The organism is Kitasatospora phosalacinea (genome assembly GCF_000717185.1).
In the GTDB taxonomy this organism is placed as follows: Bacteria; Actinomycetota; Actinomycetes; order Streptomycetales; family Streptomycetaceae; genus Kitasatospora; species Kitasatospora phosalacinea_A.
This window is the reverse complement of record NZ_JNYE01000001.1, coordinates 56,195-113,513: the sequence shown is the minus strand read 5'-3', so window position 1 is coordinate 113,513 and position 57,319 is coordinate 56,195. Positions and strand designations below refer to the sequence as shown.

46 protein-coding genes and 3 tRNA genes (2 of these 49 cut by a window edge) are annotated in these 57,319 nt (G+C 73.8%); 28 read left to right on the top strand and 21 right to left on the bottom strand.

Going from position 1 to position 57,319, the window contains the following annotated elements; all coding sequences use genetic code 11:
- A protein-coding gene (gene era, locus OO57_RS00505) for a GTPase Era (protein ID WP_081973380.1) crosses the window boundary here: on the top strand, positions 1-678 show its 3' portion. The gene continues 252 nt to the left of window position 1, outside the view; the window shows 678 of its 930 coding nt (coding positions 253-930); the start codon falls outside the window, past its left edge; its stop codon occupies positions 676-678.
- A gap of 31 nt (positions 679-709) precedes the next feature.
- The gene (locus tag OO57_RS00500) at positions 710-1,423 is read left to right on the top strand and encodes an alpha/beta fold hydrolase (RefSeq protein ID WP_033250185.1); all 714 of its coding nucleotides are present in this window, start codon (positions 710-712) and stop codon (positions 1,421-1,423) included.
- Positions 1,424-1,494: 71 nt separating this feature from the next.
- Here the strand turns inward: OO57_RS00500 and OO57_RS00495 are convergent, their stop codons facing one another.
- Positions 1,495-1,761 carry a protealysin inhibitor emfourin gene (locus OO57_RS00495; RefSeq protein WP_033250184.1) on the bottom strand — a complete coding sequence of 89 codons (267 nt, stop codon included), beginning with the start codon at positions 1,759-1,761 and terminating at the stop codon, positions 1,495-1,497.
- Positions 1,762-2,157: 396 nt separating this feature from the next.
- On the opposite strand from OO57_RS00495, the gene leuA reads away from it, so the two are divergent.
- The 4 genes from leuA (at position 2,158) to OO57_RS00475 (ending at position 6,786) form a co-directional block, all read left to right on the top strand.
- A complete protein-coding gene (gene leuA / locus OO57_RS00490) occupies positions 2,158-3,942 on the top strand; it encodes a 2-isopropylmalate synthase (protein ID WP_033250183.1) in 1,785 nt (594 codons plus the stop codon).
- A 467-nt stretch (positions 3,943-4,409) separates the two neighbouring features.
- On the top strand, positions 4,410-4,955 hold the full coding sequence (locus tag OO57_RS00485) for a TerB family tellurite resistance protein (RefSeq protein WP_324606758.1): 546 nt from the start codon (positions 4,410-4,412) through the stop codon (positions 4,953-4,955).
- Positions 4,956-5,209: 254 nt separating this feature from the next.
- Entirely contained in the window at positions 5,210-5,956 is a 747-nt protein-coding gene (recO, locus tag OO57_RS00480) for a DNA repair protein RecO (protein WP_033250275.1), read from the top strand.
- Positions 5,957-5,958: 2 nt separating this feature from the next.
- Positions 5,959-6,786, top strand: coding sequence for an isoprenyl transferase (locus tag OO57_RS00475; RefSeq protein ID WP_033250181.1), 828 nt, complete (start codon positions 5,959-5,961; stop codon positions 6,784-6,786).
- Positions 6,787-6,985: 199 nt separating this feature from the next.
- Here the strand turns inward: OO57_RS00475 and OO57_RS00470 are convergent, their stop codons facing one another.
- The 4 genes from OO57_RS00470 to OO57_RS00455 are packed head-to-tail and all read right to left on the bottom strand — an operon-like array spanning position 6,986 to position 10,394.
- Complete coding sequence (locus OO57_RS00470) at positions 6,986-7,408, bottom strand: Fur family transcriptional regulator (protein WP_033250180.1); 423 nt, start codon at positions 7,406-7,408, stop codon at positions 6,986-6,988.
- Positions 7,409-7,443: 35 nt separating this feature from the next.
- On the bottom strand, positions 7,444-8,457 hold the full coding sequence (locus OO57_RS00465) for a metal ABC transporter permease (protein ID WP_033250179.1): 1,014 nt from the start codon (positions 8,455-8,457) through the stop codon (positions 7,444-7,446).
- Positions 8,454-9,368 (bottom strand): metal ABC transporter ATP-binding protein, encoded by a 915-nt coding sequence (locus OO57_RS00460; protein ID WP_234337170.1) that lies wholly within the window; start codon positions 9,366-9,368, stop codon positions 8,454-8,456. The genes OO57_RS00465 and OO57_RS00460 overlap by 4 nt, the downstream gene beginning before the upstream one ends.
- A gap of 51 nt (positions 9,369-9,419) precedes the next feature.
- Complete coding sequence (locus OO57_RS00455) at positions 9,420-10,394, bottom strand: metal ABC transporter substrate-binding protein (protein ID WP_033250178.1); 975 nt, start codon at positions 10,392-10,394, stop codon at positions 9,420-9,422.
- 286 nt (positions 10,395-10,680) lie between these two features.
- Here OO57_RS00455 and OO57_RS00450 point away from each other — a divergent pair, with 286 nt between their 5' ends.
- Positions 10,681-12,063 (top strand): glycine--tRNA ligase, encoded by a 1,383-nt coding sequence (locus OO57_RS00450; protein WP_033250177.1) that lies wholly within the window; start codon positions 10,681-10,683, stop codon positions 12,061-12,063.
- A 258-nt stretch (positions 12,064-12,321) separates the two neighbouring features.
- Here the strand turns inward: OO57_RS00450 and OO57_RS00445 are convergent, their stop codons facing one another.
- The 3 genes from OO57_RS00445 to OO57_RS00430 form a co-directional block, all read right to left on the bottom strand.
- A complete protein-coding gene (locus OO57_RS00445; RefSeq protein ID WP_033250176.1) occupies positions 12,322-13,854 on the bottom strand; it encodes a hypothetical protein in 1,533 nt (510 codons plus the stop codon).
- Positions 13,855-14,170: 316 nt separating this feature from the next.
- Positions 14,171-14,749 carry an NADAR family protein gene (locus tag OO57_RS00440; protein ID WP_051776276.1) on the bottom strand — a complete coding sequence of 193 codons (579 nt, stop codon included), beginning with the start codon at positions 14,747-14,749 and terminating at the stop codon, positions 14,171-14,173.
- Positions 14,750-16,142: 1,393 nt separating this feature from the next.
- Positions 16,143-16,646: a hypothetical protein gene (locus OO57_RS00430; protein WP_033250175.1), complete on the bottom strand. Its 504-nt coding sequence runs from the start codon at positions 16,644-16,646 to the stop codon at positions 16,143-16,145.
- A gap of 135 nt (positions 16,647-16,781) precedes the next feature.
- Here OO57_RS00430 and OO57_RS00425 point away from each other — a divergent pair, with 135 nt between their 5' ends.
- The 8 genes from OO57_RS00425 to OO57_RS00390 all read left to right on the top strand — a co-directional run bounded on the left by OO57_RS00425 (position 16,782) and on the right by OO57_RS00390 (position 25,836).
- The gene (locus OO57_RS00425; protein ID WP_033250174.1) at positions 16,782-18,050 is read left to right on the top strand and encodes a sensor histidine kinase; all 1,269 of its coding nucleotides are present in this window, start codon (positions 16,782-16,784) and stop codon (positions 18,048-18,050) included.
- Positions 18,038-18,685, top strand: coding sequence for a response regulator (locus OO57_RS00420; RefSeq protein ID WP_033250173.1), 648 nt, complete (start codon positions 18,038-18,040; stop codon positions 18,683-18,685). The genes OO57_RS00425 and OO57_RS00420 overlap by 13 nt, the downstream gene beginning before the upstream one ends.
- A complete protein-coding gene (locus tag OO57_RS00415) occupies positions 18,682-19,575 on the top strand; it encodes a DUF4097 family beta strand repeat-containing protein (RefSeq protein ID WP_033250172.1) in 894 nt (297 codons plus the stop codon). The genes OO57_RS00420 and OO57_RS00415 overlap by 4 nt, the downstream gene beginning before the upstream one ends.
- Before the next feature lie 91 nt (positions 19,576-19,666).
- Positions 19,667-20,854 (top strand): tRNA dihydrouridine synthase DusB, encoded by a 1,188-nt coding sequence (gene dusB / locus OO57_RS00410; RefSeq protein ID WP_418909862.1) that lies wholly within the window; start codon positions 19,667-19,669, stop codon positions 20,852-20,854.
- A 566-nt stretch (positions 20,855-21,420) separates the two neighbouring features.
- Positions 21,421-24,129, top strand: a complete 2,709-nt coding sequence (ppdK, locus tag OO57_RS00405; RefSeq protein ID WP_033250171.1) for a pyruvate, phosphate dikinase — start codon at positions 21,421-21,423, stop codon at positions 24,127-24,129.
- 231 nt (positions 24,130-24,360) lie between these two features.
- Positions 24,361-24,885: a ribonuclease gene (locus tag OO57_RS00400; RefSeq protein WP_033250170.1), complete on the top strand. Its 525-nt coding sequence runs from the start codon at positions 24,361-24,363 to the stop codon at positions 24,883-24,885.
- A 118-nt stretch (positions 24,886-25,003) separates the two neighbouring features.
- A complete protein-coding gene (locus tag OO57_RS00395) occupies positions 25,004-25,501 on the top strand; it encodes a hypothetical protein (RefSeq protein ID WP_033250169.1) in 498 nt (165 codons plus the stop codon).
- On the top strand, positions 25,498-25,836 hold the full coding sequence (locus tag OO57_RS00390) for a transcriptional regulator (protein ID WP_033250168.1): 339 nt from the start codon (positions 25,498-25,500) through the stop codon (positions 25,834-25,836). Before OO57_RS00395 ends, OO57_RS00390 begins: the two co-directional genes overlap by 4 nt.
- 230 nt (positions 25,837-26,066) lie before the next feature.
- Here the strand turns inward: OO57_RS00390 and OO57_RS00385 are convergent, their stop codons facing one another.
- Positions 26,067-26,822: a GNAT family N-acetyltransferase gene (locus OO57_RS00385; protein ID WP_033250167.1), complete on the bottom strand. Its 756-nt coding sequence runs from the start codon at positions 26,820-26,822 to the stop codon at positions 26,067-26,069.
- 653 nt (positions 26,823-27,475) lie between these two features.
- Between OO57_RS00385 and OO57_RS00380 the strand changes: the two genes are divergently transcribed.
- Together OO57_RS00380 and OO57_RS00375 are read left to right on the top strand one after the other, a co-directional pair.
- Positions 27,476-28,417 carry a PAC2 family protein gene (locus OO57_RS00380; RefSeq protein WP_033250166.1) on the top strand — a complete coding sequence of 314 codons (942 nt, stop codon included), beginning with the start codon at positions 27,476-27,478 and terminating at the stop codon, positions 28,415-28,417.
- Between the two features lie 12 nt (positions 28,418-28,429).
- Positions 28,430-29,368: an SGNH/GDSL hydrolase family protein gene (locus tag OO57_RS00375; RefSeq protein WP_051776294.1), complete on the top strand. Its 939-nt coding sequence runs from the start codon at positions 28,430-28,432 to the stop codon at positions 29,366-29,368.
- A gap of 107 nt (positions 29,369-29,475) precedes the next feature.
- Here the strand turns inward: OO57_RS00375 and nirD are convergent, their stop codons facing one another.
- The gene (gene nirD, locus OO57_RS00370; RefSeq protein ID WP_033250164.1) at positions 29,476-29,823 is read right to left on the bottom strand and encodes a nitrite reductase small subunit NirD; all 348 of its coding nucleotides are present in this window, start codon (positions 29,821-29,823) and stop codon (positions 29,476-29,478) included.
- The gene (nirB, locus tag OO57_RS00365; protein WP_033250163.1) at positions 29,820-32,447 is read right to left on the bottom strand and encodes a nitrite reductase large subunit NirB; all 2,628 of its coding nucleotides are present in this window, start codon (positions 32,445-32,447) and stop codon (positions 29,820-29,822) included. Before nirB ends, nirD begins: the two co-directional genes overlap by 4 nt.
- 439 nt (positions 32,448-32,886) lie before the next feature.
- Here nirB and OO57_RS00360 point away from each other — a divergent pair, with 439 nt between their 5' ends.
- Together OO57_RS00360 and OO57_RS00355 are read left to right on the top strand one after the other, a co-directional pair.
- Entirely contained in the window at positions 32,887-35,832 is a 2,946-nt protein-coding gene (locus OO57_RS00360; RefSeq protein ID WP_106973862.1) for an SEL1-like repeat protein, read from the top strand.
- Between the two features lie 208 nt (positions 35,833-36,040).
- Complete coding sequence (locus tag OO57_RS00355) at positions 36,041-36,793, top strand: sirohydrochlorin chelatase (protein ID WP_051776274.1); 753 nt, start codon at positions 36,041-36,043, stop codon at positions 36,791-36,793.
- Positions 36,794-36,933: 140 nt separating this feature from the next.
- Here the strand turns inward: OO57_RS00355 and OO57_RS00350 are convergent, their stop codons facing one another.
- A complete protein-coding gene (locus tag OO57_RS00350; RefSeq protein WP_051776273.1) occupies positions 36,934-38,178 on the bottom strand; it encodes an MFS transporter in 1,245 nt (414 codons plus the stop codon).
- Between the two features lie 113 nt (positions 38,179-38,291).
- The gene (locus OO57_RS00345) at positions 38,292-38,909 is read right to left on the bottom strand and encodes a helix-turn-helix domain-containing protein (protein ID WP_033250161.1); all 618 of its coding nucleotides are present in this window, start codon (positions 38,907-38,909) and stop codon (positions 38,292-38,294) included.
- Between the two features lie 160 nt (positions 38,910-39,069).
- On the opposite strand from OO57_RS00345, the gene OO57_RS00340 reads away from it, so the two are divergent.
- The 3 genes from OO57_RS00340 (at position 39,070) to OO57_RS00330 (ending at position 43,648) form a co-directional block, all read left to right on the top strand.
- Complete coding sequence (locus tag OO57_RS00340; RefSeq protein ID WP_033250160.1) at positions 39,070-40,350, top strand: deoxyguanosinetriphosphate triphosphohydrolase; 1,281 nt, start codon at positions 39,070-39,072, stop codon at positions 40,348-40,350.
- A gap of 106 nt (positions 40,351-40,456) precedes the next feature.
- Entirely contained in the window at positions 40,457-42,364 is a 1,908-nt protein-coding gene (dnaG, locus tag OO57_RS00335; protein ID WP_033250159.1) for a DNA primase, read from the top strand.
- A 144-nt stretch (positions 42,365-42,508) separates the two neighbouring features.
- A complete protein-coding gene (locus OO57_RS00330; RefSeq protein WP_033250158.1) occupies positions 42,509-43,648 on the top strand; it encodes an RNA polymerase sigma factor in 1,140 nt (379 codons plus the stop codon).
- A gap of 64 nt (positions 43,649-43,712) precedes the next feature.
- On the opposite strand, the gene OO57_RS00325 is transcribed toward OO57_RS00330, so the two are convergent.
- The 3 genes from OO57_RS00325 to OO57_RS00315 form a co-directional block, all read right to left on the bottom strand.
- Positions 43,713-45,119, bottom strand: coding sequence for a glutamate decarboxylase (locus OO57_RS00325; RefSeq protein ID WP_033250157.1), 1,407 nt, complete (start codon positions 45,117-45,119; stop codon positions 43,713-43,715).
- Between the two features lie 103 nt (positions 45,120-45,222).
- A complete protein-coding gene (locus tag OO57_RS00320; protein ID WP_033250156.1) occupies positions 45,223-46,653 on the bottom strand; it encodes an FGGY family carbohydrate kinase in 1,431 nt (476 codons plus the stop codon).
- Between the two features lie 120 nt (positions 46,654-46,773).
- Positions 46,774-47,067, bottom strand: a complete 294-nt coding sequence (locus OO57_RS00315; protein WP_033250155.1) for a hypothetical protein — start codon at positions 47,065-47,067, stop codon at positions 46,774-46,776.
- A gap of 312 nt (positions 47,068-47,379) precedes the next feature.
- Between OO57_RS00315 and OO57_RS00310 the strand changes: the two genes are divergently transcribed.
- A tRNA-Asn gene (locus OO57_RS00310) sits at positions 47,380-47,452 on the top strand.
- Between the two features lie 5 nt (positions 47,453-47,457).
- Positions 47,458-47,530: transfer RNA gene (locus OO57_RS00305), tRNA-Asn, on the top strand.
- Between the two features lie 139 nt (positions 47,531-47,669).
- Here OO57_RS00305 and OO57_RS46625 read toward each other — a convergent pair.
- Positions 47,670-48,557, bottom strand: a complete 888-nt coding sequence (locus tag OO57_RS46625; RefSeq protein WP_267884940.1) for a trypsin-like serine peptidase — start codon at positions 48,555-48,557, stop codon at positions 47,670-47,672.
- Positions 48,554-49,105 (bottom strand): hypothetical protein, encoded by a 552-nt coding sequence (locus tag OO57_RS00295; protein WP_051776271.1) that lies wholly within the window; start codon positions 49,103-49,105, stop codon positions 48,554-48,556. Before OO57_RS00295 ends, OO57_RS46625 begins: the two co-directional genes overlap by 4 nt.
- Before the next feature lie 229 nt (positions 49,106-49,334).
- Between OO57_RS00295 and OO57_RS00290 the strand changes: the two genes are divergently transcribed.
- Positions 49,335-49,408, top strand: a tRNA-Ile gene (locus OO57_RS00290).
- A 200-nt stretch (positions 49,409-49,608) separates the two neighbouring features.
- On the opposite strand, the gene OO57_RS00285 is transcribed toward OO57_RS00290, so the two are convergent.
- A complete protein-coding gene (locus tag OO57_RS00285) occupies positions 49,609-51,918 on the bottom strand; it encodes a M9 family metallopeptidase (RefSeq protein WP_234337168.1) in 2,310 nt (769 codons plus the stop codon).
- Positions 51,919-52,418: 500 nt separating this feature from the next.
- Between OO57_RS00285 and OO57_RS00280 the strand changes: the two genes are divergently transcribed.
- From OO57_RS00280 to OO57_RS00270, 3 genes are all read left to right on the top strand, one after another.
- Positions 52,419-53,048: an ankyrin repeat domain-containing protein gene (locus OO57_RS00280; RefSeq protein WP_033250154.1), complete on the top strand. Its 630-nt coding sequence runs from the start codon at positions 52,419-52,421 to the stop codon at positions 53,046-53,048.
- Positions 53,045-54,229, top strand: a complete 1,185-nt coding sequence (locus tag OO57_RS00275) for a YncE family protein (RefSeq protein WP_033250153.1) — start codon at positions 53,045-53,047, stop codon at positions 54,227-54,229. Before OO57_RS00280 ends, OO57_RS00275 begins: the two co-directional genes overlap by 4 nt.
- A 114-nt stretch (positions 54,230-54,343) precedes the next feature.
- Positions 54,344-55,237, top strand: coding sequence for a 1-aminocyclopropane-1-carboxylate deaminase/D-cysteine desulfhydrase (locus OO57_RS00270; RefSeq protein WP_033250152.1), 894 nt, complete (start codon positions 54,344-54,346; stop codon positions 55,235-55,237).
- Between the two features lie 42 nt (positions 55,238-55,279).
- On the opposite strand, the gene OO57_RS00265 is transcribed toward OO57_RS00270, so the two are convergent.
- Positions 55,280-56,905: an LCP family protein gene (locus OO57_RS00265; protein WP_033250151.1), complete on the bottom strand. Its 1,626-nt coding sequence runs from the start codon at positions 56,903-56,905 to the stop codon at positions 55,280-55,282.
- 195 nt (positions 56,906-57,100) lie between these two features.
- Positions 57,101-57,319 carry the 3' portion of a MarR family winged helix-turn-helix transcriptional regulator gene (locus tag OO57_RS00260; RefSeq protein ID WP_063737462.1) on the bottom strand. The gene runs 345 nt beyond the window's last position, so only the last 219 of its 564 coding nucleotides appear in the window; its start codon lies beyond the right edge, outside the window; its stop codon occupies positions 57,101-57,103.

Below are 57,319 nucleotides of genomic sequence, written 5' to 3'. Positions count from 1 at the left end.
ACCACCTGGGCCGAGGTCGACGTGATCGGCTTCTGCGTGCCCGCCGACCAGAAGCTCGGCCCCGGCGACAAGTTCATCGCCAAGGAGCTCGCCGAGATCCGCAAGACGCCGAAGGTCGCGATCGTCACCAAGACCGACCTGGTCGACTCCAAGCGGCTCGCCGAGCAGCTGATCGCCGTCCACCAGATGGGCGCCGAGCTCGGCATCGAGTGGGCCGAGATCATCCCGGTCTCCGCCGTCGGCGACCAGCAGGTCGAGCTGGTCGGCGAGCTGCTGACCAAGCTGCTGCCCGAGGGCGTGCCGCTGTACCCGGACGGCGACCTCACCGACGAGCCCGAGCAGACCATGGTCGCCGAGCTGATCCGGGAGGCCGCGCTGGAGGGCGTGCGCGACGAACTGCCGCACTCGCTGGCCGTGGTGGTCGAGGAGATGATCCCGCGCGAGGGCCGCCCCGCCGACCGACCGCTGCTGGACATCCACGCCAACGTGTACATCGAGCGGCAGAGCCAGAAGGCCATCGTGATCGGCGCCAAGGGCGCCCGCCTCAAGCACGTCGGCACCACCGCCCGCAAGCAGATCGAGGCGCTGCTGGGCACCCCGGTCTACCTGGACCTGCACGTCAAGGTGGCCAAGGACTGGCAGCGCGACCCCAAGCAGCTGCGTAAGCTCGGCTTCTGACGGGTCGTCACAAGGGGAGGGACCGGCCGGGATGGAACTGCACACCCACGAGTGGGGCGGGGGCGGGCGCACCGCCCTGCTGGTCCACGGCATCCAGGCCGACCACCGCACCTGGCGGGTGATCGGGCCCGCGCTCGCCGAGCGCGGCTACCGGGTGCTCGCCGTCGACCTGCGCGGCCACGGCGCCTCCCCGCGCGGCCCCGGCGCGACGGCCGCCGAGCGGTACGGGCCCGAGCAGTTCGCCCAGGACCTGGTCGACACCCTGCCCGCCGGGGCGGACCTGGCGATCGGCCACTCGATGGGCGCGCTCGCGCTCTGGCGGGCCGTCGAGCGGCTGAAGCCCGCCCGGGCGGTCTACAGCGACCCGGCCTTCGTCTACGACCGCCCCGGGCTCGGGCCGGAGCCCTTCGTCAGCTTCAAGCGCTTCGGGACCAGGCAGTTCATCACCACCATGCACCCCGACTGGGCCGCCGAGGACGTGGACGCCGAGCTCGCCTCCCTCGCGCTCTGGGACACCGACACCGCGGTCGGCCTGTGGTCGCACCCCGGGCTGTCCGTGCTGCCGGGCGCCCCGGTCGTCCCCTCGCTGGTCCAACTCGCCGACCCGAGCGCCCTGGTGACCGGGGTGGAGGCCGCCGAGCTGCGCCGCCGCGGCTTCGAGGTGCGCACCGTGCCGGGGGCCGGGCACTGCATCCACCGGGACGACCCCGCGGGCTTCCTGGCCTCGCTGGACGGCTGGATCTGAGCCCGTGGGGCCCGCGGGCCCCACGGGGCCCCGTGCCCCGTGCCCTGTGCTCCGTGCCCCGGCCGGGGCTTTCAGGCCCCCTCGCGCAGCACCAGGCCGACCAGCTCGCGCTGGGAGTCGGTGAGCTTCGGGTCGGCGCAGTGGACGGTGCGGCCGTCGACGGTGATCTCGTAGTGGAAGCCGTCCGGCACGCCGTACGCGGGCGTGCGCAGCCCCCCGGCCACCGCCTCGCGGGCCAGGGCGTGCACGTGCGGGGCGTCCGGACGCTCCTCGGTGTCCATCTCGGCATACCGGAGCAGCCCGGCGAACCCGCCGGTGCGGGTGACCTGGATACGCATGGTTGTCAGTGTGCTACGCAACGGAGGGGTTTGCCGAGGCTTTTCACCAACTCCCCGCAGCCGGTCCGCCGTCGGCGGGAGGTCGGCGGGAGGCCGGCGGGAGGCCGGCGGGCACCGGTCCGCCGCCCGCCGGGCGTCTCAGTGGGTGGGATCGTGGCAGGGCTCACTGCGCCGGCCCCGTCCGTCTTGTTACAGTGGCGGCATCATGCGTATCCGGCTGCTTCTTCTTAGCTGCCGCGGCGAGGGCCTGTAGTCCAGTCAAGGCCGGCCCCCCTCGCCGCGGGGAGTCGTGTTGCGCCCAGTGTGATCTTTCGCGGCGCATTCAGTCGGCCGAGTCGGGTGTCCTCCATCCCCCGACCGCAGACCGCCTTCGACAACGGAAGCCGAGAGCTCACCATGACCGAACAGTCCTCCGTCGCCCGCGCGTTCATCGACCGCCCCACCCCGATCACCGCCGCCACCGTGCAGCAGAAGCCCTCGGGGATGCCGTTCCAGCGCTACGTGCCCTTCGGCGCCGTCGACCTGCCGGACCGGACCTGGCCGAGCAAGGTCATCACGCAGGCCCCGCGCTGGCTGTCCACCGACCTGCGCGACGGCAACCAGGCGCTGATCGACCCGATGTCGCCGGCCCGCAAGCGCAAGATGTTCGACCTGCTGGTGAAGATGGGCTACAAGGAGATCGAGGTCGGCTTCCCGTCGTCCGGCGCCACCGACTTCAACTTCGTCCGCTCGCTGATCGAGGAAGGCGCGATCCCCGAGGACGTCACCATCTCGGTGCTGACCCAGGCCCGCGAGGACCTGATCGAGCGCACCGTCGAGTCGCTGAAGGGCGCGCCGCGGGCCACCGTCCACCTGTACAACGCGACCTCGCCGCTGTTCCGCCGGGTGGTGTTCAAGGCGAGCAAGGACGACATCAAGGCCATCGCGGTGGACGGCACCCGGCTGGTGATGGAGTACGCCGAGAAGATCCTGGGCGACGAGACGGTCTTCGGCTACGAGTACTCGCCGGAGATCTTCATCGACACCGAGCTGGACTACGCGCTGGAGGTCTGCGAGGCGGTGATGGACGTGTGGCAGCCCGGCGAGGGCCGCGAGATCATCCTGAACCTGCCGACCACCGTCGAGCGCTCCACCCCGAACGTCTACGCCGACAAGATCGAGTGGATGTCGCGGAACCTGTCGCGCCGCGAGTTCGTCTGCCTGTCCACCCACCCGCACAACGACCGCGGCACCGGCGTCGCCTCCGCCGAACTGGCCGTGATGGCCGGCGCCGACCGGGTCGAGGGCTGCCTGTTCGGGCAGGGCGAGCGCACCGGCAACCTGGACCTGGTCAACGTCGGGATGAACCTGTTCTCCCAGGGCGTCGACCCGATGATCGACTTCTCCGACATCGACGAGATCCGCCGCACCGCCGAGTACTGCAACCAGATGCCGGTGCCCGAGCGCCACCCCTACGCGGGCGACCTGGTCTTCACTTCCTTCTCCGGTTCGCACCAGGACGCGATCAAGAAGGGCTTCGACGCCCTGGAGGCCGACGCGGCCGCCGCGGGCGTCCCGGTCTCCGAGCACACCTGGGGCGTTCCCTACCTGCCGATCGACCCGAAGGACGTCGGCCGCAGCTACGAGGCGGTCATCCGGGTCAACTCGCAGTCCGGCAAGGGCGGCATCGCCTACGTGCTGAAGAACGACCACAAGCTGGACCTGCCGCGCCGGATGCAGATCGAGTTCTCGAAGATCATCCAGGCCAAGACCGACGCCGAGGGCGGCGAGGTCACCCCCGCCGACATCTGGGCCGTCTTCCAGGACGAGTACCTGCCGACCCCGGCCAACCCGTGGGGCCGGATCTCGCTGAGCGGCTCCCGCAGCCTGACCACCGAGGACGGCCGCGACGCGCTGAGCACCGAGGCGGTCGTCGACGGGACCCTGGTCACCCTGACCGGCACCGGCAACGGCCCGGTCTCCGCGTTCGTCAACGCGCTGGCCTCGATCGGCGTGGACGTCCGCGTCCTGGACTACGCCGAGCACGCGCTGAGCGAGGGCGGCGACGCGCAGGCCGCCGCGTACGTCGAGTGCGCCGTCGGCGACAAGGTGCTGTGGGGCGTGGGTGTGGACGGCAACACCGTGCTGGCCTCGCTGAAGGCCCTGGTCAGCGCCGTCAACCGGGCCGAGCAGCGCGGCTGACGCCGCCCCGCGCTCCCGCGTCCTCGGAGGGGGCCCGCCACCGGCGGGTCCCCTCCGCGCTTCTGCGGGCCGCGCCCTTGAGGGTCTCCCGCCTTTCCCGCAAAGGAGATTGACGGGTCATCAGGAGATGTCCGGCCCGTGGTGCGGGGCTCGGGGCGGTGTCGCCGACCGGATGTGGCCCCGGTCACAAATTTTCCCCTCGGCACCCGTTCAGGGTGCTGACACGAGCCGGTAACCGTGGCAACATCGTCGGACCGGAACCGGGGTCGGTGGGACGACGTCGGCGTCCGGTCGCGTGACCTGCCCATTGATGTGCAGGCCGCCTGCCATGTCTGGGGAGTGGCGCCGTGACAGGGTTGTGGGGTGTTCGCCCTCGGTGGCGGACGGATGTCCTCGGTGAATTCTTCTGCCCGGGCTGTGGTGGAGACCGCAACTACCGTCGGCAGCACGGCCGACGGTGGCTGCGGTTGCTCGGGACGCCGGTCCTGCCGCTCGGCGGCGTGGTCCGCGGCGTCCAGTGCACCTCCTGCCGCGCCCGCTACGGGGTCGACGCCCTGGAGCAGTTGACCTCGGTCCGGCTCGGCGCGATGCTCCGCGACGCCCAGTACACCATCGCCCTGGCCGCGCTCGCCGCCGGTGGCACCGCCGGGCGCAGCGGACGCGAAGCGGCCTGCGCGGTGATCAAGGAGGCCGGGTTCGACGACTGCGGCGAGGCCCAGGTGCTGGCCGCGCTCGCCGCGCTCTCCGGCCACGGCGGCGGCGAACCGATCGACGTGGACGTCGAGGGCGGCGGACTCGCCGTCGAACTGCACGCCGCGCTCGAACCGCTCGCCCCGCACCTCGCCGTCCAGGGCCGCGAACGACTGCTCACCCTCGGCGCGATGGTCGCCCTGGCCGACGGCCGCTACCTCCCGCAGGAGCGGGCCGCGCTCGCCGTGGTCGGCCGCTGCCTGCGCCTCACCACCCCGCAGGTCGACCAGCTGCTGGAGGCGGCCACCCGCGCCTCGCACTGACCCGTCCCTCCTTCCTTCCGTCTCCCGCCTCCCGCCTCCCGCCTTCTCTCCTTTCCGTCCGCACCACCCACGAGCCGGGCCCGAAATCCCCCCTCCCGGGCCCGCCGTGTCCCGCACCGCACGGGTGAAAGCCCCCACAACCCCGGTGCGGGCTCACGGCTGCGCGCCGCCGCCTCTGCTGTCTCCGCCGCTTCTGCCGCTTCTGCCGCCGTCCGGCCGGGTTGTCGGCGGGGTGCGGGACAATGGGTTCCACCATGAGTCTCTTCCGCGACGACGGCATCGTGCTGCGCACCCAGAAGCTCGGCGAGGCCGACCGGATCATCACCTTCCTGACCCGCCAGCACGGCCAGGTGCGGGCGGTGGCCCGGGGAGTGCGCCGGACCAAGTCGAAGTTCGGCGCGCGCCTCGAACCGTTCTCGCACGTCGACATCCAGTTCTTCAGCCGCGGCAGCGAACTGGTCGGCCGCACCCTGCCGTTGTGCACCCAGGTGGAGACCATCGCCCCCTACGGCGCCCGGATCGTCGACGACTACGCCCGCTACACCGCGGGCACCGCGATGCTGGAGACCGCCGAGCGCTTCGCCGAGAACGAGGGCCAGCCGGCCGTCCAGCAGTACCTGCTGCTGGTCGGCGCCCTGCGCACGCTGGCCGCCGGCACCCACCAGTCGCACCTGGTGCTGGACGCCTTCCTGCTGCGCTCGCTCGCCGTCAACGGCTACGGCGCGAGCTTCACCGACTGCGCCCGCTGCGGGCTGCCCGGCCCCAACCGCTTCTTCTCGCTCCAGGCCGGTGGCGTGCTGTGCGGCGACTGCCGGGTGCCCGGAAGTGCCGTACCCTCCCCTGAGACACTGGTACTGCTCGGCGCGCTGCTCTCCGGAGACTGGCAGACCGCCGACGGCTGCGAGCCGCGGTACTGGCGCGAGGGCAGCGGGCTGGTGGCCGCCTACCTGCAGTGGCACCTGGAGCGGGGCATCCGCTCGATGAGATACGTGGAGAAATGAGCATGGTCGCGCGACGGCTGTTCGGCAGCAAGCGGACGTACGAGGCCCCGGCCCCGCACCCGAGCGGTGCCAAGCCGCCGAAGATCCCCGGTGAGCTGGTCCCCAACCACGTCGCGGTGGTCATGGACGGCAACGGCCGCTGGGCCAAGGAGCGCGGCCTGCCCCGCACCGAGGGCCACCGGGTCGGCGAGGGCGTCGTCCTGGACGTGCTGCGCGGCTGCCTGGAGGTCGGGGTCAAGAACCTCTCGCTGTACGCGTTCTCCACCGAGAACTGGAAGCGCTCCCCGGACGAGGTGAAGTTCCTGATGAACTTCAACCGGGACGTGATCCGCCGCCGCCGCGACGAGATGGACGCCATGGGCATCCGGATCCGCTGGGCCGGCCGGATGCCGCGGATGTGGAAGAGCGTGGTCCAGGAGCTCCAGGTCGCCCAGGAGCAGACCAAGAACAACGACGCGATGACGCTGTACTTCTGCCTCAACTACGGCGGCCGGGCCGAGATCGCCGACGCCGCGCTGGCGATCGCCCGCGACGTCGCCGCCGGGAAGCTCAACCCGGAGAAGGTCAACGAGAAGCTGTTCGCCAAGTACCTGTACTACCCGGACATGCCGGACGTCGACCTGTTCCTGCGCCCCAGCGGCGAGCAGCGCACCTCCAACTTCCTCGCCTGGCAGTCCGCCTACGCCGAGCTGGTCTTCCAGGACGTGCTCTGGCCGGACTTCGACCGCCGCGACCTGTGGCGCGCCTGCGAGCAGTACGCCCGCCGCGACCGCCGCTTCGGCGGGGCGCTCCCCAACGACGTCAACGCCGAACTCCCGCCGCAGCGCTGACCGGCCCGCCGCGCGGGCCCACCTGCCGCACGGGCCCGCGCGGCAGGTGGGCCCATGCGGTGCGGGCGCGTGCGGTGGGGCCCGTGTGATGTGCGCCCGTGCGGCGCGGGACGGCCGAGGGCCCGGATCGGACTGCTCCGATCCGGGCCCTCGCTGCTGCCGGGGCCGGGGCGGCGCACGCCGCCCGGTCGCCGTGCGGCTACTCCGCCTGCTGCTGCTTGGCGGCGCAGTCGCCGCAGGTGCCGAAGATCTCCAGCGTGTGCGCGATGTCGCTGAAGCCGTGTTCGGCGGCGACCGCGTTGGCCCAGCGTTCGACCGCGGGGCCCTCGACCTCGACGGTCGCCCCGCAGTGCCGGCACACCAGGTGGTGGTGGTGCCCGCTGCTGCACCGCCGGTAGACCGCCTCGCCCTCGGCGGTGCGCAGCACGTCCACCTCGCCGGCCTCGGCCAGCGACTGCAGCGTGCGGTAGACGGTGGTCAGACCCACCGAGTCGCCCCGGTGCTTGAGCATGTCGTGCAGTTCCTGCGCGCTGCGGAAGTCCTCAATCTCGTCCAGGACCGCCGAGACGGCGGTGCGCTGCCGAGTCGATCGCGCGCGCGGCGACGGGCCTGCGGTTGTCACCGTGGGTCCTCCTGCTGATCGGGTGGTTTCGCACATCATTGTGCCAGCCCCCGACTTGACAGTGACTCCCCCGACAACGGCTTGCCGACCGCGGCCCCCGCCGGTGCCCGGACCGGCTCCGTGGTCTCCACGACTGCGCCGGCGCCCTCCGCGGTTCCCGGATCGCGGGTGGAGTTCGCGCCGCCGGGCAGGGCCACGTCGCACACCGCCGGACCGTGTTCGGCCGAGGCCCGGTGGCGCCGCCTGGCCAGCGGGGCGGCGATCGCGCTGAACAGGGCGAAGGTGAGGATGGCGAGGAAGACGATGGTCGGTCCGGACGGCAGGTCGGCCTGGTAGGAGGTGCCGACGCCGAGCAGCGCCGTCACCACGCCCACGCCGATCGCGGTGGCCTGGGTGGCCGCGAAGGAGCGGGTCAACTGCTGGGCGGCCGCCACCGGGACCACCATCAGCGCGCTCACCAGCAGCAGGCCGACCACCCGCATGGCGACGGTCACGGTGACCGCGGCCATCACCGCGAGCAGCAGGTTCAGCACCCGCACCGGCAGGCCGGTGACCCGGGCGAACTCCTCGTCCTGGCAGACCGCGAACAGTTGGCGGCGCAGGCCCACGGTGACCGCGAGGACCACCGCGGCGAGCAGGCCGATCACCGCCAGGTCGCCGGGGGAGACGAACAGGATGGAGCCCCACAGGTAGCTCTCCAGGCTGCCCGCGCCGGACTGGCTGCTCATCGAGACCAGCAGTTTGCCGCCGGCCATGCCGCCGTAGAAGAGCATCGCCAGCGCGATGTCGCCGCGCTGGTTGCCGCGGGCCCGGACCAGCTCCATCACGACGGCGCCGAGCACGCAGACCAGCACCGCCGTCCACATCGGGTTGGCCTGGAACAGGAAGCCGAGGCCGACGCCCGTCAGCGCGACGTGCCCGATGCCGTCGCCCATCAGCGCCTGTCGGCGCTGCACCAGGTAGATGCCGATCGAGGGCGCGGTGACGCCGACCAGGACGGCGGCGAGGAACGCCCGCTGCATGAAGTCGGGTTGGAACATCTCGATCATGCCAGTAGCCCCTGGGTGGTGCGGTGGTGGTCGTCGGCGTGCGGGTGGACGTGGTCGTGGCCGGGCAGCGCGTGCTGGCCGACGTTCCGGGGCGGCGGCCCGTCGTGCGCCACGCAGCCGTCGCGGAGCACCACGGCGCGGTCGATCAGCGGCTCCAGCGGGCCGAGCTCGTGCAGCACCAGCAGCACCGCGCAGCCGCGCTCCACCTCGCTGCGGAGGATGTCGGCGAGCACCTGCTGGCTGTCCACGTCGACCCCGGCCATCGGCTCGTCCATGATCAGCAGGTCGGGGACGCCGACCAGGGCGCGGGCGATCAGCACCCGCTGGTGCTGCCCGCCGGACAGGTGGGCCACCCCGTCTCCGGCCCGGTCCAGCATGCCGACGGCGGTCAGCGCCCGGTCCACCGCGGCCCGGTCCTTGCGGCGGAACGGCAGCAGCCGGTGCTGCGGCAGCCGTCCGGTGGAGACCACCTCGCGGACGGTGGCCGGCACCCCGCCGGCCGCGGTGGTGCGCTGCGGGACGTACCCGATCCGGTGCCAGTCCCGGAACCTGCGGCGGGGGCGCCCGAACAGTTCCAGGTCGCCGTGCTCCAGCGGCACCGAGCCGATCACGCTCTTCACGGTGGTGGACTTGCCGGAGCCGTTGGCGCCCAGCAGGGCGACCACTTCGCCCGGCCGGACGGTCAGGTCGACGCCGCGCAGCACCGGCCGCCCTCCGACGGTGGCGACCGCGCCCCGGAGGGCGACGACCGGGGGTCCGGTGTCCGCGGGTCCGGTGTCCGCGGGCCCGGTGTCAGCGGGGCTGGTGCGGCCGGGGTCGGTGTGGTCGGGGCCGGTGTCGCCGGGTCCGGTGGCCTCGGAGGAGGACGGACGCGGCCGGTCGGAGCCTGTCGGGGAAATGACAGCACTCATAGGTGGTTCCTCGCTCTGCTCTCGCCGCTCGCTCAGGTCCGCTCGGATGGTTCAGCGGGCGCCGAGTGCGGCCCGCAGGTTGGTCAGGTTCTGCCGCATGACGGAGAAGTAGTCGTTCCGGTCCGGCTCCTTGATCCCCTCCAGGGGGTCGAGCACGGCGGTCTTGAGCCCCAGGTCGGTGGCGACGGTCTCGGCGAGCTTGGGGCTGACCAGGGCTTCGAAGAAGACGGTGGTCGCGCCGTTCTCCTTGGCGGCGCGCTGGATCGCGGCCATCCGGGACGGGGTGGGCTCGGCCTCCGGGTCGACCCCGTTGATCGCGACCTGCTCCAGCCCGTAGTGGTCGGCGAGGTAGCCGAACGCGGCGTGGCTGGTGACGAAGGTCCGGGTGTCGGTGTCGGCCAGGCCCTTCTTGAACTCCCCGTCCAGGGAGGTCAACCGGGCCACCAGGTCGTCGGTGTTGCGCTGGTAGTCGGCGGCGTTGGCGGGGTCGATCTCCGCGAACTCGGCGCCCACGCTGCGGGCCACCGCCGCGTACCGGGTCGGGTCCAGCCAGATGTGCGGGTCGCCGGTCGCGCCCTCGTGCTCGTGCTCGTGTCCCTGCTCGCCGTCGTGCGCCTCGTTCTCGTCCTCCCCGCCCTCGTCCAGGTGGTGGTCCACCAGCGGGGAGACGGCGGTGGCGTCCACCGCGTGCTTGACGTGGGACTGCGCGACGGCCTTGTCCACGGTCGGCTGCAGGCCCTTCAGGTAGACCACCGCGTCGGCCCGCTGGACGGCCGCGACCTGCTTGGCGGTCAGCTCCAGGTCGTGCGGCTCCACGCCGGGGGCGGTCAGGTCGGTGACCTTGACGTGCTCCCCGCCTATCTGCCGGGTCAGGAACTCCATCGGGTAGAAGGAGGCCACCACCTCCAGCTTGCCGCCGTCCTTCCCCGCCGCGCTGCTGACGCCGCCGCAGGCGGAGAGCAGCAGCGATCCGACGACGGCGGTGACGGCGAGGGCTGCCGGGGGGGAGGGGCGACGAATCTTCATGACAACCATTCTCATCTTATCTGGAAATGATTGTCAACTTGCATTGGGTGGGGCCGTCCCCTACGAGCCCGCGGCGCCGTCCTCGCCGTCGTGCTGCCGCAGCCTCACCGGGCAACCTCCAACACGCCGGAGAACGCACGGCTGTTCACTCCCGGTACAGCCACCCGGCGGCCCGCCCGTGCCACTATCGAGTTGAACCCCGCCCCTGCATCCCCGGTACCCTGAGTTATTCGGGCGCGCGCAACCAGCCGCGCCCTGACCGTGCCGTCGTACTGAAGAGAGCACTGTGGCCGCCGACAAGATCGACACGATCGTCAGCCTGAGCAAGCGCCGTGGCTTCGTCTACCCTTGCAGCGAGATCTACGGCGGTACCCGCGCCGCCTGGGACTACGGTCCGCTGGGAGTCGAGCTCAAGGAGAACATCAAGCGCCAGTGGTGGCGCGCGATGGTCACCGCTCGGGAGGACGTCGTCGGCATCGACTCCTCGGTGATCCTCGCCCGCGAGGTCTGGGAGGCTTCCGGCCACGTCGCGACCTTCAACGACCCGCTGACCGAGTGCCTCTCCTGTCACAAGCGCTTCCGCGCCGACCACCTGGAAGAGGCCTACGAGGCCAAGCACGGCAAGCTCCCCGCCAACGGCCTTGCCGACCTCAACTGCCCGAACTGCGGGAACAAGGGCGCCTTCACGGAGCCCAAGGAGTTCTCGGGCATGCTGAAGACGCACCTCGGCGTCACCGAGGACGCCTCCGGCCTGGCCTACCTGCGCCCCGAGACCGCGCAGGGCATCTTCACCAACTTCCGCGCCGTGCAGACCACCACGCGCAAGAAGCCGCCGTTCGGCATCGCCCAGGTCGGCAAGAGCTTCCGCAACGAGATCACCCCCGGCAACTTCATCTTCCGCACCCGCGAGTTCGAGCAGATGGAGATGGAGTTCTTCGTCAAGCCGGGCGAGGACGAGACCTGGCACGAGTACTGGCTCGAGCAGCGCTGGAACTGGTACGTCGACCTCGGCCTGCGGACCGAGAACATGCGCTTCTTCGAGCACCCCAAGGAGAAGCTGTCCCACTACGCCAAGCGCACGGTGGACATCGAGTACCGCTTCAACTTCGGCGGCAGCGAGTTCTCCGAGCTGGAGGGCGTGGCCAACCGCACCGACTACGACCTGACGGTGCACAGCGAGCACTCCGGCCAGGACCTCAAGTACTTCGACCAGGACGCGAACGAGCGGTACTTCCCGTACGTCATCGAGCCCGCGGCCGGCCTCAACCGCGCCATGCTGGCCTTCCTGCTCGACGCCTACTTCGAGGACGAGGCGCCGAACGCCAAGGGCGTCATGGAGAAGCGCGTCGGCATGCGGCTCGACCCGCGGCTGGCCCCGGTCAAGGTCGCGGTGCTCCCGCTGTCCCGCAACGCCGACCTCTCGCCCAAGGCCCGCGGCCTCGCCGCCGACCTGCGCTCCGCCTGGAACGTCGAGTTCGACGACGCCGGCGCGATCGGCAAGCGCTACCGCCGCCAGGACGAGATCGGCACCCCGTTCTGCGTCACCGTCGACTTCGACACCCTCGAGGACAACGCGGTGACCGTGCGCGAGCGTGACACCATGGCGCAGGAGCGGGTGTCGCTCGACCAGGTGAAGTCCTACCTGGGCGCCCGCCTGATCGGCTGCTGACACCGGGCACCGGAAACAGCGCCGCAGCGGGCTGGTCAGTTAGCCAGCCAGCCAGCCAGCCAGCCAGCCAGCCAGTCAGCCAGTCAGTCCTCCGTCCGGCCGACGGGCGCCCCTCCCGGGGCGTCCCGTCGGCCGGACGGCGTTCTCGGGGCGGACGCGCCCAACGGCCCGGCCCAGTCGCTCCGTTCCACTGGCCTCCTGCTCCCCGTTCCCGCCCGCGGCCGGGCCGGAGGAACGAAGAGCCGGGCGGAAGCCCGTTCAGCGGCGCAGGCGGGACTTCGGCCGGGACCTGGGTGCCGACTCGGTCGGCAATCCGGCGGTGCGCAGCGCCGCGAACGCGCTGCGGGCCCGGTTCTCCTCCAGGCCGTCGGCGGCGAACAGCACCGCGTCGTACAACTCCGCCGAATCCCGGACCGCGGCCGCGAACTGGCCGACATCGCTCGCCGAACGCATCCGCACCAGCTCGCCGACCAGCTCGGCAGCTGACTCCCCGTCCAGCGCAGCGGCGATCGCGGCGACCTCCCCGACCGGTCGACCCGCCGCCTGGCGCAGCAGGTGGCGGACGTCGTCGGAACGCCCGGCCGACCGCAGCTTCCCGGTCAGTTCGGAGAGTTCAGCGGCGGGGGCGGAGGCGCGCTCCCACAGCAGGGTCTGCCCGTCGGCGGACTGCCCGGACTGCTCCAGCGCCGCGAGCAGCGCCGGGAGGACCTGCGTGCTCACCGACCACAGGGCGTGGAACAGGTCGGCGGCCTCGTCCACCAGCCCCGCGCGGCGTAGTTCGGCCAGGGCGGCCGCCGCGTGCTCCGGGGCGCCGGCGGCCACCGACCTGGCCAGATAGGTGGAGGAACCGGCCGGTCCCTCGGCACGCAGCAGCGTGGCCAGTGCGACCAGGTCGCCCGGAGTGATCATCAGCGCCGCCTGGCCGACGAGGGCCGCGGACTCGTGCACCGCACCCTGCCGGTGCAGGTCGGCGATCCGCTGGACGAGGGTGACCAACTCCACGCCCGTCCTGGCCCGGGGCCCGCTGCCGGTGCTGCTGCCGGTGTTGTCGCCTCCGGCGTGCGGGGGGACGGTGCTTCCGGCCCTTTTGCTGTCAAGGCCCGTGTGAGGGGGGCGCGTTCTGGCCCAGGAGGTGCCGACGGGTTCATCCGTTCCGGCGTTCGGGTTGCTGCCCCGGGCGGCCGTGCCGTGTTGTCCGCTGTCGGTGCGGGGCGGGGGAACGGAGGCGGCAGCGGGGTCGTCGCTCTGCCGGGCGAGCCGCAGCGGGCGGCTGGTCCCGAACCGGGCGCCGCGCAGCTGCGGGGCGTCGGCGGTCGGGGGAGTGATCGGGGCGGCGGCATCGGTCGTGCCGCTCGGTTCTTCGGATGCGGCGCTCCGGTCGGGGGCGGGGCCGGTGCGGTGTCCGCTGCCGAAGCGGGCCCCGGTGGGGAACTGGCGTTGCGGAGGCACCAGGGAAGCGGTCGGCCCGGTCGGGCGGTGGTGGGCCCCGGGTTCTTCGGTGCGGCTCCGGGGAGTGTCGGGCAGGGCGGGGGAGGGTCCGTTGGCCAGTCGGCCCGCCAACTGCCGGTCCTCGGCAGCCAGGAGGCGGTCGCTCAGTTCCAGGCAGCGTGCGCCGAGTCCTTCGCGGAGGTGCTGGGCCTGGACGAGTTGCCGCAGCAGTTCGGGATCGGGCTGCCTGGGCGGGCGGCCGTACGCGGGCGCGTGGTCGGGTTCGTGGCCGCCCCGGACGGCTTCGGCGAGTCTGCGTTCGCGCTGCGCGGCGAACTGCCGCGCCCTCAGTAGTTCGTCCAACTCCGCTCTGAGCGTTTGGACATCGGCCGAGTCCGGCCCCGGATTGTGTACGGTCATCGCGCCCCGCCCCGACCTCTCCGTGGAGGCCACCCGCCCGGCCTCCGAACACAACAACTGGTGGCCATCCTGGCGGTGCCGTACGGCGGCCACGTTACGGGAGCAAGTCTTAACCTTTGCGAGATGGGGGCGCGAGTGGCCGGTGTGGTGCGGAAGGCCGACGGGACTCGGTAGTTTCGGCCAAATCCCGGTCGGCGCACCCTGTTTGTGTGGTAAGCGGGTCAGCTACTGCCCCGGTAGCGTTCACCGGGGGATGAGGTCAGCCCGTCAGCCGGGCCCGTGCCTCCATCAAGGCGAAACCGAGCAGGTTCGAACCCTGCCACCGGGCGGGGGAGTTCGCCCGCTCGTCGTCGGCCGCGAGCCCGATGCCCCAGATCCGGTCGAGCGGGCTGGCTTCCACCAGGACGCGCCCGCCGGTGCCGAGCAGGTACGCGCGGAGCCGTTCGTCCTGTCCGAACTTCGCGGTGCTGCCGACCACCACCAGTTCGAAGCGGTGCGCCACCCACCGCTCCTCGTCGAACCCCGCGACCAGACGGCCCAGGTTCTTCGCCTCCGCGGGCGTCCGTGCCCGCAGGATGCCCGGGACGGCCTCCTCGTCCCCGAACAGCCGGGCCTTCCCGGCCATCATCCAGTGTTCGGCGGTGCGGTACTCGACCCCGTCGACGGTGAACGGGGAGGGCCACCACTGGCTGAGCGCACCTGGCCCGATCTGCCCGTCCCGCTGCGGCCGGTGCCCCCAGAAGTGCAGGTACTTCGGGCGGGCTCCGGACGCGACCGCGGCCGTCAACTGCTCGCGGGTGCGCGCCTCCAGCGGAGGGAGGACCGGGCTCGTCGTCATGGCGTCATCATCGCACCGGCCCCGACCGGCGGCTTTCCATTTTCTGCGCGGCGACCCGCCGTACCGCGCCCGGCCCGCACCCGGGGATCCGATGCGCGGCAGTCCCTGCCGACCGTGCCCCGCACCGGCGAGCGCGGCCCCGGTAGCGGGGCCGATGGCCGGATCACGGGCGACGGTCGGCAGGGTCGATCGCACTGTGCAGGAGTCAAGGAGCAGGAGGGGCAGGGAGGAGGAATGCGATCAGGTCGGTGGCGGTGTCGGCCGCCGGAGCATCGGTGGGGCCGTGCGACTCCTCTCGGCTCGGGAACGGGCGGGTGGGTGGGTCGGGTGAGTTGGCGGGGGCGGACGGGTCAGGCGCGGGGAGGGACGTCCGGGACCTCCGCCCCGCGGACCGTTCCCTCTGGGCGCTCAGTACCTGGCCGGAGAGCGGCGACGCGAACCGGTCCGCCTCCCGCCGGGCTGTCGCGGGCCCCCTCCCCGTAGCGGTTCTGCCGTTCCGGGGAGGGCTGCCGCCGTACCCCGGGATCGCGCCGGGCGGAGGCGGCCGCTCTCGCCCCGGCGGACGGCACCGGATGCGACCGGCCCGGGCGGGGCAGGGCTGCCCGAGCACCGGTGCGGGGCCGCGGCCTGGTGGCCAGCACCGCGCCGGGCGCCCGGGTGGGGCGGCCGCACCCGCCGACCCCCGGGGCTGCCGAGGGACCGGGGCCGGGGCAGAACTTCCCGGCGTCGGCCGGGCAACCCGGCCCGGCCGACGCCGCGGCGATCAGCAGCCGGCTCGACACCCCGGCGTACGACCGGCTCGCCGGGGGCCCGGGCACGGCTCCCTGAGCGGACCGCTCCGTCAGGTGGACGTTCTGCACTGACACTCCTTCCGTGGGGAAGCCGATGGGCAGTTCGCCCACCGGAGCCGGGGTGGCGGCACGCTCCCGGAGCGGCCGGAACCGACGCCACCGACCGGCAGCCGACGCCGGACCGCGGCCGTCCGCGAGGAACGCCACCGACCAGCACACGGCTGCCAGCGGCAACTCCGCGCACACCGCCATCAGCAGGGCGACCAGCAACTCGGACCGGCCGGTCGCCGTCGCCACGTCGCACCCGGCGTCCGTGACCAGCAGGACGCCGGCCAGAACGGCGGGACCGAACGGGCGCCGCCCTCGCCGCAGCTGCACGGCGGCAGCGGACAGGGCGGCCGACTCGGCCAGGTCGAGCACCGCCCAGGGAGGGCCGCCGGGAAGCGAGGCGAGCAGCACCGACCAGGGCAGCAGGATCAACCCGCAGCCCAGGAGCAGCACTTCCGGTCGCAGCCACCGGGCCCGCGGGCCCGGAACCGTCGGACGCCCCGTCCGGACGAGGCCACCCGCACCGGCCCGGACGGGCCCGGTGAGGAACCCGCTCATGCTGCACCTTTCTGCTCCGTGTGCCCCGCGCAGGCGCAGCCGGGCACCGGCAACTGCGCCCAGCGGAACTCGCCGGCCGCCGAGGCGAACCAGAACCGGCCCGCCGTCCGCACGGCCGAGGCCCCCGTCGCCCGCCGCCGCAGGCCGCCGGTGAGGAAGCGCACCGGCGGGGGCGCCCCGCAGGGCGGCAACCGGCCCCAGGCACAGGAGAACGGACCGCCGCCCGGCCTCCCGGACGCCCCGCGCCGTGCCCCGCGCAGCCCGGTGCCACCGAGCGGCGACTCGACCACGACGTCGAGCAGTTCGCCGTACTCGTAGACCTCCACGGCCGGTCGGCGACCGGCCCGCAGCCGCGCCGCCCACGGGCCGACCGCGGCGATCAGCCCCAACCCGTCCGGTTCGTGGACGAGTTCGCGGAGGAAGTCGGAGGAACCGGGGGCCGTCGCCCGGAAGGGGGAGAACGGGCCGCGGCCGCAACGCATCAGGTTCGTGTTCGTCATGCCGTCAAGAATCGTTCGGAGCAAGGATCTTGTCGGTAATGCACGCATCCGTGTTTTTGGTGTACCCAGGTACACCAAAAACACGGAGGCCTGCGCCATGGAAGCCGAAATCGGGCGGCCTCTACGCTGATCCGCATGTTCCAGTCGAAGATCGACACGCCCCCGCGCCGGGCGGTCCGGGGCGCCGCGGGCCGGGCCGTCCTGGCCGCCCTGGCCGCGCGCACGCCGTGGTCCGCGGGCGCTCGACGGGACTCGCTGTTCCTGGCCGCGGGCCTCCCGTTCGGCCTGCCATGGCTGGTCGTCCCCGGCGCCTCGGGCGGCGTCCTGCTGCTGTGGCTGCTCCTGACCGTGGCCCTCCTCGACCTGCTGACCACCGCCCAGCGCAGCCGGGTCCGCGCCCTGCGCGGGGTGGAGGTCCCGGGCCGGGTCCCGCCCGGGGCGGCCTGGCTGGCCCGGCTCCGCGCGGGGCTGACGTGGCGGCAGGCGGTCCACCACCTGGTGGTCGCCCCGGTGCAGGCCCTGTGCGCCGGCCTGGTGATCGGCCTCTGGGGGGCCGCGGCCGTCCTGCTCGGCTTCTTCGGCTGGGTCTGGCTGCTGCCGCCCGGCAACTCCCTGCGGGCCCGGCCGGGTTGGGTCGTCGACGGCGCCGTCGCCACCCTCGGCGGCCTGCTCCTGCTGGCCGTCGTGCCCTGGCTCGCCGCCCTGTTCGCCGCCGTCGACCTGTGGGCGGTCCGGGCCCTGCTCGGCCCCAACCGGGCGGAGCTCCTGGAGCGCCGCGTCGAGCACCTGGCCCGCAGCCGGGTGGACGTGGTGGATGCGGCCGACGCCGAACGGCGCCGCATCGAACGGGACCTGCACGACGGTGCGCAGCAGCGCCTGGTCTCGCTCGCGATGAACCTGGGGCTCGCCCGGCGCACCCTCAAGCACCTCCCGGCCGAAGCCATGGAGGTCATCGTCGCCGCGCACGAGGAGGCACAGGCAGCCGTCAAGGAGCTCCACGACCTGGTCCGCGGCCTGCACCCGGCGGTGCTGGAGGACCGCGGGCTCGACGCGGCGCTCTCCGGCATCGCCGCCCGCAGCCCCGTCCCCGTGCACCTCACGGTCGACCTCCCGGGCCGGATAGCCCCCACCGTGGAGGCGGTCGCCTACTTCACGGTCTCCGAGGCCCTGGCCAACGCCGCCAAGCACTCCCGGGCCTCCCGCATCGACCTCGTCCTGCGCCGGGCCGCCGACCGGCTGCACATCACCGTCACCGACGACGGCGTCGGCGGGGCGGACGCCGACCGCGGCACCGGCCTCACCGGCCTGCGCAAGCGCGCCGCCTCGGTCGACGGATCCTTCGCCGTCACCAGCCCCCGCGGGGGCCCGACCACCATCACCATGGAGCTGCCATGCGAGCTGTGATCGCCGAGGACTCGGTCCTCCTGAGGATCGGCATCGTCAAGGTACTGGAGAGCGAGGGCTACGAGGTCGCTGCCGCCGTGGGGGACGCCGAGGCGCTGCTCGCCGCCGTCGAGGAGCACCGCCCGCAGATCGTCGTGGCGGACGTCCGGATGCCCCCGGGGTTCACCGACGAGGGGGTCCGGGCCGCGCTGATGATCCGGCGGCAGTGGCCCGGCACCGCGGTCGTCCTGCTCTCCCAGTTCGTCGAGGAGCGCTACGCGGCGGACTTGCTGGCCAAGAACACCAGCGGCGTCGGCTACCTGCTCAAGCAGCGGGTCGCCAACGTGGACGAGTTCGTGGAGGCGCTGCAGCGGGTCGCCCAGGGCGGCACCGCCCTCGACCCGGAGGTGGTCGCCCAACTGCTGCTGCGCCGCGACAGGGATCCGCTGCACCGGCTGACGCCCCGCGAGCGGGACGTGCTGGCCCTGATGGCCGAGGGGCGTTCGAACACCGCGATCGCCGAGTCCCTGGTGGTCAGCGACAGCGCCGTCTCCAAGCACATCAACTCCATCCTCACCAAGCTCGACCTGCCGCCCGCGGAGGACACCCACCGCAGGGTGCTCGCGGTGCTGCGCTTCCTGGAGGTCAGCCAGTGACCCGAGCCGTCCCGTCGGAACACCCGCCGGAGCAGCGGTCCGCTCCCGGGCCGGGCCGGCTCGCCCGCTGGCTGCCGGTCCCGGGGCCGGTCGGGCCGCCCGCCGCAGCGGGCCCGGGCGAGCGCCGGGCCTGGCGGATCGTCGGCGTGCTGGTCCTGGCCTGCGTCCTCCTGCTGGGCGCCGGGGCCACGGGGGCGTTCCTCGTCCAGCAGGAGACCACCCAGGAGCGGACGTACTTCGAGCCGGTCGGACAGCTCGACATCGACGCCGGCCCGGCCCAGGTCACCGTCCGCTCCGGGGCCACCGACCGGGTGGTGGTGTCCGAGCGGATCGGCTGGGCCCTGCGGAAGCCCACCGTCGCCGAGCGGATAGACGCGGGCACGATGTCGCTCTCCGTCGGCTGCCCGGAAGCCCGGGTCCTGCAGGGCTGCCCGGTGTCCCTGGAGATACAGGTGCCGCCGACCACCACCGTCCACGCCCGCAACGGCTCCGGGCGGACGGAGGTCGTGGGCCTGTCCGGCAGCGTCTCGGCGGAGACCGGCAGCGGCCAGATCCAACTGACCGGGGTCAGCGGGCCGGTCTGGGCGCGGAGCGGGTCCGGCCAGATCACCGGAACGGGGCTGAGCGCCTCCAGAGCCCAGCTGTCCTCCTCCTCCGGGGACGTCACCCTGCAGTACGACCGCCCGCCGGACGAGGTCACCACCCGCCTCGCCTCAGGGAACCTCGTCCTGCAACTGCCCGACGACCACAGCCGGTACCGGATCGACCTCAGCCTCGACGGCGGCCACCGGGCGGTCGACCAGTCCCTGCAGGACGTCGACTCACCACGGCTGCTCGACGTCACCTCCGCCTCCGGCACCGTCACCATCGGCCGGGCGGGGGCGTCCTGACCGCCCGGACCGCCCGGTCCGGCGGGTGGGAGAGAATGGAGAGTCCGGAAGCCCGCCGTTGGGGCCCTACCCGTATGAGGATCCGCCGCGCATGACCACCACGCCCGACACCGCCCAGGCCACTCCCGCAGCACCCGGCACGCCGGAGTTCGCCCCGTTGAACATCGGGCCGATGCAGGTCTGGCCGCCGGTGGTGCTGGCGCCGATGGCCGGCATCACCAACGCCCCCTTCCGCACCCTGTGCCGGGAGCAGAGCGGCGGCCGGGGCCTGTACGTCTCCGAGATGATCACCACCCGCGCCCTGGTCGAGCGCAACGCCAAGACCATGCAGCTGATCAAGTTCGACCCGAGCGAGAAGCCGCGTTCGATCCAGCTGTACGGGGTGGACCCGGAGACCGTCGGCAAGGCGGCGCGGATGATCTCCGCGGAGGGCCTGGCCGACCACATCGACCTCAACTTCGGCTGCCCCGTCCCCAAGGTGACCCGCAAGGGCGGCGGCTCCGCGTTGCCGTACAAGCGCAACCTGCTGCGCGACATCCTGCGTCAGGCGGTCGCCAACGCGGGTGACCTGCCCGTCACCATGAAGATGCGCAAGGGCATCGACGACGAGCACCTCACCTACCTCGACGCGGGCCGGATCGGCGCGGAGGAGGGTGTCTCCGCGATCGCCCTGCACGGCCGCACCGCGGCCCAGCACTACGGCGGCACCGCGGACTGGTCGGCCATCGCCCGGCTCCGCGAGTCCGTCCCGTCCGGCATCCCGGTGCTCGGCAACGGAGACATCTGGTCCGCCGACGACGCGGTGCGGATGATGCGCGAGACCGGCTGCGACGGCGTGGTGGTCGGCCGGGGCTGCCTGGGACGGCCCTGGCTGTTCAAGGACCTGGTGTCGATCTTCGAGGGGGAGGTCGACTACGCCCGCCCGACCTTCGCGTACGTGGCCCGCGCCATGGTGCGGCACGCCCAACTGCTGGGGGAGTGGCTGGGCGACGAGGCCCGTGGCGTCATCGACTTCCGCAAGCACGTCGCCTGGTACACCAAGGGCTTCTCGGTCGGGTCCGAGCTGCGGGTGCGGCTCGCCAGCTCCAGCTCGCTGACCGAGCTCGCGGAGACGCTGGCCCTGGTCGACCAGGAGCAGAGCTGGCCGATCGGCGCCGACGGCCCCCGCGGCCGGACCAGCGGCAACAACCGGGTGGTCCTGCCCGAAGGCTGGTTGGACGATCCGTACGAGTGTGCCCGGCTCGCCGAAGACGCCGAATCGGACACTTCTGGTGGCTGATCTGTACTCAATGGCAGGTCTGACGTAAATCCCGGCCTGGCCGCGACGTCCCGGCCGTGTTGTCCAAGCTGGACAGTAGGGCTCCTCGGAGGCGAATTCGAGCAACGCAGAGCGACGAGAGAATCAACGGAAAGCGATGCCCGACGTAGGCCGACTCCGCTCGACGGCTGAGATGCGCTCGTGATGCTGGCCACATATCGTGGCGAGTGACAGTCGGTCAGCAGACTTCGCCAAGGTGTACAAGTCGGGATCGCTTCCCGAACGGGCTCTCCGGCGGATCGCCGCGGCTGGCTGCAGGAAATCAAGCCGGGGAAACGTGGCGGAGCGAATGCCGTCACCATGTGTCCGGTTCGCGTGAGCTGTATGTGGCGACGCCTTCACTTCTTGAACTGTCACAAGCGTCATCCGGACGATTTCAGCAACGCAGGCAAACGCCCGCCCGGGCATTAGATCTGCTGGCCAATCGCCCGCCCAGCAGCTCGTACGAGCTATTCGCTCCCCTAGAAGGCCTTCGAAATGGGTATGTTCTCCGGCGTCAGGCCAACCGTGTGCGAGGAGAACGACCCGTGGCGGCGCAGCAGAAGTTTGTTTACTCCTTCACCGAAGGAAACAAGGACCTGAAGGACCTTCTCGGCGGGAAGGGTGCGAACCTCGCCGAGATGACCAACCTGGGTCTCCCCGTCCCTCCGGGGTTCACCATCACCACCGACGCCTGCAAGGTCTTCCTGGAGACCGGCAGCGAGCCGGGATCGCTGAACGAGGAGATCACCGGCCACCTGGCCGCCCTCGAGCAGCAGATGGGCAAGCAGCTCGGCCAGGCCGACGACCCGCTGCTGGTCTCGGTGCGCTCGGGTGCCAAGTTCTCGATGCCCGGCATGATGGACACCGTCCTGAACATCGGCCTCTCCGACGCCTCGGTGGCCGGGCTCGCCGCCCAGTCCGGCAACGAGCGCTTCGCCTGGGACTCGTACCGCCGCCTGGTCCAGATGTTCGGCAAGACCGTGCTGGGCGTCGACGGCGAGCTGTTCGAGGAGGCGCTGGACGAGGCCAAGCACGCCAAGGGCACCGCCGACGACCTGGACCTCACCGCCGCGGACCTGGAGTCGCTGGTCGCCACCTTCAAGGCGATCGTGCTCCGGGAGACCGGCCGGGAGTTCCCGCAGGAGCCGCGCGAGCAGCTCGACCTGGCGATCCACGCGGTCTTCCACTCCTGGAACGGCGACCGGGCCCGCCTGTACCGCCGGCAGGAGCGCATCCCGAACGACCTGGGCACCGCCGTCAACGTCTGCACCATGGTCTTCGGCAACCTCGGCGAGGACTCGGGCACCGGTGTCGCCTTCACCCGCGACCCCTCCACCGGCACCCAGGGCGTCTACGGCGACTACCTGCAGAACGCCCAGGGCGAGGACGTGGTGGCGGGCATCCGCAACACCCTGCCGCTGGCCGACCTGGAGCAGCTCGACAAGAAGTCGTACGACGAGCTGATGACCATCATGCACACCCTGGAGACCCACTACCGGGACCTGTGCGACATCGAGTTCACCATCGAGCGCGGCAAGCTCTGGATGCTGCAGACCCGGGTCGGCAAGCGCACCGCCGCCGCCGCGTTCCGGATCGCCGTCCAGCTCGTCGACCAGGGCCTGATCGACCTGGACGAGGCGCTGCACCGGGTCACCGGCGGCCAGCTCGCCCAGCTGATGTTCCCGCGCTTCGCGCCCACCTCCGAGACCAAGCCGGTCGCGTACGGCATCGCCGCCTCGCCCGGCGCGGCGGTCGGCAAGGTGGTCTTCGACTCGTACACCGCGGTGAAGTGGTCGCGCTCCGGCGAGCAGGTCATCCTGGTCCGCCGCGAGACCAACCCGGACGACCTCGAAGGCATGATCGCGGCCGAGGGCATCCTCACCTCGCGCGGCGGCAAGACCTCGCACGCGGCCGTGGTCGCCCGCGGCATGGGCAAGACCTGTGTCTGCGGCGCCGAGGAACTGGAGGTCGACACCAAGAACCGCAAGTTCACCACCGCCGACGGCCAGGTCGTCCACGAGGGCGACGTGGTCTCCATCGACGGCGCCAACGGCAAGGTGTACCTGGGCGAGGTCCCGGTGCTGCCGTCCCCGGTGGTCGAGTACTTCGAGGGCACCATCCACGCCGGCGCCGACGTCCAGGGCGGGCTGGTCCAGGCCGTGCACCGGCTGATGTCGCACGCCGACGGCCGCCGCCGCCTCGCGGTGCGCGCCAACGCCGACAACGCCGAGGACGCGAACCGCGCCCGCCGGTACGGCGCCCAGGGCATCGGCCTGTGCCGCACCGAGCACATGTTCCTCGGCGAGGAGCGCCGCAAGGAGGTCGAGCACCTGATCCTGGCGGACAACGACAAGGACCGCGAGACCGCGCTCTCCAGCCTGCTGCCGCTGCAGAAGGGCGACTTCCTGGAGCTCTTCCAGTCGATGGACGGCCTCCCGGTCACCGTCCGGCTGCTCGACCCGCCGCTGCACGAGTTCCTGCCGGACATCACCGAACTGTCGGTGCGCGTCGCCCTCGCCGAGGCCCGCAAGGACCCGAACGAGAACGACCTGCGCCTGCTCCAGGCCGTGCACCGGCTGCACGAGGCCAACCCGATGCTCGGCCTGCGCGGCGTCCGCCTCGGCCTGGTCATCCCCGGCCTGTTCGGCATGCAGGTCCGGGCGATCGCCGAGGCCGCGGCCGAGCGCAAGCTGGCCGGCGGCGACCCGCGCCCCGAGGTGATGATCCCGCTGGTCGGCACCGTCCAGGAGCTGGAGCTGGTCCGCGACGAGTGCGAGCGGGTGCTCGCCGAGGTCGCCGCGTCCACCGGCGTCAGCCTGGACATCAAGCTCGGCACCATGATCGAGCTGCCGCGCGCCGCCGTGACCGCGGGTCAGATCGCCGAGGCCGCCGACTTCTTCTCCTTCGGCACCAACGACCTGACCCAGACCGTGTGGGGCTTCTCCCGGGACGACGTCGAGGCCTCCTTCTTCACCGCCTACCTGGAGAAGGGCATCTTCGGGGTCAGCCCGTTCGAGACCATCGACCGCGACGGCGTCGGCGCCCTGGTCAAGAACGCCGCGCAGGCCGGCCGGGCCACCCGCCCCGACCTCAAGCTCGGCGTCTGCGGCGAGCACGGCGGCGACCCCGACTCGGTGCACTTCTTCCACGAGGTGGGGCTGGACTACGTGTCATGCTCTCCCTTCCGGATCCCGGTGGCGCGCCTGGAGGCAGGCCGCGCCGCCATCGAGACGGCGGGCAGCGACTCGCGCTGACACGAAGCAGCGCGGTTCACTGACCGCACCCCTCCGGAAGGGGAGGGGCGTACGGCGGAGCTCGGCGCAGGAGAGCCGCCGTACGGAGCAGCCGGGGCGGGAGCGGACAACGGCGTCCGCTCCCGCCCCGGCGGCGTTCCCCGGGCCGGGCGCCCCGCCCGTCCGACCGCGCCGTCCGACCGCGTCCTCCGCCTGCGCCGTCCGGGTGGGCCGGTGCGGCAGGCTTGGGGCATGAACAGCAGAAACCGCCTGGTCGGCCTCGTCGCCGCGATCCTGCTCGGCCTCGCCGCCGGGGTCGCCGCCCTGCTGAACGGCGGGAACGACCCGGACGGTGCGAGCGCCGCGAAGTCCCCGTCCGCCGGGCCCACCGGGTCCGCCGCCGCGACCCGGGGCGCAGCCGCGAGCACGCCCAAGCCCTCGGCTCCGGCCAAGTCGCCCACCGCCCGGGCCGCCTGGACGCCCACCGATCCGGCGCTGGCCGACGTCTGCCGCAGCGCACTGCCCGCCCAGGCCCTCGACACGCTCGGCCTGATCGCCCGGGGCGGCCCCTACCCGTACCGCTCGGACGGCGTCGTCTTCGAGAACCGGGAGGGGCGGCTGCCCCGTCAGGGGAGCGGCTACTACCACGAGTTCACCGTGGTCACGCCCGGGTCGGGCGACCGCGGGACCAGGCGGATCGTCACCGGCGGCACCGGCGAGCAGTACTGGACGGCCGACCACTACGCCACCTTCCGGGAGGTCGATCCGCGCTGCTGAGGGGGCCGCTGACGGGCCGTCGGAAAATTACTTTCCCTTCTGGAAAGTACGTGACAGAGTGGCAGCACTTGATCCGGCAGCGGGCCGGATTCGACGGCACGTCCGCTCGGGGGAACCGATGGTTGACGACAGGCAGCACGCGCACGAGCAGTCCGAGGAGCTCACGCCCGCACAGGCGTTGGAGCTCGCCCAGCGAGCCCAGGCAGCAGCCCGGCGGCCCGCGCCGATGCCCTGGTGGTACGGCCCCGGGGTGGGCGCCGCCCTCGCGGTCTACTGCGCGGCGATCGGGCAGAGCTTCCAGCGACAGGCGCAGTGGCTGATACCGCTGTGCGCGGCCGCCCTCGCGGCGGTGCTGGCGGCCATAGTGCGGGTGGCCATGCGCTCCAGCGGGGTCGCCGCGCAGTTCGAGAAGACCAAGGTCCCGCCGAACGTCCTGCGGGCGCTCGTCCTGACCGTCCTGCTGGCGGTGCTGGCCTGGCTCGGCACCTGGCTGGCCACCGGCGAGCAGGGGTGGGCCATGGCGGCCGCGGGCGTGGTCGGCGGCCTGGCCGTGTGGGGCGTCATCACCCTGGCCAATCGAGACGTCAAGGAGCAGAGCATGAGCAGCGAGCAGTGAACGGACTCGACCCGATACTCCACCAGCCCACCAGGCTCACCGTCCTGGCCTTCCTCAGCGGATGCCAGGAAGCCGAGTTCTCCGTCGTCCGCGACTACTGCCAGGTCTCGGACTCGGTGCTCAGCAAGACCGCGGCGGGCCTGGAGACGGCCGGCTACCTGCGGGCCCGCAAGGGCTACGTCGGGAAGCGGCCCCGCACCTGGCTCTCCGCGACCCAGCAGGGCCGCGCCGCCCTGTCGGAGCACCTCGCGGCGCTCCAGCACCTGGCCGCCGCCGCGGAGGCGGCCGGGTCCGCATCCGGTTCCGGAGCCGGAGCGGAAGGGGGCGAGGGCTGAGCCGAGCGGCGGAGCACGGGCCGGTCCGGTGGAGCGTCAGCAGGATCACACCCAGGAGCGGAGGTGGGCCCAACGCCGTGCTGTCCGTGCTCCTTGACAACTCGACAGAGCGCAGAGAACCCCGGGAACCCCATCCCGGGAAACCCCGGGAAACCCCGGGGAGGAACCGGACAGGGCGGGTGCCCGACGCCGCTGACGTCGCGCACCCGCCCCGGAACGGGAAGGCCGGTTCAGGCAGCCGACACCAGGGAGTCACCGATCATCGGATCGGCGACCAGGGGGCTGCCGTGTCTAAGGCACTCCTGGTTGAGCGGCGCCGGGTCCGGCGCGCTGGGCGAGGTCGCGGCGGCGATCCGCAACTCGATGATGTCCCGGACGGCGGGCCACTCCTCGTCCAGGATCGAGTAGAACGCAGTGGACCGGACCACCCCGTCCAGGCCGCGGGAGTGCGCCCGGCGGACCCCCTCGGAGGTGGCGCCCAGCCGCTCGATGGCGATCCGGGAGCGGGTGTTGCGGGCGTCCGCCCGCAGCGAGATCCGCTGCACCCGCCACACCTCGAAGGCGTACCGCAGCATCAGCAGCTTCGCCTCCGTGTTGATGCCGGTGCCCTGCGCCCGCGGGGACAGCCAGGTGTTGCCGATCTCCGCGGCGTCCGGCACCGCCTGCAGCGGGTCACCGTGCGGCACGCCCGGCGCGGGCGGCCAGACCAGCGGGCCCTGCCAGTAGTCCAGTTCCAGGAAGCGGGTCGAGCCGACGACCCGGTTGTCGGCCGTGCTCACGGTGGCGAACGGCATCGACCGGCCCGCCGCCCGATCGGCGAGGGCACGGGCGACGTACTCCCGGGCGGCTTCCAGGCCGTGCGGGACAGGGGTGAAGGCGTAGGTCGTACGGTCCTCGGAACCGGCCACGGCCAAGGCTGCGGCGTGGTGCTCGGCGAGAGGTTCCAGCCGCACGGTGCGGCCGTAGAGGGTGACGGGTACGGGCACGGATCCTTCGGTCCTTCGGCGGTCGTCGGGTGCCCGCGTGCCGGGTTCGCGGCGCGAGGACAGTGGTCGTATCGCCCCGGCCCCGGAGAACGGCCGCCCGGGGGCGCTACGCCAGAGGCTCGGGCGTGCGGCGGGACGGCAGCCCGGAGGCGGGCAGCGCGGTGCCGGTGCGGACACGGGTCGACGGACCGATCCGGCGGGATGAGCGACGGGACAGTGTGCGTCCGCGAGATGGCCGAGAGGGAAACGAGATCACGAAGCGAAGCAGGCGGCCAGGTGAAGGCAAGGTGCGCATGGGATGGCTGGCAGCGCAACGGACCGGGGCGTGGCCCACGACGTGACAGACGGCGTGGCGCGACGACGCGACGATGCGAGGCAGCGAGAGGACGATACCCGCCAGAAGGCGGTGCGTCACTTCGCGGCGCGCCAACGGGGGCGTGTGGGTCCTTTCGGCACGCCGGGACGCTCCGCCGCCCTACCGGTCGACCCGTCTGCCACGCCCGCGACCAGGCGCTTTACCCGGAGGTGAGAGGATTCGAGAGACGGCGTGAAGACTCGTGCGGGGACGGGAATGTCGGCGGGCCGTCGCACGCTGGACAGATCAGATCCGAAAGCATTCCGAGACGACGAGACGGAACGGGGATGGGTGCGCCGTGCGTGATCCCAAGGAGCTGTACGAGCTGGAACCGCAGGGTGTGACCGCCCTGGCGGCGGCCCGCGCCGCCGCCGAGGCCGGTGCCGGCCTGGTGCTGCTGTACCACTTCGAGGGCTTCATGGACGCCGGTGAGGCGGGCGGTCAGGTCGTTGCGCACCTACTGGAGCAGGGGGCCCCGCAGGTGGTGGCCCGCTTCGACCACGACCGGCTGGTCGACTACCGGGCCCGCCGCCCCGCGATGACCTTCGACCGCGAGAGCTGGACGGACTACGACCCGCCGGAGATCCAGCTCCAACTGGTGCGCGACGCGGTGGGCGCGCCCTTCCTGGTGCTCACGGGCCCCGAGCCGGACACCGAGTGGGAGCTGTTCGCGGCTGCCGTCGGCCACCTGGTGGAGCAGTTCGAGATCAGGCTCGCGCTCTCCTTCCACGGCATTCCGATGGGCGTCCCGCACACCCGTCCGGTCGGTCTCACCCCGCACGGCAACCGGGTGGACCTGGCGGCGGGGCACCCCAAGTGGTTCGACCAGGCACAGGTGCCCGGCAGCGCCCAGGCACTGGTCGAGTACCGGCTCGGCGAGGCGGGGCACGACGTGCTGGGCTTCGCGGCCCACGTCCCCCACTACATCGCCCGCTCCTCCTACCCGGCCGCGGCGGTGGCGATCCTGGAGGCCGTCCAGTCCGCGACCGGCCTGGTCCTGCCCGGCAGCGAGCTGCGGGCCCGGGTCAACGAGGTCTACGCCGAGATCGAGGACCAGCTCTCCCAGGGCGACGGCGAGCTGCGCTCGGCGATCCAGGGCATGGAGGGCCAGTACGACGCGGTCTCCGGCGCGGTCGACCGGGAGAGCCTCCTGGCCGAGGCCAGCGACCTCCCCTCGGCCGACGAGCTCGGCCGCAGGTTCGAGGAGTTCCTGGCCGAGCACGAGCGCGGCGCCGAGTAGGTGCGCCGCGGGTTGTCGACCGCCGCGGCGGTCCTGGCGGGGGCGGCCCTGATCGGCACCGCCGGGTGCAGCGCGGGGTCGGCCGCCCCGTCGCCGGAGCCCGACCGGGCCTCTCCGGCGCCTTCCGCCACCCCGGTCACCGGGCCGTACGTCGCCCTCGGGGACTCTTACACCTCGGGCCTGCGGATCCCGCCCCAGCACGGCTCCCCGCAGGGCTGCGGCCGCTCGGGCGTCAACTACCCGTCGCTGGTGGCCCAGCAGCTCGGCCTCAAGGACTTCACCGACGTCAGCTGCAGCGGCGCCCGCACCGGCGACCTGACGGCCGCCCAGCGGACCGACGACGGAACCAACCCGCCGCAGTTGGACGCGCTCGGCGCGGCCACCCGGCTGGTGACGCTCGGAATCGGCGGCAACGACGCAGGCTTCCTCGACGTGCTGGGCCGTTGCGCGATCGAGAACGTCCGGCACGGCCTGACCGGCCGGGGCGACGAGGCGCCCTGTCGGGCGTACTACACGACCGGCGCCGGGCGCGGCGAGGTCCAGCGGAAGATGACGACCACCGGGGAACGGCTCGCCGCGGTCCTCGCCGAGATCAAACGGCGGGCCCCGCAGGCCGAGGTGCTGCTTGTCGGGTACCCGGCCCTGGTGCCGCAGGACCCGGGCCGCTGCGTCGACACCCTGGGCGAGGGGATCGCCGGTGCCGACGTCGGCTTCGTCGCGGAGCAGGAACAGCAGTTGAACAGCATGCTCCGGCAGCGGGCCGAAGCCGCCGGGGTGGCGTTCGTCGACACCTACTCCTCCTCCGCCGGCCACGACATGTGCGAGGCCGCGGGCACCCGGTGGATAGAGCCCCTCGCCGCCGACCAGGGGCTGGCACCGATCCACCCGAACGCCCAGGGCCAACAGGGCATGGCCGCCGCCGTCCTGGCCTCGCTCCGGCAACAGCACTGACCTCGCCCCCGTCGGCGGGACGACGGGGACGAGGTCGGTCAGGCGGGCCGGGCGGCTGGATCGGGCGGCTGGGTCGGACGGATGGCCGGGCCCCCGCCCCCGTCCGGTCAGGCGGAGCGGGCCGTGTGGACGGCGATCCGGACGTCCTCGTCGTCCAGGCACTCCCCGGTGAGCAGGTCGAAGCGCTGCTTGAGCAGCGGCGAGGCCACGTAGACCCGGCCGTCCGCGGTGGAGCCGATCAGGCCCCGGGAGAGGACGTACGCGCCGGTGAACGGGTCGCGGTTGTCGACGGCGTAGATGCGGTCGCTGCCGTCCCGGAACACGGCGGCCTGGCGGCCGTCCGGCAGCAGGACGGCGACGCCGCGGCCGGGGACCAGCAGGTCCCAGTCGCAGACCGGGGACCAGCCGGCGGGGGAGAGCAGTTCGACCCGGGTGGCAGAGGCGGTGATGGTCATCGGGCTTCCTCCAGGATGCGGTCGGCCGGGAACGGGGCGTTGTCGGGGTCGAGGGCGGCGAGCAGCTGCTCCTCGGTGGCCAGCAGCACCAGGTCGGGCTTGACCTGGTCGCGCTCGGGCACGAAGCGGATGCTCGGGTCGGGCACCCCGGGGGCGTTGACGAAGGAGACGAACCTGCGCATCCGCTCGGGGTCGGCCAGGGTCGCCGCCCACTCGTCCTGGTAGTCGCCGATGTGGCGGGCCATCAGGGCCTCCAGCTCCTCGGCGATGCCCAAGGAGTCCTCGACCACCACCTCGCGGACGTGGTCCAGGCCGCCCTCGATCCGCTCCAACCAGGTGGAGGTGCGCTCCAACCGGTCGGCGGTGCGGATGTAGAACATCAGGAAGCGGTCGATCAGGCGGACCAGCTGCTCGTCGTCCAGGTCCTGGGCCAGCAGGTCGGCGTGCCGCGGGGTGGCACCGCCGTTGCCGCCGACGTACAGGTTCCAGCCGTTGGTGGTGGCGATGACGCCGAAGTCCTTGCCGCGGGCCTCGGCGCACTCGCGGGCGCAGCCGGAGACCGCGGACTTGAGCTTGTGCGGCGAGCGCAGGCCGCGGTAGCGCAGCTCCAGCTGGATGGCCATGGCGACCGAGTCCTGCACGCCGTAGCGGCACCAGGTGGAGCCGACGCAGGACTTCACGGTGCGCAGGGACTTCCCGTACGCGTGGCCGGACTCGAAGCCCGCCGCGACCAGTCGGCTCCAGATCATCGGCAGCTGGTCCACGCTGGCGCCGAACAGGTCGATCCGCTGACCGCCGGTGATCTTGGTGTAGAGGCCGAACTCCTTGGCCACCTCACCGATCACGATCAGCTTGTCCGGGGTGATCTCGCCGCCGGGGATGCGCGGCACCACCGAGTAGGAGCCGTTCTTCTGCAGGTTCGCCAGGAAGTGGTCGTTGGTGTCCTGCAGGCCGCTCTGCTCGCCGTCCAGGATGTGCCCGGAGGCCTCCAGCTCGGGTGCCAGCGAGGCGATGATCGAGGCGACCGTCGGCTTGCAGACCTCGCAGCCCTCGGAGCCCTCCGGCGCCCGGCCGTGCTCGGCGAGCAGCTGGCGGTGCGTGGGGATCCGCTTGACCAGGACGATCTCGTACAGCTCGGCCCGGGTGTGGGCGAAGCACGGGCACAGGCCCCGGTCGACCTCGACGCCGCCGGCCTCCAGCTCGTCCGCGACGATCGTGCCGAGCAGCTTCACGCAGGAGCCGCAGTTGGTGCCCGCCCGGGTGCACTTCTTCACCTCGGGGACGGTGGTGCACTGGTGGTCGGTGACGGCCGCCCGGATCGTGCCCTTGGTGACGTTGTTGCAGCTGCAGACCACCGCCTCGTCGGGCAGTGCGGAACTGCCGAGCGAGACGGCGGTGTCCGCACCGGCGGGCAGGACCAGCGACTCGGCGGGGACGGGCAGCGGCCGACCGGTGCCCGCCAGCGGGCGGAGCGTGGCGTAGGCCGAGGCGTCGCCGACCAGGATGCCGCCGAGCAGCTCCCCCTCGCCGGTGACCACCAGCTTCTTGTAGACGCCGGAACGGGAGTCGGAGTAGACCACGTCGAGCGAGCCGGGCGTGCTGCCGAAGGCGTCGCCGAAGCTGGCCACGTCGACGCCGAGCAGCTTGAGCTTGGTGGAGAGGTCCGCGCCGGTGAACGGCTGCGCGGCCTGCTCGGCGAGCTGCTGGGCCACCGAGACGGCCATCTCGTAGCCGGGGGCGACCAGGCCGTACACCCGGCCGTCCACCGCGAGGGCGCACTCGCCGATGGCGAAGACGTGCGGGTCGGAGGTGCGGCAGTGCTCGTCGATCGCGATGCCGCCGCGCTCACCGACCGTCAGACCGGCCTCGCGGGCCAGCTGGTCGCGGGGGCGGACACCGGCGGAGAAGACCACCAGGTCGGTGGCCAGCTCGGAGTCGTCGGTGAAGGACATGCCGACCGCGCGCCCCTCGGCGACGGTGATCGCCTTGGTGCCGATGCCGGTGTGCACCACCACGCCCATTGACTCGATGGTCCGCCGCAGCGCGGCGCCGCCGGCGTCGTCGACCTGGACGGGCATCAGCCGCGGCGCGAACTCCACCACGTGGGTCTCCAGGCCCAGGCCCTTCAGCGCACCGGCGGCCTCCAGCCCGAGCAGGCCGCCGCCGACCACCGCACCGACCCGGGCCCCGGCCGAGTACGCCTCGATCGCCTGGAGGTCCTCGATGGTGCGGTAGACGAAGCAGCCCTCGGCGTCCCGGCCGTCCACCGGCGGGACGAAGGGGTAGGAGCCGGTGGCCAGCACCAGGGTGTCGTAGGAGAGGGTGTGCCCGGCGGCCGTGGTGACGGTCCGGGCCGCCGGGTCGAGCGAGACGGCGGGGGAGGAGAGGTGCACCTCGAACCCGTGCCGATCGGTGAAGCCCTCTTCGGCGAGCAGCAGGTCGTCCGCGCTCCGGCCGGAGAAGTAGGAGGTCAGGCCGACCCGGTCGTAGGCGGGCCGGGGCTCCTCGGCGAGGACGACGACCCGGTAGCGGGCAGCGGCACCGGTGTCGGCCAGGGCCTCCAGGAAGCGGTGGCCGACCATGCCGTAGCCGACCAGGAGCAGTGTGGGCTTGGTGGTGGTCATCGGGAAGTCCCTCCGAGGTCGTGCTCCGGACGGTGGGAGGTCGGAGCTGGCGGGCTGGCCGAGCGCCGACCGGATCACCGTCGCTCCGGGGCGCAGCACGCCTCCGGTCCCGCCGGAGGCCTCGACCGGACGGGCCTTCGGTGGCCCGTGACCCGGTCGCTGTCGTGGCACCGAGCATGCTCGGAGGGTGTTTCCCGACCGGGGCCGCCCTGTTTCACCGCCGGAACTTCGACCTCAGCAGCGCCGGGCGGCGACTGTGAGAGCGGCCGCGCCCGGGCGCTGACGCCCCTTTACCAGGCGGCGGGCCCGTACAGGGGCAGGACCACCGATCCGGAACGTGATTCGAGGAGAAGTCGGTACGAGGGGGTAGTCGAGTGCGTACCCTGCACGCAGGGGAGCGGATTCGAAGATCCGGTCCGCGTCCGGCCGGGGAGCTGGCATGACAACAGACGTGCAGGCGAAGGGCCGTGCGGCCCGCTCCGCAGTGCTGCGCGAACTCCTGCCGCTCTGGGACGAGGCCCGCCGGGTCGGCGGCCGGGCGGTCACCCAGAAGCGACTGGCCAGGACCGGCGGCATCGGCCCGTCCACCCTGCACGGCTGGCTCTCCGGACGTTCGGTGCCCCGCGAGGTGGACCGACTCACCGCCGTGGCCGGGGAGTTGGCCCGGGCCGCGGGCCGACCGGTGCGACCCGCCTCCTACTGGGCCGCCCTGCTGGAGGCCGACCGTCTCCGGGCCCCGCTCCCCCGGCAGCGGGCCGACGGCGCACCGGGCGGGCCCGTCCCGCTCGCGCCCTGCCCGTCCGTCCGGCGGTCGGCAGCCGCCCGGGGGACGACGGTCGTCCGGGCCGCGACGGTCGTCCGGACCGCGGACGGCACCGGCCGCCGGATCCGGTCGACGACGGTGACCGGAACCGGCAGCAGCACCCGGCGCGCAGCGGTCGGCGGGCCGGCACCGGCCGGGGCGCGGCTGGTGAACCGCTACCGCTCGGCACCGCCCGCCGCCCGGGCCGTCCTCGACGCCGCGCTGGACGCGGTGCGCCTCGGCCACCGTCCCGTCCTGCCCGCGGCGCTGCTGGCGGCGTCCGCCCCGCACTACCTGACCGCCGGGGAGCGCAACGCCCTCCGCCCCGGCTGGGTCGCCGACGGGCTGGAGTACCTGCGCAAGGCCGTCCCCGGCGCGGGCGCGCTGCTGACCACCGGAGACCCGGCGGGCGGTCCGGCCGTGGCCGGTCGGCTGCCGCGCGGCACCACGGCACCCCGCGGCGCAGGGGCGCTCCGGGCGGCGGGCGGTCACGAGGTGCGGCTCGCCGAGGCCCTGGTGCGGCAGCTGCGGCCGGAACGGGAGGGGCGCACCGTCCCGGCCGGGCTGTGGGAGTGCCTGGCCCGGTATGCCCACCCCGCCGACCGGTCCGCCCTCGCGCGGTCGGCGGCGACCCGGGGCCTCACCCGGATCGCGGTCGGGCTCTGCGCCTCGGCCGCCGAGGCGGGGGACCATGCGGCGCTGTCGGTAGGCGCCGCCCTGCTCGCCGAAGCGGGCCGCACCGCCGAGGCCGCCGACTGGTACGGCGCGGCCGCCGACCGGGGCGTGCCGCAGGCCGCCGTGCGGGCGGCCGAACTGCTCGAACGGGACGGCAGCCTGGAGCAGGCCGTCGGCTGGTACGACCGGGCCGCCCGGGCCGGGGACACCGACGCCCACTGCCGGGCCGCCGAACTCCTCGGCCGCCACGGCGAGACCGCACCGGCCCTGCACCGCTTCGAGGAGGCCGCCCGGGCCGGCCACCCCACCGCCCTGCACCGGGCCGGGCGCCTGCTCGCCGGGCTCGGCCGCGGCGACGAGGCACTGGAGTGGTTCGAACGGGCCGTGGCCGACGGTCACCACGAGGCCGCCGCCGACTGCGCCAGGCTCTGCGCCGCCGCGGGCCGGACCGACGAGGCCGCCGCCTGGTGGGAACGGGCCTGGGCCCGCGGCGCGGTGGTCGGCGTGCACGAGGCGGCCAGGATGCTGGAGGCCGCCGGCCGGATCGACGAGGCCGCCGCCTGGTACGAACGCGCGGCGGCCCACGGCGACGAGACCGCCTGGCACGAGGCCGCGGCACTGCTCGCCCGGCACGGCCAGTACGGCAACCCGCCCTGGTACGCGCACATCGGCGACCCGCAGGCGCTGCGCGAACGCGCCGAGCAGTGCGAGCGGGACGGAGACCCGGGCGGGGCGCTGGACTGGTACCGGAAGGCGGCCGAAGCGGGCTGCGAGACCTCCCGGTTCCAGGCCGCCGACCTGCTGGAGCGGCACGGCGACACCACCCGCGCCGTCCACTGGTACGAGCGAGCCGCCGCCCACGGCGACGTCTACGCGATGCGCGAACTCGGCCGCCTGCTGGGCGAACTGGGCCGCTCCCGGGAGTCCGTCGGCTGGTACCGGGCCGCGGCCGCGGCGGGCGACCGGCACGCCCTGCCCGCCGCCGTCCGGAGCGCCGCCCCGCTCGCACCGAACCTCGAACGGTGGGCCCCGCAGGCGCCCGCCCTGCGGGCCGCGCACCCCGCACCGGCCACCCGCACCCGCGACGGCGACCGGACCCACCGGGCCACGGCCGCCACCACCGCCACCACCGCTGTTCCGGCCGACCGCTCCGGGCCCGCGCTGCTGGACGAGGCGGTGGAACTGCTCAAGGAGGCCGGTCGCTTCTTCGAGGCCGGTCTGCTGCTCCGCTCCACCGACAGACCGGAACGGGAGCGGCTGCGCGAGGCGTCCCGGATGCTGTCCGGGTCGACCTGCGGGGACGGGGCCATCGCCTGGGTGCAGCGGTTCGCCGACAGCGGCGACCGACGGGCCGCCCAGGAGGCCGCCGAGATGCTGGAGAGCCGGGGCCGGATCGACGACGCACTCGCCTGGTACGGGAGGGCGGCGGACGAGGGCGACCGGGACGCCCTGCTCGCCGCGGCCCGGATGCTCGCCGAGCGCCGCCAGCCGCAGCGCGCCCTGGAGTGGTACCGGCGGGCCGCCGACGCGGGCGACCCGCTCGCCCACCGCGAAGCGCTGATGCTGCTCCGGGAGCACGAGGCCGAGGGCCGCCCCGGCCTGTCCGGTGCACCCGCCACCGCCACCGCCGTCGGCGAACTGCACAGCAACGGCTGGGAGCCGGACGCGGCCCCCGCCGCACCCTGGTCGGCCGCCCCGCCCTCCCCGCCCTCCCCGCCCGCCGTTCCCGCCGGGGCCGGTCCGTCCGCAGCCGAGCCCGCAGGCCTCGTCGGACCTGTCGCGTCCGTCGAGCCCGTCGAGCCCGTCGACCCTGCCGCGTCCGGGCCGTCCGGGCCGTCCGGGACCGCGCAGGCGCGTCGTCCGCGGGTCCCCCGGCAGCCCGGTGCCCCTGGTCGGACGGATCCCTGACCCGGCCGGACGCAGCACCGACCTGCGAGGAGCACCGACCCGCGAGGCCCGGCCCGGTGGGTCGTGCGCCGCCGGTGGTGACGGGAGCGGTCGGGCCGCGCACCCCCCGTGGGCCGCTCACCCCCGCAGACAGGTCGGGTGAGAGCCGGGTAACCGCTCGTGACCGGTGGGCAACCGGGCCGAAACAGGCGTCCGGCAGGGTGGCGGCATGACCACCACTTCGCTCCCCGGCCGCCTCGCCCCGCTGCGGGTGCTGCACGCGGCCCGCCGCCCGGCCCTGGTGCTGGTCGCGCACGGCTCGCACGACCCGGCCGCGTCCGTCGAACTCTCCCTGCTGCACGCCCGGTTGCGGCGGTCCCGGCCGGAGCTGGACATCCGGCTCGGGCACCTCGGCCTGAACGACCCGCTGCTGCCCGAGGTGCTGGACGAGCTGAGCGGCCGGGTGGTCCTGGTGCCGCTGCTGCTCGGCCGCGGCTACCACAGCAAGGTGGACATCCCCCGGACGCTGGCCGCCGCACCGCACCTGGTGGGGGAGTGCGCCCCGCCGCTGGGCCCCGACCCGCTGCTCACCGAGGCGCTGGCCGACCGCCTGGTGTCGGCCGGCTGGCGGGGCGAGCCCGTGGTCCTCGCCGCCTCCGGCTCCCGCGACCGGGACGCCGCCGAGGACAGCGGGACGCAGGCCGCGCTGCTGGCGGCCAGGCTGGGCGTCACCGTCCGGCCGGGGTACGTGACGGCGAGCGGTCCGAGCGTGGCCGCCCGGGTCGCCGAACTCACCGCCGAGGGCCACCCGCGGGTCGCCGTCGCCTCCTACTTCACCGCCCCGGGCGACTTCGCCCGCCTGGCCGCGGCCGCGGGCGGTGCACTGACCTCCGCCCCGCTCGGCGACCACCCCGCCATGGCCCGGCTGGTCCTGGAGCGGTACCAGTCCTGCGTCGCCCGGGTCGCCCGCCTGGTCGGCTGACCCCCAGCCACCTCCCGCACCGCACCCGCCCCACCTCCCGCACCGCACCCGCCCCACCTGCCGCACCCGTACTCGTACCCGCCGCACCCACCAGCGCACCCGCGCCCGCCGGACCGCGGACCACCCGACGGACGCCGCCGTCACCGGCACGCCGCCGCCGTCACCGCCACGCCGCTCCCGCGGACCGGTTCGCGGCGCTCGGTGGGCAGGTCGCGGACGCGTCGCATCGGCGAGCACCAGAGGATCAGGGCGGCCAGCGGCACCCCGACGGTCATCAGCCACATCGCGGGCCGCACGCCGAGCTGGGTGCCGAGGACGCCGGCCAGCAGCGCACCGAGCGGGATGGACCCGAAGTTGAGCACCGCGCTGCTGGCGGAGAGCCGACCGAGCAGCTCCGGCGGGCAGTAGCGCTGCTGGAAGGTCGACTTGATGACGTTCCCGGCGACGACCCCGCAGGAGGCGCCGAACCCGCCGATCAGGTACCAGGCCAGCCCGGCGCCGCGGCCGGTCAGCGGGATGAGGACGGTCAGGGCGGGCAGGACGAGCTCCAGCAGCAGCATCGCCCGCGAGGTGCCGAGCCGGGCGGCGATCCGGCGGGCGACGGCCGCCCCGAGGACGCCCCCGGTGGAGGCCAGCGCGACCAGCAGGCCGACGGTGCCCTCGCCGACGCCGACCTCGCGGATCAGGAAGACCACCAGCAGCGACTGGTAGCCCGTCAGGGCCAGGTTGGACGCGGCGCCGAACAGCGCGAAGGTGCGGAACCAGACGTCGGAGGCGAGCAGTCGCAGCCCCTCGCCGATCTCCCGGCCCAGGGCCCGGCGGGGCCGCTCCGCGCGGCCGGTCTCGTGGTGCCCGATCCGGGCGGTGCACCAGAGCGAGAGCAGGAACGTCGCGGTGTTGGCCAGCAGCCCGTTGACCGGCCCGGCCAGTTGGGCGATCAGGCCGCCGCTGCCCAGCCCGACGATGCCCGCGGCGGAGGCGCTGCCGTGCAGCTTGGCGTTGCCCTCGGACTGGTCGGCGGGTTCGAGCAGCTGCGGCAGGTACGCGGTGTACGCGGTCTGGAAGAACACCCCGGCCACCCCGGCGAGCAGCGCGACGGCCAGCAGGTGCCACAGCGTCAGCCCTCCGGCCATCGCGGCCAGCGGCACGGTGGCGTACAGCAGCAGCGAGACGGCGGTCGCGGTGAGCATGATCGGGCGGCAGCGCAGCCGGTCCACCCACACCCCGGCGGGCAGGCCGATCAGCAGCCAGGGCAGCCAGCCCGCGGCGCCGAGCAGTCCGACCTGGAGGGTGCTCGCGTGCAGGGTGCTGACCGCGATCAGCGGCAGGGCCAGGCCGGTGACCGCGGAACCGTACTTGTTGGCGGTCTCGCCGATCCACAGCATCCGGAAGTCGCGGTGCCGCCGCAGCAGCCCGGCGGGCGTTCCCGCGGCACGGCCAGCACGGCCAGCACGACCAGCGCGACCGGCACGGCCGACGGGGGTGGGGAGGGGGTTGGTCATGGCAGGTCGGGTTCCTTCCGGGGCAGTGCCTGGATCTGGACGATGACCGGTCGCGCCGCGGGGTCGGGGGCGGCGTCCGGGTCGGGGGTGTGGCGGGCGACCACGGCGGCCAGCTCGTCGATCAGGGCCTGGAGCTGGACGGACGTCAGCCGGAGGTTGCTCCAGTCGCTGACGGAGCCGGTGCCGTGCCACTCGCCCTGCCAGTCGGCGGCCAGCGAGTCGGCGACCCGCTGGTACTGCCGGCGCAGGTTCTCGGCCTGGTAGACCGAGAGCGCGGTGCGGGTGGCCGGGTCCCGGTCGAAGTCGGCGGCGGACAGCACGATGGCGCCGCGCACGGCGCGCCACCAGCGTTCCCGCTTGGTGCCGCGGCCGGGTTCCTCCTCGATGAAGCCGTGCTCGGCGAGGTGCCGCAGGTGCCAGCTGATGGTGCCGGTGGACTCGCCGGTCCGCTCGGAGAGCCGGGCGGAGGTGGCGGGGCCGTTCAGCCGCAGCTCGTCCAGCAGCCGCATCCGCAGCGGATGGGCCAGCCCGCGCAGCGAACCCGCGTCCAGCTTGCGGCGCGGTGCCTCGGGGGAGGCGGCAGGACCGGTGTCTTCGGGGCGGTGCTCGTTCATGGGTCCAGCGTAGGTTGCAGAGGAGTCTCTGCATAGACCTCTTTGCAGAGAATTCTCTGCAACCTCGGTCGGGGCACCCGCGCCCGCCACTTCCCGTTCGCGCTCCCGTTCGCGCGGCGCCGGGTCGAATGTCCGTCATCCGGCGTACGGTGACTGGCATATGAAGAACACGGCTCCGTACGATCCGCAGTCCGAGGCGCGCTGGGTGCCCGAGCCCGACAAGCGGCCCGGCCGCACCGCCTTCCAGCGCGACCGCGCCCGGGTGCTGCACTCCGCCGCGCTGCGGCGGCTGGCGGGGACGACCCAGGTGGTCGCGCCGATGCGCAGCGACTTCCCGCGCACCCGGCTGACGCACTCGCTGGAGTGCGCCCAGGTCGGCCGGGAGCTGGGCGCGGCGCTCGGCTGCGACCCGGACTTGGTGGAGACCGCCTGCCTGGCCCACGACATCGGCCACCCGCCGTTCGGCCACACCGGCGAGGAGGCGCTCGACCAGGCCGCCGAGGCCTGCGGCGGCTTCGAGGGCAACGCCCAGTCGCTGCGCATCCTGACCAGGCTGGAGCCCAAGCGCTTCGCCCCGTCGGACGAGCCGGAGGTCCGGCTCGCCCCGTGGCCCGGCCGCAGCGTCGGCCTGAACCTGACCCGCGCCGCGCTGGACGCCGCGACCAAGTACCCGTGGGCCCGCGGGCAGCACCCCGCCGACCCCGGCTCCACCAAGTACGGCGTGTACGGGGACGACCTGCCGGTGTTCCGCTGGATGCGCACCGGCGCGCCCGACGACCGCAAGTGCTTCGAGGCCACGGTGATGGACTGGTCGGACGACGTCGCCTACTCCACCCACGACGTGGAGGACGGCCTGCAGGCCGGCCACATCGACCCGGCCGCGCTGTGCTCCCCGGAGGAGCGGGCCGAGCTGTTCAAGACCGCCGAGCGGTTCGCCGGGGCCGGTCCGGAGGAGTTCGGCGAGGCCCTGGACCGGCTGCAGGCCGAGGACTGGTGGCCGGTCGGCTACGACGGCACCGCCCGCGCCCGGGCCGGCCTGAAGGACCTCACCAGCCAGCTGATCGGCCGCTTCTGCCTGGCCGCGGAGCAGGCCACCCGGGCCCGCTACGGCCCCGGCCCGCTCACCCGGTACGCCGCCGAGCTGGTCGTCCCGCGCGGCGTCCGGCTGGAGTGCGCGGTGCTCAAGGCGGTCGCCGTCCGGTACGTGATGCAGCGCGACGAGCAGGCCCAACTCCGCTCCCGCCAGCGGGTGGTGATCGCCGAGCTGGCCGAGGCCCTGCTGACCGACGCCCCGCACCACCTGGACCCGGTGTTCGCCGCCCAGTACGAGGAGGCCGAGGACGGCCGCGCCGCGCTGCGCACCGTCATCGACCAGATCGCCACCCTCACCGACGCCTCCGCGCTCGCCCTGCACGCCAAGCTGGTCGAGCGGAAGCCCTGAGCCACAGGCCCCGGCCCCCGCTCCCGTCCCCCTCCTGCAGCCGTTCCCTTCCCCGGCTCCGGGCCGCACCCCCGGAGTGTCCGGCTCGCTCCCGTAGACTTTCCCGGTGGCCGGTCGGATCAGGGACGAAGATGTGCAGGCGGTGCGTGCCGCTCTGCCGATCGACGCCGTGGTCGGCGACTACGTGCAGCTGGCGGCCGGCGGCGGCGCGCAGCTGAAGGGCGTCTGCCCGTTCCACGACGAGAAGTCGGCGTCCTTCTACGTGCACCCGGGCAAGGGCGTCTTCCACTGCTTCGGCTGCGGCGAGTCCGGCGACACGATCACCTTCCTGATGAAGATCGAGCACTGCTCGTTCGCGGAGGCGGTCGAGCGGATGGCCGCCCAGGCGGGCGTCACCCTGCGCTACGAGGAGGGCGGCTACAGTCCGCGGCACCAGCAGGGCGAGCGGACCAGGCTGGTCGAGGCGCACAAGGTGGCCGCCGCCTGGTTCCAGGAGCAACTGGCCACGCCCGAGGCGGAGATCGGCCGCCGCTTCCTGGCCGAGCGGGGCTTCGACGAGGCCGCGGCCAAGCACTTCGGGGTGGGGTACGCCCCGGTCGGCTGGGAGCACCTGGTGCGCTTCCTCCGCGGCCGCGGCTTCACGGACAAGGAGATCTCGGTCGGCGGCCTGGCCTCGCAGGGCCAGCGCGGCGGCCTGATCGACCGCTTCCGGGGCCGCCTGGTCTGGCCGATCCGGGACAGCGCGGGCGACGTGGTGGGCTTCGGCGCGCGCCGCCTGCGCGAGGACGACAACGGCCCCAAGTACCTGAACACCCCCGAGACGCCGATCTACAAGAAGTCGAACGTCCTGTACGGCATCGACCTGGCCCGCAAGGAGATCGCCAAGTCCGGCCGGGCGGTGGTGGTCGAGGGCTACACCGACGTGATGGCCTGCCACCTGGCGGGCGTCACCACGGCGGTGGCCACCTGCGGCACCGCCTTCGGCGAGGACCACATCAAGATCATCCGTCGGCTGCTGATGGACACCTCCACCTACCGCGGCGAGACGGTCTTCACCTTCGACGGCGACGCCGCGGGCCAGAAGGCCGCCCTGCGGGCCTTCGAGGACGACCAGAAGTTCGCCGCCCGCACCTCCATCGCCATCACCCCGGGCGGCATGGACCCGTGCGAACTGCGCCTGGCCCAGGGCGACGAGGCGGTCCGCACCCTGGTGGACAACCCCGTCCCGCTGTTCGAGTTCGCGCTCCGCTCGGCCGTCGCCCGGCACCGGGTGGACACCGCGGAGGGCCGGGCCGCCGCGCTGGAGGAGGCCGCCGGGATCATCGTCAAGATCAAGGACCGCTCGATCCAGCACGAGTACGCCGTCCAGCTGGCTGGCATGGTCGGCATCCTGGACGAGCGCTTCGTGGTCAACCGGATCGCCCAGCTCGCCCGCTGGCAGCGCGAGAACCAGCAGAGCGGCCAGCAGCGCGCGCCGCGCCGCCCGGACGCCGCCCGGCCGCCCGCCCGCCCCGAGCGTCCCGTCTTCCGGCTCAACCCGCGCGACCCGGCCCAGTTCGTCGAGCGCGAACTGCTCAAGCTCGCCCTCCAGCACCCCGACCTGGTCAGCCCGGCCTTCGACCAGTACGGCGAGGACGAGTTCCCCACCCCGCCCTACTGCGCCGTCCGCCGCGCGATCGGCCGGGCCGGCGGCACCGCGTACGGCGCGAGCCTGCCCGACTTCACCGCCACCGTCCGCGAGGCCAGCCCGGACGACCAGGTGCGCGGCCTGGTCACCGAGCTGACCGTCGAGCCGATCCGCTCCCGCCGCAAGGCCGACGAGGTGTACGCGGGGGAGTTCCTGGTCAAGCTGCGGCTGCAGGCCGTGGACCGCCGGATCGACGAGGTCCGCGCCCACCTGCGCCGACTCGGCGACCGCGCCACCGCCGAGGAGCAGCACCCCGTCCAGAGCGAGCTGTGGGCCCTGCAGCAGTACGGCCAGCAGCTCCGCTCCCGCGGCGCCGCCGCGCTCTGACCCGCCGTCAGGAGCCGGCACCCGCACGCCCGCCGGGTGCCTTCCGGCCACCTCGCGGCCGCCCGCAGGTGCCCGGGCCCGCCGGGCTGGGTATCCCCTCGGGTGTGGCGCGGCACCCCCAGGCCGCGCGCGGCCCCTGGAGGGATGCCCGTGGAGCTTTCCGTTGCCCGCCCGCCCCAGACCACCCCCGTCCGGGGCGCCGCGATCCCGCCCCAGCCCGGCCCCGAGCGCTCCGAGCACCCCGCCACGGAACCGGCCGCTGCCGCAACCGAACCCGCCGCCGAAGGGGCCGACACCGAGCCGACCGCCGAGGAGCCGACCGCCGAGGAGCTGGCCGACGAGCCGCCGGAGCCCGTGCTCGACGAGGGCACCGGCCCGGCGGCGGACCTGCTGCGCCAGTACCTGCGGGAGATCGGCCGGATCCGGCTGCTGACCGCGGTCGAGGAGGTGGAGCTGGCCCGCGCCATCGAGGCCGGCCTGTTCGCGGAGGAGGCGCTGGACCGTCTCCCCGGCGCCGACGAGCGCCTGCTCGGCGACCTGGACCGCCTGGTGGTGCTCGGCCGGATCGCCAAGCGGCGCCTGATCGAGGCCAACCTGCGGCTGGTGGTCTCGGTCGCCAAGCGCTACGTCGGGCGCGGCCTGACCCTGCTCGACCTGGTGCAGGAGGGCAACCTGGGCCTGATCAGGGCGGTGGAGAAGTTCGACTACGCGCGCGGCTACAAGTTCTCCACCTACGCGACCTGGTGGATACGCCAGGCGATGAGCCGCGCCCTGGCCGACCAGGCCCGCACCATCCGGGTGCCGGTGCACGTGGTGGAGCTGATCAACCGGGTGCTGCGGGTGCAGCGCTCGCTGCTGCAGGAGCGCGGCGTCGAGCCGACCGCCGCCGAGGTCGGCGAGGCGCTGCAGCTGTCGCCGGAGCGGGTCCGGGAGGTCCTCAAGCTGGCCCAGGAGCCGGTCTCCCTGCACACCCCGGTCGGCGAGGAGGACGACGTCGCGCTCGGCGACCTGATCGAGGACGCCGACGCCGCCTCACCGGCCGAGAGCGCCGCCTTCCTGTTGCTGCGCGAGCACCTGGAGGCGGTGCTGGCCACCCTCGGCGAGCGCGAGCGCCAGGTGGTCCAGCTCCGCTACGGCCTCGGCGACGGCCGTCCCCGCACCCTGGAGGAGATCGGCCACCTGTTCGGCGTGACCAGGGAGCGGATCCGGCAGATCGAGGCGAAGACCCTCGGCAAGCTCCGCGACCACGCCTTCGCCGACCAGCTCCGCGGCTACCTCGACTAGCTCCGCGACCGCGACCACGACCGCGACCACGACCGCGACCGCCCCGGCCGGTTCCGCCGTCCGGTCAGTGGTGGAACCCGCTGCGCTGCGGCATCCCCAGCTCGCTGAGCGGCGCGGGCTGGCGCTCCAGCTCGGGCAGCAGTCGGCGCAGGTCGGCCAGCAGCAGGTCCGCCAGGTCCCGGGTGAAACCGTTGCGGCACACCACCCGCAGCACCGCCAGGTCGGTCCGCCCCTCCGGGAAGGTGTACGCGGGCACCTGCCAGCCGCGTTCGCGCAGCCGCCGGGAGACGTCGAACACGTCGAACGGGCAGTCGTCGACGGTGGTGAACGCGAACACCGGCAGCTCGTCGCCCCTGGTGATCAGCCGGAACGGCTCGAGCTTCTCGACCTCCGCGGCCAGGTACCCGGCGACGTCCCGGCAGGCCTGCTGGATCGCGTGGTAACCGGCGAACCCGAGCCGCAGGAACGCGTAGTACTGGGCGACCACCTCCGAGCCCGGCCGGGAGAAGTTCAGCGCGAAGGTCGGCATCTCGCCGCCCAGGTAGTTGACCCGGAACACCAGCTCCTCGGGCAGCGCCTCGCCGTCCCGCCACAGCGCCCAGCCGACGCCCGGGTACACCAGGCCGTACTTGTGGCCGCTGGTGTTGATCGAGGCGACCCGGGGCAGCCGGAAGTCCCACACCAGCTCCGGGTCCAGGAACGGCGCGACCATGCCGCCCGAGGCCCCGTCCACGTGCACCGGCACGTCCAGCCCGGTGCGCTGCTGGAAGGCGTCCAGGGCGGCGCAGATCTCGGCGACCGGCTCGTACGAGCCGTCGAAGGTGGAGCCGAGGATGCCGACCACGCCGATGGTGTTCTCGTCGCAGTGCGCCACCGCCTGCTCGGCGTCGAGGTGGAAACGCTCGCCCTCCATCGGGACGAGCCGCGCCTCGACCTCCCAGAAGTTGCAGAACTTCTCCCAGCAGACCTGCACGTTGACGCCCATCACCAGGTTCGGCCGCGCCCCGGCCGCGTACCGGTCGGCGTTGCGGGCCATCCAGCGCCGCTTGAGCGCCATCCCGGCGAGCATGCAGGCCTCGCTGGAGCCGGTGGTCGAGCAGCCCACCGCCGCCGACGGGTCGGGCGCGTGCCACAGGTCGGCGAGGATCGCCACGCAGCGCCGCTCCAGTTCGGCGGTCTGCGGGTACTCGTCCTTGTCGATCATGTTCTTGTCGCGGCACTCGGACATCAGCCGGTCCGCGTACTCGTCCATCTGGGTGGTGACGAAGGTCGCCAGGTTGAGCTTCGCGTTGCCGTCCAGCATCAGCTCGTCGTGGATCAGCTGGTACGCGACGGGCGGGGGGACCGGCACCCGGGGCAGCTGGTGCAGCGGCGGGGCCTGCTGCATCGCCCCCAGCGGGTCGGTCAGTACGTGCAGCGGGCTGAACGGCAGCCGCTTCTCCTCGTCCTTCTTGCCCTTGTGCAACGCCATGGCGGAACGTCCCTCCACTCGTGGAACCTCCACGGTGGCACCGGGCCGCGAACCCCGCACATCAGGCGGCGGGGCCGGGCGAGACCGGGCGGGCCGGGCGGGGTCAGGCGGTCTCCGGGTGGTACTGCTCGCGCAGCGCCGCGAACTGCTGGCGCACCGCGCTGCCGACCGCGAGGTCGTGCTCCTGCTCGGGGGCGAGCACGGTCAGGTCGGGCAGCTCCCAGTGCGGGGGCTCGGGCGTCCCGGCGAGGGCCCAGGCGGCCTGCCGCGCCGCGCCGCGCGCCGCGTGGTCGCCCGGCGGGGGCACCACCACGGGCAGCCCGAACAGCTGCGGCGCGATCTGCTGCACGGCGGGCAGCCGTCCGACCGTCCCGAGCAGGAACACCCGGTTCACCGCGACGCCGTGCCCGCGCAGCACGTCCAGCGCCTCCGCGAGGTTGCACAGCATGCCCTCGACGGCGGCCCGCGCCACGTGCTGCGGCGCCATCGACTCGGCCCGCAGCCCGGTCAGGGTGCCCGCGGCGTGCGGCAGCTTCGGGGTCCGCTCGCCGTCCAGGTAGGGCAGGAACACCATCCCGTACGCGCCGGGCGAGGACTGCAGCGCCAGCTCGGACAGGCCCTCCAGGTCGGTGCCGAACATCGCGGCGGTGGAGCGCAGCACCTGCGCGGCGTTCAGGGTGGCCACCATCGGCAGGTGCCGGCCGGTGGCGTCCGCGAACGAGGAGACCAGGCCGGACGGGTCGACCACGGCCCGGTCGTGCACCGCGAAGATCGTCCCGTTGCCGCCCAGCGACACCACCGCGTCGCCGGGGCCCAGTCCGAGGCCGAGCGAGGCCGCCATGTTCTCCCCGGTGCCGGCCGAGATCAGCAGCCCCTCGGGGGTGTGCCCGGCGGGCTCGGCCGGGCCGAGCACGTCCGGGACGGCCAGCTCGTGGCCGAGCGCCAGCTTGACCAGGTCCTGCCGGTACTCGCCGGTGACCGGCGACCAGTAGCCGGTGCCGGAGGCGTCGCCGCGGTCCGTGGTGCGCCGCTTCGGCCCGCCCAGCAGCTGGGAGACCAGCCAGTCGTGCGGCAGCAGCACCTCGGCGATCCGCTGCGCCGAGACCGGTTCGAACTCGGCCAGCCAGCGCAGCTTGGCGATGGTGTACGTGGGGCCGGGGACGGCGCCGATCGCCTCCACCCAGGGCTGCGGCCCGCCCAGGGCGTCCAGCAGCGCGGCCGCCGAACCCGCCGAGCGGGGGTCGTTCCACAGCAGTGCGGGCCGCACCAGCACGCCTCCGGCGTCCAGCCCGATCAGGCCGTGCTGCTGCGCGGACACCCCGATCGCCCGGACGCCCTCCAGCAGCCCCCCGGCGGCGGCGTCGCCCAGCGAGTGCAGCCAGGTCTGCGGGTCGACCTCGGTGCTCCGGCCCTCCTCGCCCTCGGGCAGCGGGTGCGGGGCCCGGCCCTGCCTGAGCACGGCGCCGGTGTCGGCGTCGCACGCGACGATCCGGGTGCGAGTGGTGGAGCTGTCGATGCCCGCGACGATGGCCATGCCGAGATCATGCCGCAGTCGGCGGCCGGGGCGGGGCCGACTGCCGCAAGTGTTGCCCAGTCGGTACCGGAACCACCCCGTCCGACGACCGTCCGGTCCGGCCCGGGGGCGGACGGCGGATCAGGGGCGGACGGTGCCCCAGCCGTCGTCCTCGCCGTGCTGCTTGGCGAAGTACGGGACGCGCTCGGTCAGCGCGTTCGGCAGCTTCTCGCCGACCTTGTCGGCGACCGCCCCGGCGGCCTTCCCGGCCACCGCGCCCGCCTGCTGCTTGGCCTTGCCCGCGGCGTCCTGCACCCGCGGGTTGTCCCGCACGTGCCGGGCCGCGCCGGCCAACTGCTCGTAACGTTCGCGCCCGGCCCGGGTACCGAGGACGTACCCGATCCCGAGGCCCACGATCAACGACACCTTCCACATGCCCTGGTTCCACCCTTCGTCGCCGCGCGATTGTGTGCCGCGTCTACCCGTCCGGCCGGGCCGTGAACCACCCGGCCGGTGGCGGGTCCGGGCCAGCCGGAGCCGCCGTGCACCAGCATCCCCGTCCGCGGCGCGGGGCGCGCGCGGGGCGCGCCGGTCCGGCCCGGCGCCGGGGCGCGCCCGAGGTGGGGGAGGCCGCCGGGGAAAGCGATTGGCGGAACACCCCCCTGAGTGCGCTAATGTATGTCCCGCAGCGAGCACCGTGGGCCCCGGAGCGATCCGGAGACCGGGGGGCTCGGAGCGGAAGCACGATCCTCCATAGCTCAATTGGCAGAGCAGCCGACTGTTAATCGGCAGGTTATTGGTTCGAGTCCAATTGGAGGAGCGCGGTCCCCCATAGCTCAATTGGCAGAGCAGCCGACTGTTAATCGGCAGGTTATTGGTTCGAGTCCAATTGGGGGAGCTTCACCGGAAGTCGCGGTGACGAGCACGGAGCGAAGGCCCTTCGGCGATGCCGGGGGGCCTTCGTGTTCTCCCTGCTCAAATGCCACGGAGGCCACGGAGGCCACGGAGGCTCCGGGGGCGTCGGAACCCCGGCCGCTTCAGCCGGAGGCGGCCCGCCGGTACAGGTCGGCGACGTGCGCGTCGAAGGCCACGCTGTACGAGGTGTCCGGGCTCGCGCCGCCCGCCTGGTAACCCCCTATCACCCCGATCACCTGGCCCGCGTCGGTGGTCCACGGGCTGCCGCTGGTGCCGTTGGTGAACCCGGCGCAGTCGAAGCGCTGCTGGGTGGCGCCGTACGGGGAGGTGCGGGCCCGGCAGGTGATCGGGGCGTCGTCCGCGTTGGGGTAGCCGGTGACGGTGACCTCCCGGCCGGTGCCGAGTCCGGCGGCGAACGCGCCGGAGCCCACCTCGTCCTCGACCTGCCGCCCGTCGAGCGGGCCGACGGCGAGGAAGGCGACGTCGGCGTCCTCGTCCTGCCCGTCCTCCCAGGCGGGGGCGACGGTCACCGCGGTGACCGGCCACGTCCCGTGCGGGGCCAGGCCGTCGCGGTAGCCGGGGGCGAAGACCAGGCCGTCCAGCGGGACGCCGTCGGGGGCCGCGCAGTGGGCGGCGGTGATCAGCAGGTTCCGGTCGGGGCTGTGCACCACGCTCGCGGTACAGACCCGGGCGCCGCCGGTGTCCGCGACGAACAGCGCGCCGACCCGGTCGGCGGCCGGGCCGGACGGGGCGGGGCGGGCGGCCGTCTGCTCCGGTGCGCGGCCGGCCTGCTCGGCGGAGCCGCAGCCGGCCGCGGCCAGCAGCAGCACCAGCGCCCCGGCCGCCCCGGCCGCTCGGGCCGCGGCGGCCCGGGCGGCCGGGGACGGGCCGGATCGGGGGGAGGTGCGCGGCACCGCGGCTCGCTTCCGTTCGGCGGCCCGCCCGGGATGCCGGGCGGCGGTCGCAGCAAGGTCTACCACGGCCCGGTGCGCGTCCTGACGCGGGGTCACGGGCTGCCGGACGCCTGCTGGTGGAGCGCCCGGACCTGTTCGCCGAAGCAGCTGCTGCAGGAGGTGTCCGCGGTGTCGCCGCCCTCCCGGTGGCCGCCGACCACGCCGACCACAGTGCGGGTGCGGGTGCGGGTGCGGGTCCGCGGGGCGAGGTCGGTGACCCAGGGGCTGCCGTTGGTGTAGCCGGGGCGGTCGATCCGCAGCTGGGTGGGGCTCTGCTCGGCGGCGGTGGTGGTGGTGCAGGTGATCGGCCGGTCGGCGCTGCTCGGGTGGCCGGTGACCTTCGCCTCCAGCCGGTGGCCCCGGTCGGTGCCGAGCCGGTTGCCGCCCGGCACCTCCTGCACCTGCTGCCCGTCCTGCGGCCGCACGGTCGCGAAGGCCGCGTCCAGGTCCTGGTTGCCGCTGCGGCGCCGGCTCGGGTCGACGGTCACCGCGTCGAGGGGCCAGAGGCCCGCCGGGGTGTCCGCCCCGCCGCCGGAGGAGTCGCCGCCGGCCGCCGCCAGGGCCGGGACCGCCGTCAACGCCGCCGCACCCACGGACCGCTTCATCCCGGCCACCCGCTCCCGCTCGCGCCAACCCGACGGTCAAGCCTCACCCGCCGTCGCCCGGCCCCGCCACCGGACCGGCCGGGGTGCGGACGGGCCGCGGGCCGTGCGTACCCGGATGCGCCCCCGGCGCGCACCACGGGTGATCGACCGGCTATGCTGCCGGGGGCGGCCCTGAGGGGCCGTCTGCTGCTGCCAGGACCGCTTCGTCGGCCCCGGCGGGTCGAGTCGGGGGGCGGTAGCTCAGCCGGTTAGAGCAGGGGACTCATAATCCCTTGGTCGTGGGTTCGAGTCCCACCCGCCCTACCTCGGCCGCTGACGGAGAGTCAGCCGATGGGGCCCCCTGACCAGGCGAAACGCCCGACACGCCAGGAAAACTGTAGAGCATCGGTCCGCAGTGCAACCCGTTTCCACGCCGAAGTTCACCCGCTAGTGAGACTTCGGACGGAACGCTGACGAGGCCCGCGGATCCGGGATCCGCGGGCTCGCCGTCGTCAGGGGGCCGGTCAGTACTGCGTGGTGACGGTGACTCCGGAGAAGCCGTCCTGCGCGTGGAGGCTGAAGTACACCCAGCCGGCGGGCGGGTCGGTGACGGTCAGCGTCTCGCCGTTGCCGGTGCCGGTCGACTTGGCGGCGTAGGAGCCGGTGGTCGCCCAGTTGCCCGGGTTCCAGTACAGGTCGGCGTTGCCGGTGCCGCCGCTGGTGGTGATGGTCAGCTGCTTGACCCCGGCGGGCAGGTTCAGGAAGTTGTAGCTGTAGTTGCCGGTGGTCGCGGAGACGCCGTCGCGGCGGCAGCCCTGCTCGTACCGGCGGGTGTCCTGGTCGGTGCAGAGCGGGGCGGCGGCGGGCTGCAGGGTGCCGCAGTCCCCGGCGCCGCAGGCCGCCAGGTACTTGGCGAAGTCGGCGTCGTACGAGGTGCCGATGCCGGTGACGACGGCGCGGGCGCCGGTGTAGTCGCCGGTGCGGGTCCTGGCCAGGTAGGCGGCGACGTCCTGCGGGTGCGACTGGAGCAGGTAGCGGACGGCCAGGTAGCCCCAGTTGTAGGTGCGGGTCTGGTCGGTGTTCTCGTACGTGGTGTCGAACAGGGTGCTCAGCTCGTAGGTGCCCAGGGCGGCCTGCGCGATCGCGTCGTCGTAGCTGACGTCCCGGTAGGTGTAGGACATGTACTCGGCGAAGCCCTCGATCCACCAGATGTTGGGGACGCTCTGGCCGGCGTCGAAGTCGCCGTGGAAGTCGAAGCGGCCGTCGAGGTAGTGCGCGTACTCGTGGTTGAGGTTCCAGATCGAGAAGGCCGGACGCAGCCACTCCGCCTCGTGGGCGATGAAGCGGGCCTGGTTGCCGGGCTCGCTCGGCTCGCCCTCCAGGTACATGCCGCCGTTGTCGACGTCGATGTCGAACATCGACCAGGCGTACAGGCGGTAGTCGTAGGAGGAGTCGTAGACCACGACCTCCAGCGAGGTGTTGACGTCGTCGGCGACCGGGCCGCCGTCCTTGACCACGCTGTGGAAGAGGGCGTCCTCGTTGGCGAGGCTGGAGCAGGTGCCGTCCAGCTCGTCGGCGGACAGGGCCTGGGCGCGGATGTGCAGGGTCGGGCTGCAGACCCGGTCGACGGTCAGGACCAGCGGGGCCAGCCGGGTCGGCAGGTCGCACAGGCCGTAGTAGGAGCAGTGGCCCTCGTCCCTCTTCTCCGTGAACCACGCGAGGTTCATGGTGAGCGGGCCGGTGGCGCCGACCAGCGGGAAGGCGTTGACCAGCTCCTTGACCAGCGGGCGGGCCTGGGCCCGCAGCACCGGCTGCTCCAGGAAGGCGCCGAGGTCGATGCCCAGGCCGGTGGCCAGGTCGCCGCCGGTGATCATCGAGCTGTTGCGCTTGACGAAGGAGGCCAGGGAGTCGGCCACCGCCGGGTCGGCGGCCAGGGCGGCGTTGAAGGCGTCGTCGCCGAGGCCGTTCTCCAGGATCAGCCTGGTGTGCGAGACGGCGCTCCACATGCCGCCGGTCCAGGCGGGGGTGTAGCGGTTCAGCAGGTCCTTGACCACGCCGGTGTAGCGGGCGTTCTCCTGGGCGGAGTCGATCAGGACGACGGCCTCGGAGAGGATCTGGCCGTTGGCCTCGGTGACGTCCTTCGCGTGCGGGGCGGAGTGGAACGCGTCCAGCGCGCCGCGGATCGAGCCCTGCAGGGCGCTGCCGTAGGAGCCGACCGCGTCCGTGTTGTACCACTGGACGTAGTAGCCGGCCCGCAGGAAGGCGACCAGTTGGGCGACGGAGCCGGAGTCGGTGCCGTCGTAGCTCGCGGAGGCGGTGCGCAGGGCGTCCGCCACGGCGACCATCTGCGGCTCGCGGAAGGTGTTGCCCGCGTCGGTGCCGGTGATGTCGTAGAGCTTGCCCAGGCAGTCGAGGGAGGCGGACTCGACCGCCTTCACCAGGGCGTCGCCGCCGGTGGAGCCGAACAGTGCGGTGTCGCAGCCGTTGGCGTCGGCGGCGAGCGAGCCGAGCTTCTTGACCGCCTTGGCCGGACTGCCGCTCCGGCTGGCCTTCTGCGGCGCGGACCCGGTGCCGCTGCCGGTGTCGACCTCGCCCGGGGTCGGGCGGTTGTCGGCGGGCTCGTCGGGGGACTTCGGGACGGGGTGCGCGGCCGGGTCGGCGGACGTTCCGGCGGGCGTCCCGGCCGACGTCCCGGTGGGGGCGCCGGTGCCGGACGGGGTGGGGGCGGCGAACGCGCTGCCCTGCGGGGAGAACAGCCCGATGGTGAGCACGAGTGCGAACGCCAGGGCGAACACCCGGCCCAACTGGGCCATCGATATGCGGATGTGACGCACGGTGGGGGCTCCGAGCGGTTGAGGCGGTCGGCCTGAGGGCGCCGACCATCTGATGTGTGACATGTAAAATGGCATAGATCGGTGCGGGAGGGAAGGGTGACGGCGGGCGGGCGGGGGTCGGACTTCGGGAGGAGCGGGCGGGGCCACTTTCTGGTCACGGCCGGGCGGGACGCTCCCCGTGGCGGCTGGGGGAGGCGCTGAGCTGCGGGAACGCGGCCCGGGGCGATCGTGCATCGACCGATCGGATGATGCCGGGGTCCACCGGAACGCTCGCCGGGTCTGGCCGGTCTGCTGACGGAGCGGGGCCGGGGGCGGGGCAAGTATGGAGTCGGGAGCAGAACCGCCCCTCTTCTCCCCGTCCCCTGCCCCTACTACCCGCTACTACCGCGCCCCTGTCCCCACTGCCGCCCCGCCCCCGTCCCGCCCCCGTCCCGCCCTCGCTTCCGCAACCGTTGAGGCACTCCGTGCTGTACCTGCCGTCCCTCAGGAGGAGGACCGTGATGACCGCGACCGACCAACGCCTGCTCACCGCCGCACGCACCGGTGACCTCGACGCCGCCCGGGCCGCCCTGGCGGACGGTGCCGCCCCGGAGGCGCGCGACCCGCACGGGCGGACGGCACTGCTGCTCGCCGCGCTCGCCGACCACGTCCCCGTCGCCGAACTCCTGGTCGCCGCCGGGGCGGACCCGGACGCGCAGGACGAGCGGGAGGACAGCCCCTGGCTGGTCACCGGCGTCACCGGCAGCGTGCCGATGATGCGCGCCCTGCTGCCCGCCCGGCCGGACTTCGGGCTGACCAACCGCTTCGGCGGGGTGAGCCTGATACCCGCCGCCGAGCGCGGCCACGTCGCCTACGTGCGGGCCGTGCTGGCGGAGACCGACATCGACGTCGACCACGTCAACCGGCTCGGCTGGACGGCCCTGCTGGAGGCCGTGATCCTCGGCGACGGCGGCCGCGCGCACGCCGAGGTCGTCCGGCTGCTGCTGGCCGCGGGCGCCTCCCCGCGGCTCGCCGACGCCGACGGCGTGACGGCCCGGCAGCACGCCGAACGGCGCGGCTTCGCCACCCTGGCCGAACTGCTGCGGACGGCCGAGACCCGATCCGACCGGGAGAACGGAGGAACCCGATGACCACCCGCCGCAGGCGCACCGGCCCGCAATTGCTGGCGGCCGGACCGGCACCGGCCGTCCTACTGGCCCTCCTACTGGCCCTCCTGCTGTCCGGCTGCGCCGATCCGGGCGGCAGCGCGGCCGAGCCCCGTCCGACGGCGGCGGCCCCCGTCACCCCCGCCCCCGCCGCGCCCGCCCGGTCCGACCCGGCCTCCGCCCCGGCCGCGCCCACTCCGGCGGGGACGCTGCTGGTGACCGACTTCGGGGCCGACACCGTCACCTTCGTCGACCCGGCGCGCGGGGCGATCGGCTCGGTGCGCGTCGGCACCGCCCCGTACGCGGTGGCGGTCGGGGCGGACGGGCGGGCCTGGGTGAGCACCGCGGAGGGCGTCGCCGAGGTCGACACCAGGGCGCGCGCCCTGGTGCGCACCGTCCCGCTGCGCACCGACACCGGCCCGGCCGGGACGGGCGAGTACCGGGGCGGCGCCATGGGCCTGGCCCTCTCGTCGGACGGCACCCGGCTGTACGTCGGGGTGAACGTGCCGGGGCGCTCCGGCGTGCTGGAGGTCGTCGACACCGCGAAGGGCGAGGTCACCGGAGCGGCCGCGGTCGGCCGACGGCCCTTCGACGTCGACGTCTCGCCGGACGGCCGCCAGGTCTACGCGACCGGCCACGACTCCTTCGACGTGACGGTGGTCGCGGCGGACGGCCTGGCAACCCGGCGGATCCAGGTCGCGCCGTACGGCACCGAGGGCGGGCTCGGCTCATGGCTGAAGCCGCACTACGCGGCAGTCCGGCCGGGCGACGGCAAGCTGCTGCTGCCCTTCGAGGGCGAGCGCCTCGCCGTGGTCGACCCGGTCACCGGGCAGGTGGCGATCGAGCCGATGACCGCCGACACCCACCAGCACGGCGCCACCCTCGCCCCGGACGGGCGGCTGCTGGTGGTCGGCTCCGGCCCGGTCACCGGGGACGACCGGGGCCCCAGCCTGACGGTCCGCGACCCCGACGGCAGCGAACGGGTCCACCCGCTCGGCGTCCCGCACGAGAACGTGGCGATATCGGCGGACGGGCGGACGGCGTACGTCACCGGCGGCTTCACCCGGGACGGCTACTGGGACGGCATCACCCTGGTCGACCTCGACAGCGGCACCACCCACCGGCTGGAGGCCGGACACCGACCGCTGGGGGTGGCCGTGCTCTGAGACCGGACGAGCAGGGCCCCCAGGGCGGGCCGCGCCAGGGCGGACGGAGCGGGGAGGACTGGGCGGCGAGGGCGGAGCGGGGAGGACTGGGCGGCGAGGGCCTAGGGTGGGCGGATGCTCCTCCCCGCCGACCTGCCCACGCCCCTGACCGTGGTCGACGACCCGGAGTTCGCCGCGGCGGGCGCACAGCTGTGGCTCAAGCGGGACGACCTGGCGCACCCGACGGTGCCCGGCAACAAGTGGCGCAAGCTCGCCCCGAACCTGGAGCGGGCCCTCGCCGAGGGCGCCCGGGGGCTGCTCACCTACGGCGGGGCGTACTCCACGCACGTGCGGGCGGTCGCGGCCGCCGCGAACGGGCTCGGGCTGGCCAGCACCGGCGTGATCCGGGGCGCGGAGCTCGCCGGGCGGCCGCGCAACTGGTCGCTGGCGCAGGCCGAACGGGACGGCATGGTGCTGGAGTTCGTCGAGCGCTCCGCCTACCGGGAGGCGGCCTCCGGGCGGCACGAGCACCGGGCCGGGTACTACGTGCTGCCCGAGGGCGGCTCCAACGGCCTCGCCGTGCGGGGCGCCGCGGTGATCGCCAGGGAACTCGCCGACCAGCAGCCGGACTTCGGCCCCCGGGACGTGGTGTGCTGCGCGGTCGGCACCGGCGGCACCCTGGCCGGGATCGCGGCGGGGCTGCCCGACGGCCCGCGGGCGCTCGGAGTGGCGGTGCTGCGCGGGGAGGGCTACCTGGAAGGAGAGGCGGCGGCCCTGCACCGGGCCGGGTACGGCCGGGAGTTCGCCAACTGGCAGCTGGCGCACGACTGGCACGGCGGCGGTTACGGGCGCGTCCCGCCGGAGCTGGAACGGTTCGCCCGGTGGTTCGAGGACGCGTACGGCGTCCAGGTGGAGCGCCGCTACGTGGCCAAGGCGCTGTGGGGTGCGTACGGGCTGCTGCGGGCGGGCGGGTTGCGCGGCTGCCGGGTGACGGTGGTGGTGACGGGAGTTCCGGACCCGGTGCGGTGAGGCCGCCGGAACGGACCGGCGGCCCCCGGGCCCGGCGGCGGGTCAGCCGAAGCTGAGGTCGTTGCAGAGGTCGGTGTCGGCGGGCCGGGTGTTGTCGGCGATGCCGGACGGGATGCTGGAGGGGAGGGCACCGGGGGAGGCGCTGCGGCCGGCCCCCGCGCCCGCGGCCCCCGCCCCGTTCAGGGCGTCGAGGGCGTCGGGGGCGTCGAGCGCGTCGGGGGTGTCGGCGAGGGCGCGGTCCTGGCCGAGGGTGAGGACGATGCCGTCGACGTCGGCGGCGGAGCGCAGTTCGGCGCCGGGGTAGAGCTGGGCGAGGCGTTCGGCGGCGGCCCGCCGGGAGGGGGCGTACTCGATCAGGGTGGTGCGGCGGGTCGGGGTGTCGGCGCCGATGGTGATGTCGGTGTAGCCGTTGCCGCGCAGGGCGAGCGCGGTGCGCCCGGCCAGGCCGCCCGACTTGGCGGCGTTGTGCACGGTGACGGGCGCGTCGAGCAGGGCGCGGTCGGAACTGCCGGTGGCGCCCCCGGTGGCAGTGGCGCTGCCGGTGCCGGTGGCGGTGGCCGAGGGGGAGGCGCCGGGGCTCGGGCTCGTGCTCGGGACGGCGCCGGTGCCGGTACCGGTGCCGACGCCGGTGTCGGTGGTGCGGCCGTCGAGGGTGCGGTCCTGGCTCAGCAGGTTCCACAGGATGCTCGCGTCGGGTTCGACCACGGCGACGCGGGCGCCCTGGAAGCGCCAGGGGAGGGTGACGAACTGGATGTCGGAGAGCCGGATGTCCTGCAGGGACTGGGCGAACTCGGCGAGCTTGTAGGGGGATCCGAGCTCGGGGTCGACGGTGAGCGACCTGGTGGCGGCGTCGGCCAGCGGCAGCAGGGTGGTCAGGCCGAAGCCTTGGTCCTGCACCTTCTTGATCAGCGAGGACATGAACGCCTGCTGGCGGCGCATCCGGCCGATGTCGGAGCTGTCGCCGAGCCCGTACCGGGCCCGGACGTAGTCCACGGCCTGCTGGCCGGAGACGGTCTGCCGGCCCTGGACGAGGTGGATGCCGTGCGAGTCCACGTCGTTGGGGACGCAGACGTCCACGCCGCCGACGGCGCTGGTGATGGCCGCGAAGCCCTTGAAGTCGACGACCAGGGTGTGGTCGACCCGCAGCCCGGTCAGGGTCTCCACGGTGTTCTGCGTGCAGGCCGGGTTGCCGTGCTCGAACTCGCCGACGGTGAAGGCGGAGTTGAACATCTGGTTGGGCCGCTCGCTGGTCCACCTGCCGTCCGCGAGGCGGCAGGGGGGGACGGTGACCAGGGTGTCGCGCGGGATCGACACGCCGACCGCGTGCTTGTGGTCGGCGTACACGTGCAGCAGGATCGCGGTGTCGGAGTGGCCCACGCCCGCGTCGCCGCCGCCCAGCGAGTTGTTGCCGTCGTCACGGGTGTCGGAGCCGAGCAGCAGGATGTTGACGGGCCGTCCGCCGGTGGGCGCGGGCGTGGCGGCCGGGGGGCGACTGGAGGCGATGCCCTCGGGCGCGAAGGTCGTGATGTTGCGGTCCAGCCGCTGGTAGTACCAGGCGCCCGTGCCGGCCGCGGCGACGACCAGTGCGGCGGCGGTCGCTCCGAGGGCCCGGGCTATTCGGCGGCCGCGGGAGCGGGTCGGGGCGGCGTCCTGCGTGGCGTCGGTCATCGGTCGGGTGTCTCTCTGCGCGCAGCGGGAACTGGTGCCCGGGGGCAGGCACTGAACCGACCCGCCGCACTGCGGATCGGTACTCGTCACTACTTGGACGGTTCGGCGCACGGAATGGTTACAAGCGAACCATCTTTTTCGAGAGTTTCTTCGAGTCGGGCCGCGGAAGGGCCGGAGGCCGGTGCCGACGCCGGTTCAGCCGGTCTTCGCGGCACCGCCGGCGCCGCCGGAGCCGGGGCCGGGGCCACCCGTGCCGGGGCCGGAGCCCGGGCCCGAGCCACCCGGGCCGGAGCCGCCGCCGGTGGAGTCGAGCATCCGCCGCAGCAGGTCGCGCAGTTGGGCGCGCTCCCCGCCCTCCAGGGCGGCCAGCGGCTCGCGGGCGAAGTTCAGCGACTCGCGCAGTTCGGTGGAGGC

Bases quoted from the DNA above. Each gene is read 5' to 3' on its own strand.
- OO57_RS00500 (WP_033250185.1), top strand. From the start codon at position 710: ATGGAACTGCACACCCACGAGTGGGGCGGGGGCGGGCGCACCGCCCTG.
- OO57_RS00495 (WP_033250184.1), bottom strand. From the start codon at position 1,761: ATGCGTATCCAGGTCACCCGCACCGGCGGGTTCGCCGGGCTGCTCCGG.
- leuA (WP_033250183.1), top strand. From the start codon at position 2,158: ATGACCGAACAGTCCTCCGTCGCCCGCGCGTTCATCGACCGCCCCACC.
- recO (WP_033250275.1), top strand. From the start codon at position 5,210: ATGAGTCTCTTCCGCGACGACGGCATCGTGCTGCGCACCCAGAAGCTC.
- OO57_RS00475 (WP_033250181.1), top strand. From the start codon at position 5,959: ATGGTCGCGCGACGGCTGTTCGGCAGCAAGCGGACGTACGAGGCCCCG.
- OO57_RS00465 (WP_033250179.1), bottom strand. From the start codon at position 8,457: ATGATCGAGATGTTCCAACCCGACTTCATGCAGCGGGCGTTCCTCGCC.
- OO57_RS00460 (WP_234337170.1), bottom strand. From the start codon at position 9,368: ATGAGTGCTGTCATTTCCCCGACAGGCTCCGACCGGCCGCGTCCGTCC.
- OO57_RS00455 (WP_033250178.1), bottom strand. From the start codon at position 10,394: ATGAAGATTCGTCGCCCCTCCCCCCCGGCAGCCCTCGCCGTCACCGCC.
- OO57_RS00440 (WP_051776276.1), bottom strand. From the start codon at position 14,749: ATGACGACGAGCCCGGTCCTCCCTCCGCTGGAGGCGCGCACCCGCGAG.
- OO57_RS00430 (WP_033250175.1), bottom strand. From the start codon at position 16,646: ATGACGAACACGAACCTGATGCGTTGCGGCCGCGGCCCGTTCTCCCCC.
- OO57_RS00425 (WP_033250174.1), top strand. From the start codon at position 16,782: ATGTTCCAGTCGAAGATCGACACGCCCCCGCGCCGGGCGGTCCGGGGC.
- OO57_RS00420 (WP_033250173.1), top strand. From the start codon at position 18,038: ATGCGAGCTGTGATCGCCGAGGACTCGGTCCTCCTGAGGATCGGCATC.
- dusB (WP_418909862.1), top strand. From the start codon at position 19,667: ATGACCACCACGCCCGACACCGCCCAGGCCACTCCCGCAGCACCCGGC.
- OO57_RS00400 (WP_033250170.1), top strand. From the start codon at position 24,361: ATGAACAGCAGAAACCGCCTGGTCGGCCTCGTCGCCGCGATCCTGCTC.
- OO57_RS00395 (WP_033250169.1), top strand. From the start codon at position 25,004: ATGGTTGACGACAGGCAGCACGCGCACGAGCAGTCCGAGGAGCTCACG.
- nirD (WP_033250164.1), bottom strand. From the start codon at position 29,823: ATGACCATCACCGCCTCTGCCACCCGGGTCGAACTGCTCTCCCCCGCC.
- nirB (WP_033250163.1), bottom strand. From the start codon at position 32,447: ATGACCACCACCAAGCCCACACTGCTCCTGGTCGGCTACGGCATGGTC.
- OO57_RS00360 (WP_106973862.1), top strand. From the start codon at position 32,887: ATGACAACAGACGTGCAGGCGAAGGGCCGTGCGGCCCGCTCCGCAGTG.
- OO57_RS00355 (WP_051776274.1), top strand. From the start codon at position 36,041: ATGACCACCACTTCGCTCCCCGGCCGCCTCGCCCCGCTGCGGGTGCTG.
- OO57_RS00350 (WP_051776273.1), bottom strand. From the start codon at position 38,178: ATGCTGTGGATCGGCGAGACCGCCAACAAGTACGGTTCCGCGGTCACC.
- OO57_RS00345 (WP_033250161.1), bottom strand. From the start codon at position 38,909: ATGAACGAGCACCGCCCCGAAGACACCGGTCCTGCCGCCTCCCCCGAG.
- OO57_RS00340 (WP_033250160.1), top strand. From the start codon at position 39,070: ATGAAGAACACGGCTCCGTACGATCCGCAGTCCGAGGCGCGCTGGGTG.
- OO57_RS00330 (WP_033250158.1), top strand. From the start codon at position 42,509: ATGCCCGTGGAGCTTTCCGTTGCCCGCCCGCCCCAGACCACCCCCGTC.
- OO57_RS00325 (WP_033250157.1), bottom strand. From the start codon at position 45,119: ATGGCGTTGCACAAGGGCAAGAAGGACGAGGAGAAGCGGCTGCCGTTC.
- OO57_RS00320 (WP_033250156.1), bottom strand. From the start codon at position 46,653: ATGGCCATCGTCGCGGGCATCGACAGCTCCACCACTCGCACCCGGATC.
- OO57_RS00315 (WP_033250155.1), bottom strand. From the start codon at position 47,067: ATGTGGAAGGTGTCGTTGATCGTGGGCCTCGGGATCGGGTACGTCCTC.
- OO57_RS00295 (WP_051776271.1), bottom strand. From the start codon at position 49,105: ATGAAGCGGTCCGTGGGTGCGGCGGCGTTGACGGCGGTCCCGGCCCTG.
- OO57_RS00280 (WP_033250154.1), top strand. From the start codon at position 52,419: ATGACCGCGACCGACCAACGCCTGCTCACCGCCGCACGCACCGGTGAC.
- OO57_RS00275 (WP_033250153.1), top strand. From the start codon at position 53,045: ATGACCACCCGCCGCAGGCGCACCGGCCCGCAATTGCTGGCGGCCGGA.
- OO57_RS00270 (WP_033250152.1), top strand. From the start codon at position 54,344: ATGCTCCTCCCCGCCGACCTGCCCACGCCCCTGACCGTGGTCGACGAC.
- OO57_RS00265 (WP_033250151.1), bottom strand. From the start codon at position 56,905: ATGACCGACGCCACGCAGGACGCCGCCCCGACCCGCTCCCGCGGCCGC.